The sequence below is a fragment of the Pseudomonas sp. AC193 genome, assembly GCF_979258075.1.
The window spans coordinates 117,577-174,638 of the sequence record NZ_OZ409832.1 but is presented as its reverse complement, the minus strand read 5'-3'; the positions used below and the strand labels follow the sequence as shown (position 1 = coordinate 174,638).

The 57,062-nt window shown below is 58.7% G+C and carries 49 protein-coding genes and 3 pseudogenes (2 of these 52 only partly in view); 20 read left to right on the top strand and 32 right to left on the bottom strand.

The genetic code is table 11. The features are described 5' to 3' along the window. The 6 genes in view from ACZZ0D_RS00820 to ACZZ0D_RS00795 are tightly spaced (at most 15 nt apart) and all read right to left on the bottom strand, a layout consistent with a single transcriptional unit that may run on beyond the window. Positions 1–183: the start of a type IV pilin protein gene (locus tag ACZZ0D_RS00820; protein WP_159815269.1), read on the bottom strand. 219 nt of this gene lie to the left of the window's left edge; only the first 183 of its 402 coding nucleotides appear in the window; the start codon lies at positions 181–183; the stop codon falls past the left edge of the window. Between the two features lie 15 nt (positions 184–198). Continuing rightward, positions 199–3,282 (bottom strand): pilus assembly protein, encoded by a 3,084-nt coding sequence (locus ACZZ0D_RS00815; RefSeq protein WP_463552241.1) that lies wholly within the window; start codon positions 3,280–3,282, stop codon positions 199–201. Next, complete coding sequence (locus ACZZ0D_RS00810) at positions 3,269–3,748, bottom strand: pilus assembly PilX family protein (RefSeq protein ID WP_159815271.1); 480 nt, start codon at positions 3,746–3,748, stop codon at positions 3,269–3,271. Before ACZZ0D_RS00810 ends, ACZZ0D_RS00815 begins: the two co-directional genes overlap by 14 nt. Before the next feature lie 11 nt (positions 3,749–3,759). Continuing rightward, entirely contained in the window at positions 3,760–4,473 is a 714-nt protein-coding gene (locus tag ACZZ0D_RS00805; protein ID WP_463552240.1) for a PilW family protein, read from the bottom strand. Then, on the bottom strand, positions 4,470–4,919 hold the full coding sequence (pilV, locus tag ACZZ0D_RS00800; protein WP_053123960.1) for a type IV pilus modification protein PilV: 450 nt from the start codon (positions 4,917–4,919) through the stop codon (positions 4,470–4,472). The genes ACZZ0D_RS00805 and pilV overlap by 4 nt, the downstream gene beginning before the upstream one ends. After that, positions 4,916–5,389, bottom strand: coding sequence for a GspH/FimT family pseudopilin (locus ACZZ0D_RS00795; protein WP_463552239.1), 474 nt, complete (start codon positions 5,387–5,389; stop codon positions 4,916–4,918). The genes pilV and ACZZ0D_RS00795 overlap by 4 nt, the downstream gene beginning before the upstream one ends. Positions 5,390–5,519: 130 nt before the next feature. Here ACZZ0D_RS00795 and ACZZ0D_RS00790 point away from each other — a divergent pair, with 130 nt between their 5' ends. Beyond that, positions 5,520–6,089 (top strand): GspH/FimT family pseudopilin, encoded by a 570-nt coding sequence (locus tag ACZZ0D_RS00790; protein WP_463552238.1) that lies wholly within the window; start codon positions 5,520–5,522, stop codon positions 6,087–6,089. On the opposite strand, the gene ispH is transcribed toward ACZZ0D_RS00790, so the two are convergent. From ispH to murJ, 6 genes and pseudogenes are all read right to left on the bottom strand, one after another. Further along, on the bottom strand, positions 6,046–6,990 hold the full coding sequence (gene ispH, locus ACZZ0D_RS00785; protein ID WP_463552237.1) for a 4-hydroxy-3-methylbut-2-enyl diphosphate reductase: 945 nt from the start codon (positions 6,988–6,990) through the stop codon (positions 6,046–6,048). The genes ACZZ0D_RS00790 and ispH overlap by 44 nt on opposite strands. Positions 6,991–7,181: 191 nt before the next feature. Beyond that, a complete protein-coding gene (gene fkpB / locus ACZZ0D_RS00780; protein WP_178087437.1) occupies positions 7,182–7,619 on the bottom strand; it encodes an FKBP-type peptidyl-prolyl cis-trans isomerase in 438 nt (145 codons plus the stop codon). Between the two features lie 7 nt (positions 7,620–7,626). Continuing rightward, positions 7,627–8,139 (bottom strand): signal peptidase II, encoded by a 513-nt coding sequence (gene lspA / locus ACZZ0D_RS00775; protein WP_053123968.1) that lies wholly within the window; start codon positions 8,137–8,139, stop codon positions 7,627–7,629. Continuing rightward, a pseudogene (gene ileS, locus ACZZ0D_RS00770) lies at positions 8,132–10,964 on the bottom strand (isoleucine--tRNA ligase). The gene lspA and the pseudogene ileS overlap by 8 nt, the downstream one beginning before the upstream one ends. Positions 10,965–10,977: 13 nt before the next feature. Continuing rightward, a complete protein-coding gene (gene ribF / locus ACZZ0D_RS00765) occupies positions 10,978–11,916 on the bottom strand; it encodes a bifunctional riboflavin kinase/FAD synthetase (RefSeq protein ID WP_038361708.1) in 939 nt (312 codons plus the stop codon). 129 nt (positions 11,917–12,045) lie between these two features. Continuing rightward, entirely contained in the window at positions 12,046–13,584 is a 1,539-nt protein-coding gene (gene murJ / locus ACZZ0D_RS00760; protein WP_053123974.1) for a murein biosynthesis integral membrane protein MurJ, read from the bottom strand. 252 nt (positions 13,585–13,836) lie between these two features. Between murJ and rpsT the strand changes: the two genes are divergently transcribed. Next, the gene (gene rpsT, locus ACZZ0D_RS00755) at positions 13,837–14,109 is read left to right on the top strand and encodes a 30S ribosomal protein S20 (RefSeq protein WP_003228351.1); all 273 of its coding nucleotides are present in this window, start codon (positions 13,837–13,839) and stop codon (positions 14,107–14,109) included. A gap of 182 nt (positions 14,110–14,291) precedes the next feature. Here rpsT and ACZZ0D_RS00750 read toward each other — a convergent pair whose 3' ends face one another. From ACZZ0D_RS00750 to rplU, 5 genes are all read right to left on the bottom strand, one after another. Continuing rightward, entirely contained in the window at positions 14,292–14,759 is a 468-nt protein-coding gene (locus ACZZ0D_RS00750) for a CreA family protein (RefSeq protein ID WP_053123976.1), read from the bottom strand. 10 nt (positions 14,760–14,769) lie between these two features. Beyond that, the gene (gene proB, locus ACZZ0D_RS00745; RefSeq protein ID WP_053123978.1) at positions 14,770–15,888 is read right to left on the bottom strand and encodes a glutamate 5-kinase; all 1,119 of its coding nucleotides are present in this window, start codon (positions 15,886–15,888) and stop codon (positions 14,770–14,772) included. A gap of 137 nt (positions 15,889–16,025) precedes the next feature. Next, positions 16,026–17,249, bottom strand: a complete 1,224-nt coding sequence (cgtA, locus tag ACZZ0D_RS00740) for an Obg family GTPase CgtA (RefSeq protein WP_426619104.1) — start codon at positions 17,247–17,249, stop codon at positions 16,026–16,028. A 193-nt stretch (positions 17,250–17,442) separates the two neighbouring features. Continuing rightward, positions 17,443–17,700, bottom strand: a complete 258-nt coding sequence (rpmA, locus tag ACZZ0D_RS00735) for a 50S ribosomal protein L27 (RefSeq protein WP_003176049.1) — start codon at positions 17,698–17,700, stop codon at positions 17,443–17,445. Between the two features lie 34 nt (positions 17,701–17,734). Next, entirely contained in the window at positions 17,735–18,049 is a 315-nt protein-coding gene (gene rplU / locus ACZZ0D_RS00730) for a 50S ribosomal protein L21 (protein ID WP_003176051.1), read from the bottom strand. Positions 18,050–18,289: 240 nt separating this feature from the next. Here rplU and ACZZ0D_RS00725 point away from each other — a divergent pair, with 240 nt between their 5' ends. From ACZZ0D_RS00725 to ACZZ0D_RS00715, 3 genes are all read left to right on the top strand, one after another. Then, on the top strand, positions 18,290–19,258 hold the full coding sequence (locus ACZZ0D_RS00725) for a polyprenyl synthetase family protein (protein ID WP_053123982.1): 969 nt from the start codon (positions 18,290–18,292) through the stop codon (positions 19,256–19,258). Positions 19,259–19,402: 144 nt separating this feature from the next. After that, entirely contained in the window at positions 19,403–19,744 is a 342-nt protein-coding gene (locus ACZZ0D_RS00720) for a zinc ribbon domain-containing protein YjdM (RefSeq protein WP_053123983.1), read from the top strand. 207 nt (positions 19,745–19,951) lie between these two features. Beyond that, complete coding sequence (locus tag ACZZ0D_RS00715; RefSeq protein WP_053123985.1) at positions 19,952–20,209, top strand: PA4570 family protein; 258 nt, start codon at positions 19,952–19,954, stop codon at positions 20,207–20,209. Between the two features lie 131 nt (positions 20,210–20,340). Here the strand turns inward: ACZZ0D_RS00715 and ACZZ0D_RS00710 are convergent, their stop codons facing one another. The 3 genes from ACZZ0D_RS00710 to ACZZ0D_RS00700 all read right to left on the bottom strand — a co-directional run bounded on the left by ACZZ0D_RS00710 (position 20,341) and on the right by ACZZ0D_RS00700 (position 22,009). Next, positions 20,341–20,958 carry an FKBP-type peptidyl-prolyl cis-trans isomerase gene (locus ACZZ0D_RS00710; protein WP_008078561.1) on the bottom strand — a complete coding sequence of 206 codons (618 nt, stop codon included), beginning with the start codon at positions 20,956–20,958 and terminating at the stop codon, positions 20,341–20,343. 122 nt (positions 20,959–21,080) lie between these two features. Beyond that, positions 21,081–21,386, bottom strand: coding sequence for a DUF6482 family protein (locus tag ACZZ0D_RS00705; RefSeq protein WP_053123987.1), 306 nt, complete (start codon positions 21,384–21,386; stop codon positions 21,081–21,083). A gap of 134 nt (positions 21,387–21,520) precedes the next feature. Next, entirely contained in the window at positions 21,521–22,009 is a 489-nt protein-coding gene (locus ACZZ0D_RS00700; protein ID WP_053123989.1) for a TIGR00645 family protein, read from the bottom strand. 159 nt (positions 22,010–22,168) lie between these two features. On the opposite strand from ACZZ0D_RS00700, the gene ACZZ0D_RS00695 reads away from it, so the two are divergent. After that, the gene (locus ACZZ0D_RS00695) at positions 22,169–23,998 is read left to right on the top strand and encodes a hypothetical protein (RefSeq protein ID WP_463552236.1); all 1,830 of its coding nucleotides are present in this window, start codon (positions 22,169–22,171) and stop codon (positions 23,996–23,998) included. Between the two features lie 36 nt (positions 23,999–24,034). Here the strand turns inward: ACZZ0D_RS00695 and ACZZ0D_RS00690 are convergent, their stop codons facing one another. Together ACZZ0D_RS00690 and ACZZ0D_RS00685 are read right to left on the bottom strand one after the other, a co-directional pair. Then, complete coding sequence (locus ACZZ0D_RS00690) at positions 24,035–24,349, bottom strand: PA4575 family protein (protein ID WP_194934842.1); 315 nt, start codon at positions 24,347–24,349, stop codon at positions 24,035–24,037. 311 nt (positions 24,350–24,660) lie between these two features. Beyond that, complete coding sequence (locus ACZZ0D_RS00685) at positions 24,661–27,099, bottom strand: Lon protease family protein (RefSeq protein WP_053123997.1); 2,439 nt, start codon at positions 27,097–27,099, stop codon at positions 24,661–24,663. Between the two features lie 300 nt (positions 27,100–27,399). Here ACZZ0D_RS00685 and ACZZ0D_RS00680 point away from each other — a divergent pair, with 300 nt between their 5' ends. The 4 genes from ACZZ0D_RS00680 to ACZZ0D_RS00665 all read left to right on the top strand — a co-directional run bounded on the left by ACZZ0D_RS00680 (position 27,400) and on the right by ACZZ0D_RS00665 (position 31,142). Next, the gene (locus ACZZ0D_RS00680) at positions 27,400–27,888 is read left to right on the top strand and encodes a DUF3015 domain-containing protein (protein ID WP_007909797.1); all 489 of its coding nucleotides are present in this window, start codon (positions 27,400–27,402) and stop codon (positions 27,886–27,888) included. A gap of 258 nt (positions 27,889–28,146) precedes the next feature. Then, on the top strand, positions 28,147–30,000 hold the full coding sequence (locus ACZZ0D_RS00675) for an Lnb N-terminal periplasmic domain-containing protein (protein ID WP_463552235.1): 1,854 nt from the start codon (positions 28,147–28,149) through the stop codon (positions 29,998–30,000). Positions 30,001–30,220: 220 nt separating this feature from the next. Continuing rightward, the gene (locus ACZZ0D_RS00670; protein WP_053124000.1) at positions 30,221–30,577 is read left to right on the top strand and encodes a hypothetical protein; all 357 of its coding nucleotides are present in this window, start codon (positions 30,221–30,223) and stop codon (positions 30,575–30,577) included. Positions 30,578–30,647: 70 nt separating this feature from the next. Continuing rightward, positions 30,648–31,142 carry a GreA/GreB family elongation factor gene (locus ACZZ0D_RS00665; protein ID WP_212550809.1) on the top strand — a complete coding sequence of 165 codons (495 nt, stop codon included), beginning with the start codon at positions 30,648–30,650 and terminating at the stop codon, positions 31,140–31,142. On the opposite strand, the gene gdhA is transcribed toward ACZZ0D_RS00665, so the two are convergent. After that, complete coding sequence (gdhA, locus tag ACZZ0D_RS00660; protein ID WP_463552234.1) at positions 31,139–32,476, bottom strand: NADP-specific glutamate dehydrogenase; 1,338 nt, start codon at positions 32,474–32,476, stop codon at positions 31,139–31,141. The genes ACZZ0D_RS00665 and gdhA overlap by 4 nt on opposite strands. Before the next feature lie 350 nt (positions 32,477–32,826). Continuing rightward, positions 32,827–34,491: an energy-dependent translational throttle protein EttA gene (gene ettA / locus ACZZ0D_RS00655; protein ID WP_008078577.1), complete on the bottom strand. Its 1,665-nt coding sequence runs from the start codon at positions 34,489–34,491 to the stop codon at positions 32,827–32,829. Positions 34,492–34,776: 285 nt separating this feature from the next. Here ettA and morA point away from each other — a divergent pair, with 285 nt between their 5' ends. The 5 genes from morA to ACZZ0D_RS00630 all read left to right on the top strand — a co-directional run bounded on the left by morA (position 34,777) and on the right by ACZZ0D_RS00630 (position 43,267). After that, a complete protein-coding gene (morA, locus tag ACZZ0D_RS00650; protein ID WP_159813577.1) occupies positions 34,777–38,625 on the top strand; it encodes a cyclic di-GMP receptor MorA in 3,849 nt (1,282 codons plus the stop codon). A gap of 237 nt (positions 38,626–38,862) precedes the next feature. After that, positions 38,863–40,116 carry a serine hydroxymethyltransferase gene (gene glyA, locus ACZZ0D_RS00645; protein ID WP_053124011.1) on the top strand — a complete coding sequence of 418 codons (1,254 nt, stop codon included), beginning with the start codon at positions 38,863–38,865 and terminating at the stop codon, positions 40,114–40,116. Between the two features lie 327 nt (positions 40,117–40,443). Continuing rightward, the gene (locus ACZZ0D_RS00640) at positions 40,444–41,757 is read left to right on the top strand and encodes a C4-dicarboxylate transporter DctA (protein WP_159813579.1); all 1,314 of its coding nucleotides are present in this window, start codon (positions 40,444–40,446) and stop codon (positions 41,755–41,757) included. A 75-nt stretch (positions 41,758–41,832) separates the two neighbouring features. Beyond that, positions 41,833–42,537, top strand: coding sequence for a FadR/GntR family transcriptional regulator (locus ACZZ0D_RS00635; RefSeq protein ID WP_463552233.1), 705 nt, complete (start codon positions 41,833–41,835; stop codon positions 42,535–42,537). A 19-nt stretch (positions 42,538–42,556) separates the two neighbouring features. Further along, the gene (locus ACZZ0D_RS00630) at positions 42,557–43,267 is read left to right on the top strand and encodes a GntR family transcriptional regulator (protein WP_463552232.1); all 711 of its coding nucleotides are present in this window, start codon (positions 42,557–42,559) and stop codon (positions 43,265–43,267) included. Between the two features lie 98 nt (positions 43,268–43,365). Here ACZZ0D_RS00630 and yjiA read toward each other — a convergent pair whose 3' ends face one another. The 3 genes and pseudogenes from yjiA to ACZZ0D_RS00615 form a co-directional block, all read right to left on the bottom strand. Beyond that, positions 43,366–44,337, bottom strand: a complete 972-nt coding sequence (gene yjiA / locus ACZZ0D_RS00625) for a GTPase (protein ID WP_463552231.1) — start codon at positions 44,335–44,337, stop codon at positions 43,366–43,368. A 153-nt stretch (positions 44,338–44,490) separates the two neighbouring features. Next, positions 44,491–44,688, bottom strand: coding sequence for a YbdD/YjiX family protein (locus tag ACZZ0D_RS00620; protein WP_003228401.1), 198 nt, complete (start codon positions 44,686–44,688; stop codon positions 44,491–44,493). Between the two features lie 15 nt (positions 44,689–44,703). Next, a pseudogene (locus ACZZ0D_RS00615) lies at positions 44,704–46,771 on the bottom strand (carbon starvation CstA family protein). 160 nt (positions 46,772–46,931) lie between these two features. Between ACZZ0D_RS00615 and ACZZ0D_RS00610 the strand changes: the two are divergent. After that, the gene (locus tag ACZZ0D_RS00610) at positions 46,932–47,300 is read left to right on the top strand and encodes a PilZ domain-containing protein (protein WP_053124024.1); all 369 of its coding nucleotides are present in this window, start codon (positions 46,932–46,934) and stop codon (positions 47,298–47,300) included. A gap of 101 nt (positions 47,301–47,401) precedes the next feature. Here the strand turns inward: ACZZ0D_RS00610 and radA are convergent. After that, positions 47,402–48,770, bottom strand: a pseudogene (gene radA / locus ACZZ0D_RS00605) (DNA repair protein RadA). Between the two features lie 286 nt (positions 48,771–49,056). Here radA and mscL point away from each other — a divergent pair. Next, on the top strand, positions 49,057–49,473 hold the full coding sequence (gene mscL, locus ACZZ0D_RS00600; protein WP_463552230.1) for a large-conductance mechanosensitive channel protein MscL: 417 nt from the start codon (positions 49,057–49,059) through the stop codon (positions 49,471–49,473). 42 nt (positions 49,474–49,515) lie between these two features. Here the strand turns inward: mscL and ACZZ0D_RS00595 are convergent, their stop codons facing one another. Then, a complete protein-coding gene (locus ACZZ0D_RS00595; RefSeq protein WP_463552229.1) occupies positions 49,516–50,292 on the bottom strand; it encodes a ferredoxin--NADP reductase in 777 nt (258 codons plus the stop codon). 320 nt (positions 50,293–50,612) lie between these two features. Between ACZZ0D_RS00595 and ACZZ0D_RS00590 the strand changes: the two genes are divergently transcribed. Together ACZZ0D_RS00590 and ACZZ0D_RS00585 are read left to right on the top strand one after the other, a co-directional pair. Next, positions 50,613–51,323, top strand: a complete 711-nt coding sequence (locus ACZZ0D_RS00590; protein WP_463552228.1) for an autoinducer binding domain-containing protein — start codon at positions 50,613–50,615, stop codon at positions 51,321–51,323. Between the two features lie 175 nt (positions 51,324–51,498). Next, complete coding sequence (locus ACZZ0D_RS00585) at positions 51,499–52,623, top strand: methyltransferase (RefSeq protein ID WP_463552227.1); 1,125 nt, start codon at positions 51,499–51,501, stop codon at positions 52,621–52,623. A gap of 78 nt (positions 52,624–52,701) precedes the next feature. Here the strand turns inward: ACZZ0D_RS00585 and ACZZ0D_RS00580 are convergent, their stop codons facing one another. From ACZZ0D_RS00580 to ACZZ0D_RS00570, 3 genes are all read right to left on the bottom strand, one after another. After that, the gene (locus ACZZ0D_RS00580; RefSeq protein ID WP_082341490.1) at positions 52,702–52,869 is read right to left on the bottom strand and encodes a DUF2474 domain-containing protein; all 168 of its coding nucleotides are present in this window, start codon (positions 52,867–52,869) and stop codon (positions 52,702–52,704) included. A 70-nt stretch (positions 52,870–52,939) separates the two neighbouring features. Then, positions 52,940–53,947 (bottom strand): cytochrome d ubiquinol oxidase subunit II, encoded by a 1,008-nt coding sequence (gene cydB / locus ACZZ0D_RS00575; protein WP_053124037.1) that lies wholly within the window; start codon positions 53,945–53,947, stop codon positions 52,940–52,942. A 3-nt stretch (positions 53,948–53,950) separates the two neighbouring features. Continuing rightward, positions 53,951–55,396, bottom strand: coding sequence for a cytochrome ubiquinol oxidase subunit I (locus tag ACZZ0D_RS00570; protein WP_159813600.1), 1,446 nt, complete (start codon positions 55,394–55,396; stop codon positions 53,951–53,953). 568 nt (positions 55,397–55,964) lie between these two features. Here ACZZ0D_RS00570 and ACZZ0D_RS00565 point away from each other — a divergent pair. Further along, positions 55,965–57,062 carry the 5' portion of an MFS transporter gene (locus tag ACZZ0D_RS00565; protein ID WP_463552226.1) on the top strand. Its footprint extends 141 nt past the window's final position, so the window shows 1,098 of its 1,239 coding nt (coding positions 1–1,098); its start codon is at positions 55,965–55,967; its stop codon lies off the right edge, out of view.

The window sequence follows — 57,062 nt, the reverse complement described above, 5'->3', positions numbered from 1 at the left end:
GTTCTTGGTGTAGAAGCGTTCGAGGGACTGCGCCTGCTCCGAGAGTAACGACACCACTTCAGCGCGGCGGCCCTTTTTCAGGTACTCGGTGTAGCTCGGTGCGGCGATGGTGATGACGATCCCGATAATCGCAATCACGATCATGATTTCGATCAGGGTGAATCCGCGGTTGGATCTGCGCATGCCTCAAACTCTCACTTACTGTATTTGTCGCCACATGATACGACGGCTGCCGCCGCCGGGTTTTTCCACCAGTGTGGTGATGCCGCCACTGGAGTCGTTCACGATCTTGCGGGTTGCGCCGTTGACGATGGCGTTCAGGGTCGGAATACCGCCGGTGAACACCACGCCACTGGAAATCGTGTCGTTGCTGTCGACCACGCCATCGGCGTTGGTATCGAGCACCGCGTAGTTGAGCATCTTACCGCTGAACGCATCGAGTTCGACCAGTTTGCCGGTGCCGAAACTAGAGCAGGGATCAGTGGTATCGATGCTGGCGGTGGTAAAAATGATTCGCCCCAGCACCAGACTGGCCTGATTGATCACCCGCTCGCCGGTCAGCGCGTTGTTATACACCAAGGGCAAATACCAGCCCTTCTCCGCCGGGTACGTCGTGTCATTCTGCGAGGTGGTCACGAATTGCCCGGTACTGCCCGAGAACACGCCCGTGACTGCCTGCGCCTGCAAACTGCTGACGGTCAATTGCCCGGAACCGCCATCGGCATCCCACACCGAGTAGAACGCCTGCAAATCCTTGTTGGTTTTGTCGGCCGTTTCGTTGAATTTTCCGGTGCCGAAGAAAATCTGTTTGCCGCCGACTGAGTTGTCCGCCAGTAACGGTTGCGCGGTGATCGGCTGAGTCGCGCCGCCCGCCGTGGTGAACAACGGTTTGCCGGAAAACGCCACGCCCCAACTGTCGGTCGACGTCGCACTCAGGTCGAATTTCCACAGACGCCCTTTCAAGTCACCGCCGTACGCGGCCTGCACGACATTGGAAGAGTTGACCTTGAGCTTCACCGAGGACAAACCGTTGGTGGTTTCCGTGCTGTCGATGACGATTTTCTTGATCAGCGAGCCGTCGCGTACATCCAGCACATACAGCGCGGCCACACCAGAATTGCTGCCGTAACCGTTGGAAATAAACGCCGCCCAGCGCCCGTCGGCCAAGCGTGCCACTTCTGGTCGGGCGTAGGCGTAACCCAGATCATTAAAAGCGTTGGCGCTGTTGGCGGTGGTCGGCGCACTGACCTCCCATAACGCCTTGATCACATTCCCCGCAGAAGCATCAAATAGTTGCAGCCCGTAAAACGTTTTTCCCCCGGCACCGGTGCCTCCAATGGCCAGGGTTTTCCATGAGGTGCCGGACTGCGCGTCGAACACTCCGACTTGCCCGTCGACGAGAAACTTGTGGCTGACGCCATTGATGTAGGTCGGATCAGCAATCAGCCGTAGCGACGGCAACACACTGGATGGCATGTAGGCGTAGCGCCGGGTGCCATTGGCCGAGTTGATGATGTTGACGAATCCGTCGTTGGCATTCACCACCAGATTGGCGTTCATGTTCGCGGCTTTGGTCGTCAGATAAGCGCTATAAGTGCTATCGCCGGACAAGTCGGCAGCGGTCTTGTCCGTGGGGGCCGCCAGCACCAATGGCGAATTGATGATGTCGCCGAGTAATACGTTGCGAACCTTGAGCCCGGTTTTGTTGGTGCCTTTGCTCCACTCCACCAGATCATTGCCGGTGATTCCGGTGGGCAGACTCTGACTGAGCGGGTTTTGTTGCGCTGGGGAAAAGTTGCCGTAAGCCAGTGTTACGGCGGCATTGCTTGCGGTGTTCCAGGATTGGTAAGTCGGCGCAGTCGTTCCGGGCACGATGGTCGTATCAGTCGTCCAAAGCGTGGTCGACGTATTCACCGCCCCGGAAGACGTGAAGCCGAAAGACTTGATGGTGCCGCGCCAATCCTTGGGGTCGTAACTGGTCTGGAAATAGCTGGTGCCGCTCGCCAGCGTGGTGCCGCTGGCGACGCCGCTGCCGCCGGAGCCCGCCTTGGAAGTGATATCACTCAACGCCGACGACAGCGCCGCATTCAGCCCCGTGCTGTCCGTCGCCTGATAATACTTGCCCTGCCCATAACTGGCCGCATCCGACAACATGTCGTTGGCCGCTGTGAAACCGACTGTGTAGGTGTTCATGTTCTGCTTGGGAAAATCCACCGCGTTCCAGCTCTTGCCCGCCGCGTCGGTGCCGGTCGAACGCATGTCGATGTCGAAGGCGAATTTGGCGATGTCGTCCAGATACAGCGTGTCGCCCTCATTGTCGCCATTGAGGTTATTGCCGTCATTATTGACGCCATCCCAGTTCGGCAATCGGCTGCCGCCCAGCGGGTCGTTGGTCGGGAAGGTTCGGTCAAACGTCGGCAAACCATCGGTGATCACCACGCCGTAGTTTTTCTGGCAGCGATACTGAATCGGGCTGGTGTAGGTCGTTGGCGTGCTGTTGTAGTACGGCGCCATGCCGCGCATATAGCGGGTGATCTCGTAATAGGTTTCCGCCAAGGGCGTGTTGGCCACGGCGCTCAAAGCGTTGATCGATGAGATGAGCGCGTTGTAGTTGGTATCCGCCTGGGCCTGAGTCACGCTGCCGGAGACCGGTGCCAGATCGCTGATCGATCGCGCGATGTACCCGCCATTGCCGGAGTTGTTGCTGGTGGCCGGATTGAAGGTCGACAGACCCATTCGCAAGGTGCGGTTGCTGGTCACCAGTGCCGTCGACACGTTGCGCGCCACGTTGATCCGGTAATCGTTGGGAATCGCCCCGGTGGTGAAATCGCGGGTGCCGTTGTTGATGGCCAGACTGACCACGTAAGAAATGTAATCGCCCGAATAACGCGTGTTGCCGCTGCCCACGGGATCCGGCAGTTTCAGGCACAGCGGCGCGATGCTGTTGTTGTAGAACGCATAGGCGCCACCGGAACAGCCGGATGTCGGCAGGCTCGACAGAAAGATCGTGTCACCGGTGATCGCTGTCGAACTCAGACACAAGCCGAGCAAGGCGTTGCATTGTCGTGCGGGTGTGGGATTGTCGGCGGGGTTGAAACCGGACGCATAAATGATGCTGTTCATGCTCCCCGAATCATCGATCAACAGCATCACGTTTGGCGGAACCGCTGCAGCGCTCAACAACGGCGAATCCGACGGCGTGAACGCATACGCCGGTGCCGTCAGATAAAAGCTCAGCAACAGGCCGAGCAGCAGCGATCCATAGCGCTCAATACTTCGCATAAACACTCTCCACCACGCTGCGCGAAGTGCCGGCGATGCCGACCGCAGTAACCCGATACAACGTTGCCGAGGTATTGCTCGGCACGTTCACCGCCGTGAGTGTGGTGCCAATGTTTTGCACACCATAGAAACCATTTCCGGTCGCGATCCACGTCACGCCCGAGGTGGAATTGAGCCCTGCCGCACTGACCACCGAAGATTCCGCCGGCGGCGCGCATTGCGTCGTGCCGCTGCACACCGCCAAGGTGTAAGTATCGAGCTGCACCGCGCTTTCCCCCACCCGCAACGCCGCTTCCGCAGTCTGAAACGACTGATTACGCAAACTCACACTACCGGCCATTTTTTCCTGCAGGTTGGCGCTCTGCATCGACGACAAACCAATCAGCGTCAGCAGCAACAAAAACACCAGACTGACCAGCAACGCCATGCCGCGCTGGGCCTTCCTGTTGTGCAGAGAAATCCGCATTACCCTGGCCCTCACTGCAAGCGGTTGCGCAAAGCGGCAACCACGTTGAAGGTTTGTGGGGCGACCCGGCTGTTGGGGTCGAGCAGGGTCAGGCTCAGGCGCACACTGCGGATGCGTGCCGGATCGCTAGGGTTGGCGCTGTAAGTTGAAGCGGCCACATCGGTCGCAGAACTCGCCAGGCCGAAGGTAACGGTGAAAGCACTGACGTTGTTCACCAGCACCTGCTGGGTCGGCGTGCCGCTGCCGGTGCCCATGAGTATCTGGTTGTTGCTGAAGCTGTAGATCAATCGGCGAATCGGAAAGGCAATCTGTCCGGTCGCCGCCGCTCGTAAACCGGTATACGCCGTGGCGCTGTTGCGGCAATCGGAGAGCACCGTCCAGGTCGGCGTGCCACCACCGCTGCCGATATCGGCGGTCACCAGCGTCAGTTTGAGGTTGGCGTTATCCCAGCCGATCGGAGCGATCTGCGCGGCATTGAAATCCCCGGCCGTGCTCGAATCGGTAATCGTGCCGAGGCAACCGAACATGCCCACCATGCGGATTTCCTGAATCATTTTGCTCAGCACAAAACGCGCGTCCTCCTGTATCGCGGCGGCGCTGTTCTGACTGACATAGGTATTTTTCGCCGCGATGAAAATCTGCACGACACCCAGCACGATGATCAGACCCAGCGCGAGGGCGACAAGCAATTCGATCAGGCCGAAACCCCGATTATCGCGCCTCATGGCGTGGCCACCGGATCAACCGCCGCACGGCTGCTGAGGACGAAACTGCGCGGCGCGCTGGCGGTGTTGGCGGCCCGCGCGTCACTCCAGTTGATGGTGATGGTGTACACCCGCTGATTGAGCGTGATGCTGCCGGTAGCGGTGGGCCCGCCGAAAGCAATGATGTTGGTGGTGAAATCGTAGAGATCCTGATCGCGAGCGACGCTGAGATTGCCCGAGGTCGGCGGCGTCACGGTGTAGTCGGCGCCGGAGTTGGCGCGAATGCGATCCATCATGTCATAGGCGATAAAACTGGCCTGACTGGTCATCCGCGAGCTGTCGGTGTACTTCAGCGCATTCAGTTGCACCGCCGCCGCGCCCAACAACCCGACGGTCAGAATCAGCAACGCGACCAGCACTTCGATCAGCGTCATGCCCTCCTGTGCGTGTTGACTCCCTGCCCTCATCCGCAAATTCCACCCAATTGAATTCGTCCGTTCAAACACACGTTCAGCGTCCTGCTTTGCGTGCCCAGCGTGTAACTGATGACCACCGCCGTGGACGGTGCCGCCAGACCGCCGAGATTGTTGAAATCCAGCGCGGTCAATCCAGAGGGTAGCGCCAGAGTGGCGCCGCTGCTCATCGCTGGAACAACCCGCAATACATTCGCCGGCGTGCCAGTACTGTCGTAAACCGCCAATTCACCCATCCAGACGCTGCCGCCGGCGCTCGGGCGCAAGCGAGTGGTCACGCCACGATCAATCGCTTCAAGCCGGGCAAAATTGATTGCCCGTTGCAGATCGCCCATTTCGGTATCGGCCTTGCTGCTCTGGATCGACTTGGTGAACGCCGGCACGGCAAGTGTGATGAGCAACACGAAGATCGCCATCGCCACCAGCAACTCGATCAGCGTGAAACCTTTTGTACGAAGATCCATCGATGCCCTCCGTTGCCGTCGGCTATACCTGCTTCTACACGCTAGAACATTCAACCGACCCGCGTCGGTTGATTTGCCCTGCGCGGCGTAAGGATCGCGCCGCTCATCACACTCCACGGAGGGAGTTTTCATGACGCAACACGGTTTCAGCCTGATAGAACTGCTTATGGGACTGGCGATCGGCGCAATTGTTCTGCTGTTGGTCAATCCGGCGTTCGCAACGCTGCGCGAATCGAACCAGCGGGATCTGGCCGCGCAGTCGCTGCTCGACGGTATTCGCAACGCACGCAGCCTGGCCATCACGCGCAATCAGAGCGTGGTGATTCATGGCATCAACGGTGACTGGAGTCAGGGCTGGCGGATCATTGTGGATATCAGCGGCAGAGGATCTGCGGACAGCAGCAATCCCTTGTTGGCAGAACGTGCGAGTGACGCGAGGGTGCCGATTGTCGGTAATCGATCAGTGAGTCGATACGTGCGCTTCAGCAGTCTGGGACAACCGCTGATGCCCGGGCGGGCGTTTCAGGCAGGGACATTACATATTTGCTCGGCTCACGAGCCGGTCAGCCAGCGCCAAGTGGTACTGGCGGCGACCGGTCGCGTGCGCCTGAGCAGCAAAAGCGCTGAACAGGCGTTGTGTCAGAAACCCAAAAACGTCAGATCGAACGAACGCGCAGCTCTTTCGGCATCGAGAACGTGATGTTCTCTTCGCGCCCGGCCAGCTCATCGGCGCCGGTCGCGCCCCAGGCTTGCAGTTGCTGAATCACGCCACGCACCAGCACTTCCGGTGCTGAGGCACCAGCGGTGATGCCGATACGCTCGACACCGTCGAACCAGCTCTCTTGCAGATCTTCGGCGCCGTCGATCAGGTAGGCCGGGGTGGCCATGCGCTCGGCCAGTTCGCGCAAGCGGTTGGAGTTGGAACTGTTCGGGCTGCCGACTACCAGAACCACGTCGCACTCGTCGGCCAGTTGCTTGACCGCGTCCTGACGGTTTTGCGTGGCGTAACAGATGTCGTCCTTGCGCGGGCCGCCGATAGCCGGGAAGCGTGTGCGCAAGGCATCAATGACGCGACTGGTGTCGTCCATCGACAGCGTGGTCTGGGTGACGAAAGCCAGTTTTTCCGGGTTATGCACCTGCAATTCGACGACGTCTTTTTCGTCTTCAACGAGGTAGATCGCGCCGCCATTGCTGGCGTCGTACTGGCCCATTGTGCCTTCGACTTCCGGGTGACCGGCGTGGCCGATCAGGATGCACTCACGACCATCGCGGCTGTATTTCGCGACTTCGATGTGCACCTTGGTCACCAGCGGACACGTGGCGTCGAAGACTTTCAGGCCACGGCCAGCGGCTTCGGTACGCACGGCCTGGGAAACACCGTGGGCACTGAAAATGACGATGACGTCGTCCGGCACCTGATCCAGTTCTTCGACGAAAATCGCGCCACGACTGCGCAGGTCTTCAACGACGAACTTGTTGTGCACCACTTCATGGCGCACGTAGATCGGTGGCCCGAAGACTTCCAGGGCGCGGTTGACGATTTCGATCGCCCGGTCCACACCGGCGCAGAAGCCACGGGGATTGGCGAGTTTGATTTGCATGCTGTGCCTCGTGTCTTGCGCGCGAAATATAGGTACGTCCTGCTGATCGAGCACAGAGCTCAAAAACAGCAAAAATCTAATGTGGGAGCGGGCTTGCTCGCGAAAGCGGTGTGTCAGACAACATCCAGGTTGAATGTCAGTCAGCATTCGCGAGCAAGCCCGCTCCCACATTTTTGACCGCGTGCGGTCAGTTATAGCGCTTTAACGGAAATGATTTCCACGTCAAAGGTCAGCGTCTTGCCTGCAAGCGGGTGGTTGAAGTCGATGGTCACTTGCGTGTCGTCGAATTCTTTCACCACGCCCGGCAGCTCAGTATTGGCCGCATCGTTGAAGATCACCAGCAAACCCGGTGACAGCTCCATGTCGACGAACTGCGAACGCGGGATGATCTGCACGTTCTGCGGGTTCGGCTGGCCGAAAGCGTTTTCCGGCTCGACGGTCAGCGTGCGCTTGTCGCCGGCCTTGAAGCCGAACAGCGCCGCTTCGAAACCCGGCAGCAGGTTGCCGTCGCCGACCTTGAAGGTCGCCGGGGCTTTGTCGAACGTGCTGTCGACGGTGTCGCCGTTCTCCAGGCGCAATGCAAAGTGCAAAGTGACTTCCGTGTTCTGGCCGATGCGTTGCTCAGCCAATACCTGTTCAGTCATGAACGGCCTCTTCGGTTTTCTTGGTTTTGAACATGTCCAGTGCCAGCATCACCGCGCCAACGGTAATCGCGCTGTCGGCGAAGTTGAACGCCGGGAAGTACCAGCGGTTCTGCCAGTGCACCAGAATGAAATCGATCACATGGCCCAAGGCAATGCGGTCGTACAGATTGCCCAGCGCGCCACCCAGCACCAGCGCCAAAGCGACGGCCAGCCAGGTTTCATTGCGGCCCAGGCGCTTGAGCCAGACCACCAGCACCGCACTGACCACAATGGCGATCAGGGCAAACAGCCAGCGCTGCCAGCCGGAGCTGTCCGCGAGGAAGCTGAAGGCAGCGCCGGTGTTGTACGCCAGCGTCCAGCTGAAGTAATCAGGAATGATCACGATCTGCTGGAACATTTCGAGCTTGCCTTCGAAGTAAAACTTGCTGGCCTGGTCAATGACCAGAACCAGCAAACTCAACCAGAGCCAGCTCAACCGTCCGAAACGGCCAACGGCATTAGGCATAGTGACGAACCTCGCCAGCGCCGCTGATGTTGTCGACGCAACGACCGCAAATTTCCGGATGCTCCGGGTTCACGCCAACGTCTTCACGGCAGTGCCAGCAACGGGCGCACTTCGGGAAGGCCGATTTGACGATCTTCAGCTTAAGGCCGCTGACTTCAGTCACGACCGCGTCTTCAGGTGCGCTGACAAAAGGCGCAACACTGGCGGTCGAAGTGATCAGGACAAAGCGCAGTTCGTTGCTCAGCTTGGCCAGATCGGCGCTCAGGGCGTCTTCGGCGTACAGCGTCACTTCGGCTTGCAGGTTGCCACCGACGGCTTTCGCTGCGCGCTGGATTTCCATTTCTTTGTTGACCGCTACTTTGACCGCCATCACGCGTTCCCAGTAGTCGCGGCCCAGTTCAACGTCAGCTGGCAGTTCGGTCAGGCCTTCGTACCAGGTGTTGAGCATGACCGATTCGTTACGCTCGCCCGGCAGGTATTCCCACAGTTCGTCGGCGGTGAAAGCGAGGATCGGCGCGATCCAGCGCACCAGCGCTTCGGAGATGTGGAACAGCGCGGTTTGCGCCGAACGGCGAGCCTTGCTGTTGGCGCCAGTGGTGTACTGACGGTCCTTGATGATGTCGAGGTAGAAACCGCCCAGCTCCTGCACGCAGAAGTTGTGGATCTTCGAGTAGACGTTCCAGAAACGGTATTCGCCGTAGTGCTCTTGCAGCTCGCGTTGCAGCAGCAAGGTGCGGTCGACCGCCCAACGATCCAGCGCGAGCATTTCTTCAGCCGGCAGGATGTCGGTGGCCGGGTTGAAACCGCTCAGGTTCGAGAGCAGGAAGCGCGCGGTGTTACGGATACGACGATAGGCGTCCGCACTGCGTTGCAGGATCTGATCGGAAACCGCCATCTCGCCGGAGTAGTCAGTCGAAGCCACCCACAGACGCATGATGTCGGCGCCCAGGGTGTCGTTGACTTTCTGCGGCGCAATCACGTTGCCCAGCGATTTGGACATTTTGCGGCCGGCTTCATCGACGGTGAAACCGTGAGTCAGCAGTTCGCGGTACGGCGCGTGATTGTCGATGGCGCAACCGGTCAGCAGCGACGAGTGGAACCAGCCACGGTGTTGGTCAGAACCTTCCAGGTACAGATCGGCGCGCGGGCCGCTCTCGTGACCCATCGGGTGCGAACCGCGCAGGACGTGCCAGTGCGTGGTGCCCGAATCGAACCAGACGTCGAGGGTGTCGCTGATCTTGTCGTACAGCGGCGCTTCGTCGCCGAGCAGCTCGGCAGCGTCCATCTTGAACCAGGCTTCGATGCCTTCGACTTCAACGCGTTTGGCGACTTCTTCCATCAGCTCAACGGTACGTGGGTGCAGTTCGCCGCTTTCCTTGTTCAGGAAGAACGGGATCGGCACGCCCCAGTTACGTTGACGCGAGATGCACCAGTCAGGACGGTTGGCGATCATCGAGTGCAGACGCGCCTGGCCCCAGGCCGGCACGAACTTGGTGTTTTCGATGGCTTTGAGCGAACGTACACGCAGGGTGTCGCCGCTGGTTGGCTCTTTGTCCATGCCGATGAACCACTGCGCGGTGGCGCGGTAGATCAGCGGAGTCTTGTGGCGCCAGCAGTGCATGTAGCTGTGTTCGATGACGGTGGTGTGCATCAGCGCACCGACTTCGGTCAGCTTGTCGACGATGGCCGGGTTGGCCTTCCAGATGAACTGGCCGCCGAAGAATTCCAGCGACGGCACGTAAACGCCGTTGCTTTGCACTGGATTGAGGATGTCGTCGTTGACCATGCCGTATTTTTTGCAGGTCACGAAGTCGTCTACGCCGTAAGCCGGAGCGGAGTGAACCACGCCGGTGCCAGCGCCCAGTTCAACGTAGTCAGCCAGGTACACCGGCGACAGACGGTCGTAGAACGGGTGACGGAAGTTGATCAGCTCCAGCTCTTTACCGGTGGTGGTCGCGATGACCGAACCTTCGATGCCGTAGCGCGCCAGGCAGGCTTCAACCAGCTCTTCAGCCAGCACCAGCAGCTTGTCGCCGACATCCACCAGTGCGTAGTTGAATTCCGGGTGAACGTTCAGTGCCTGGTTGGCCGGGATGGTTTCATGGGGTGGTGGTCCAGATCACGATCGAGGCAGGTTTGCTCAACGATGGCAGACCGAACGCGGCAGCCAGTTTGGCTTCGTCAGCGATCGGGAACGCAACGTCGATGGTCGAGGACTTTTTGTTCTCGTACTCGACTTCCGCTTCGGCCAAGGCCGAACCGCAGTCGAAGCACCAGTTCACAGGCTTGAGGCCCTTGAACACGAAACCGCCCTTGACGATTTCCGCGAGGGCACGGATTTCACCGGCCTCGTTCTTGAAATCCATGGTCTTGTACGGGTTGGCCCAGTCGCCCAGCACGCCGAGACGGATGAATTCGGACTTCTGCCCTTCGATCTGCTCGGTGGCGTAGGCACGGCACAGTTCGCGGGTCTTGTCCGCGCCCAGATTTTTGCCGTGGGTCACTTCAACCTTGTGCTCGATCGGCAGGCCATGGCAGTCCCAACCCGGAACATACGGCGCGTCGAAGCCCGACAGGGTCTTCGAGCGGATGATCATGTCCTTGAGAATCTTGTTCAGTGCGTGACCGATGTGGATCGTGCCGTTGGCATACGGAGGGCCGTCATGCAGAACGAACTTCGGACGATCCTTGCCAATCTCGCGCAACTTTCCGTACAGGCCAATACTGTCCCAGCGCTGCAGAATCTGCGGTTCGCGCTGTGGCAGGCCGGCCTTCATTGGGAAGGCGGTGTCCGGAAGGTTAAGCGTGGCTTTATAGTCGGTCATTTAAGGCTCTTCATTAGCGATGGGCGCTAGGTGCGGCTAGTGCACGGGCGGTGGCGACATCCGCATTGATCGCCGTTTTCAATGCCTCCAGGGAGGCGAAGCGCTGCTCTTCACGCAGCTTTTGGTGGAAAACCACCGTCAAACGCCGGTCATACAGATCGCCGGCAAAATCTAAAAGATGGACTTCAAGGTGGGCCTTGCCATCACCTTGTACCGTAGGCCGCACGCCGATATTGGCGACGCCGGGCCAGGTCTTGCCGTCGATATCGACATCCACCAGATAGACCCCGGTGAACGGCACGCGACGACGCTTGAGTTGAATGTTGGCAGTGGGCGTGCCCAATTGCCGGGCCAGTTTTTGGCCATGCAGCACGCGACCGGCGATCCGGTACGGGCGACCGAGCAAACGTTCGGCCAAGGCAAAATCGGCGGCGGCCAAGGCATTGCGCACTTGCGTGCTGCTGACGCGAATGCCGTCCAGCTCGACGGTTTGCGCCGCTTCGACGGTAAAACCGTGAACCTGCCCGGCCTGCATCAGGAAATCGAAATCACCGAGGCGGTCGCAGCCAAAGCGGAAATCGTCACCGACTTCCAGATGCTGCACGCCGAGGCCATCCACAAGGATGGTGTCGACGAACTCACTGGCGCTGAGTTTGCTCAAGCGCTGATTGAACGCCAGGCACAACACCCGGTCGACGCCTTCGGCGGCCAGCAGTTGCAGCTTGTCGCGCAACCGGGCCAGACGTGCCGGCGCGGTCTCGGGGGCAAAGAATTCCCGTGGCTGCGGCTCGAAAATCACCACGCAGCTGGGTACGCCCAACTCGAGCGCACGCTCACGCAGTCGGGCCAGGATAGCCTGGTGACCACGGTGAACACCGTCAAAGTTGCCAATAGTGGCGACGCAGCCCCGATGCTGGGGGCGCAAGTTGTGGAGGCCTCGAACCAGCTGCATAACGCGCTTCTTGCTCATAAAGTGGTCGATTATAACCACACCCGACGGCCGACGACAGGCAACACCGTAACGCAAAGTGAACGAGCCGACAAAACTGCCGGCCCGCGCCCATCCATAAAGAGAAAAACCTTAGCTCAAGGCCTTGCGATTGAAGTCGCGCAGGCGGAAACCGAGCAGCAGCAACATACCGAAATAGGACACCACGCCCGCCGCGACCAAGGCGCCCAGACGCAGGAAGCGCTCAAGCATGTGCCCTTGATCCCATGGCGGCATGAAATGCATGCCGATCAACAGCACCACGGACATCACCGCCACCGCCACCACCAGTTTGAAACCGAACTTGGCCCAACCTGGCTGCGGCTGATACATCTGCTGCTTGCGCAGTTGATAGAACAGCAGCCCGGCGTTGAGGCAGGCACCCGCACTGATGGCCAAGGCCAGACCGGCGTGAGCCAGCGGGCCGATCAATACCAGGTTGAACAGCTGGGTAACCACCAAAGTGAAAATTGCGATTTTCACCGGGGTCCGGATGTTCTGTTGCGCATAAAAGCCCGGCGCCAGCACTTTGATCACGATAATCCCGAGCAGGCCGACAGAATAAGCAATCAGCGCACGTTGAGTCATTTCTGCGTCGAAGCCACTGAACTGACCGTACTGGAACAGCGACACGGTCAGCGGCTCGGCGAGAATCCCCAACGCCAGCGAGCACGGCAGCACCAGCACAAAGCACAGACGCAGGCCCCAATCGAGAATCCGCGAATACTCGTGACGATCCTTGCTCGCATAGGTTTTTGCCAATGTCGGCAGCAAAATCGTGCCCAACGCCACGCCAAGTACGCCGGATGGCAACTCCATCAAACGGTCGGCGTAGTACATCCACGACACCGAACCTGCGACCAGAAACGAGGCGAAGATAGTGTTGATGATCAGCGAAATCTGGCTGACCGAGACGCCAAGGATGGCCGGCAGCATCTGCTTCATCACCCGCCACACGCCGGTATCGCGCAGGTTCAGACGCGGCAGCACCAGCATGCCGATCTTTTTCAGGTGCGGCAGTTGATAGAGCAGCTGCGCCAGACCACCAACCAACACCGCCCAGCCAAGGGCCATGACCGGCGGATCGAAGTACGGCGTGAGGAACAGCGAGAACACGATCATGCTGACGTTAAGCAAGGTCGGCACAAATGCGGGCACCGAGAAACGGTTCCAGGTATTGAGGATCGCGCCGGCCAGCGATGACAGCGAGATCAGCAATATATAGGGGAACGTCACCCGCAACAGATCAGAGGTGAGCTGGAATTTTTCCGGCGTATCGGTGAAACCGGGCGCCGTGGCCCAGATCACCCAAGGCGCCGCGATCATGCCCAGCGCCGTGACGATCGCCAGTACCAGCGTCAGCAGGCCCGACACATAAGCAATGAAGGTACGGGTCGCCTCTTCGCCCTGCTGACTTTTGTATTCGGCCAGAATTGGCACAAATGCCTGGGAGAAAGCGCCCTCGGCAAAAATTCTTCGCAGCAGATTGGGCAGTTTGAAGGCGATAAAGAAGGCGTCTGTCGCCATCCCGGCGCCGAATGTGCGGGCGATGAGCGTGTCACGAACAAAACCCAGAATCCGGGAAAGCATCGTGATAGAGCTAACGGCGGCCAACGATTTGAGCAGATTCATTGAGGGAATTTGTGCCTGTCGATAAACAGCAGGCGAATTAAGCGCCTACTTATGCGATACTCCGCGCCGCAGCAGCACAGAGCCAAAGCTCGCGAGTTTACAGGTCAAGCGCCGGAAATAAATATCCCGCCTCTTTATACCTACCACTTAGCGGAACGATTCAAGTGCCCTTGACAAGACTTCTCTTCATCGGCATGATTCGCGGCCTATTTTGTTTGCTATTTCCTAAAAAGTCTTTCGAGGAGCTCGACGGTGGCCAACTCACCTTCCGCCAAAAAACGTGCAAAACAGGCTGAGAAGCGTCGCAGCCACAACGCCAGCCTGCGTTCCATGGTTCGCACCTACATCAAGAATGTAGTTAAAGCCATTGACGCAAAAGACGCTGAAAAAGCTCAAGCTGCATACGTTCTGGCTGTGCCAGTTATCGACCGTATGGCCGATAAAGGCATCATCCACAAGAACAAGGCTGCTCGTCATAAGAGCCGTCTGAATGGCCACGTTAAAGCGCTGAAAGAAGCTGCTTAATCGACGTAGTCATTAAAAAACCGGCCTTAGGGTCGGTTTTTTATTGCCTGTGATTTAACAAATCCAGCGCAAAAAAAAGTGGGAGCGAGCCTGCTCGCGAATGCGATCTGCCAGTTGATAGCTCTATCGACTGACACGACCTCTTCGCGAGCAGGCTCGCTCCCACATTGGTATCTGCGGGGTTATTGCTGGACGGGCACCCATGGCAGGATCGGGATCGCTGTAACAGCATTCTGCGGGCTGCCTTCGATCAGGCGATCGCTATAGACCAGGTACACCAGCGTATTGCGCTTCTTGTCGAGGAAACGCACCACCTGCATGGTCTTGAACACCAGCGACGTGCGCTCCTTGAACACCTCATCGCCATCCTTCAGATCGCCATTGAACTTGATCGGCCCGACCTGACGACAGGCGATCGATGCTTCCGCGCGATCTTCAGCCAGACCCAAACCACCCTTCACCCCGCCAGTCTTGGCGCGCGACAGGTAGCAGGTCACGCCTTCGACCTTCGGATCATCAAACGCTTCGACCACGATCCGGTCGTTCGGGCCGACGAATTTGAACACTGTCGACACCTGACCGATTTCTTCGGCCGAGGCCAGCAATGGCATCGCCATCAGCAGGCCCAACAATCCTTTTGCTAAACGCATCGAGTTTTCCTTACACCAGGATCAGGTTGTCACGGTGAACCAGTTCTGGCTCCGCCATGTAACCGAGCAAACCGACAATCGCATCCGACGACTGACCGATGATTTTTTGTGCTTCCAGCGCGCTGTAGTTGGCCAGGCCACGAGCGATCTCACGACCGTCCGGCGCCACGCACACCACCATCTCACCGCGACGGAAGCTACCCTGCACCAGTTTCACGCCGACTGGCAGCAGGCTTTTGTTGCCTTTGGACAACGCCGACACCGCACCATCGTCCAGCACCAGCGTGCCGCGCGTTTGCAGATGCCCAGCCAGCCACTGTTTACGCGCCGCGAGCATGCCGCGCTCAGGCGACAGCAAGGTGCCGATGCGCTCGCCCGCTTTCAGGCGATCAAGCACGCGCTCGAGACGCCCGCCAACGATGATGGTGTGCGCACCGGAACGCGCCGCCAGACGCGCCGCGCGCAGCTTGGTCTGCATGCCGCCACGCCCCAACGCACCGCCGGTACCGCCGGCGACCGCATCGAGACTCGGATCATCGGCGCGCGCTTCGTAGATCAGCTGCGCATCCGGATTGTTGCGCGGATCGGCGTCGAACATGCCGTCGCGATCGGTAAGGATCACCAGCAGATCCGCTTCGACCAGGTTGGCCACCAGCGCCGCCAGCGTGTCGTTGTCGCCAAAACGGATTTCGTCAGTCACCACGGTGTCGTTTTCGTTGATCACCGGAATGACTTTCAGCTCGACCAGCGCACGCAAGGTGCTACGGGCATTGAGGTAGCGCTTGCGGTCGGACAAGTCGTCGTGAGTCAGGAGAATTTGCGCCGTGTGCCGGCCATGCTCGGCGAAGCTTGATTCCCATGCCTGCACTAAACCCATCTGACCGATAGCGGCGGCCGCCTGGAGCTCGTGCATCGCGCTGGGTCGCGCGGTCCAGCCCAAACGGCTCATACCGGCCGCCACTGCCCCGGAGGACACCAACACCAGCTCGACGCCCGCTTCATGCAGCGCCACCATTTGCTCAACCCAGACACTCATAGCCGCGCGATCCAGCCCTTTGCCATCTGCTGTCAGCAAAGCGCTGCCGATCTTCACGACCCAACGCTGCGCACCTGTCACCTTGCTCCGCATCATCTTCAACCTTAGCTTGAGGGCAGCGCGACCCAGCGCCGCCCGTGACGTTATTCGTGGCTATGCCTTACCAACGATCGATTTCCAGATACTAAAACGCCGCTCGATTGAGCGGCGTTCAAGTTTATCGCAACGGATCAGTCACGCACGTAAATGATTTCCGGACCGTCTTCGTCATCTACATCTTCTTCGTCCCAATCATCGTCGCCGATGTCGTGAACCGACTTCACGCCGCTGCGGCGCAGGGCACGCTTGTCGTCCAGCGCCTGCAACTGGGCGCGAGCTTCGTCTTCGATGCGTTGATCGAGGTCGGCCAGCTCTTCCTTGTATGCCGGATCGGCAGCAAGGCGATCGGCACGATCTTCCATGTAACGCATGATGTCGTGGCACAGACGCTCGGTACCGATCTTGGCGATAGCCGAAATCACGTAAACCGGGCCAGTCCATTCCAGACGATCAACGATTTCCTTGACGCGCTCTTCGTGCTCTTCTTCAAGGATCTGGTCGCACTTGTTCAGCACCAGCCAGCGATCACGCTCGGCCAGGGACGGGCTGAACTTGACCAGCTCGTTGACGATCACTTCTGCCGCGTCAGGAGCGCTGGCGTCATCCAGCGGTGCCATGTCGACGAGGTGCAGCAGCAGACGCGTACGCGCCAGGTGCTTGAGGAAGCGAATACCCAGACCGGCACCGTCAGAAGCGCCTTCGATCAGACCCGGAATGTCCGCAACAACGAAGCTCTTCCAACGATCGACGCTGACCACACCGAGGTTTGGTACCAGCGTGGTGAACGGGTAGTCGGCGACTTTCGGCTTGGCCGCCGATACCGAACGGATAAAAGTACTCTTACCGGCGTTCGGCAAGCCCAGCAGGCCTACGTCAGCCAGCACTTTCATTTCCAGTTTCAGGTCGCGCTGCTCACCCGGCTTACCCGGCGTGGTTTGACGCGGCGCACGGTTGGTACTGGATTTGAAACGAGTGTTGCCCAGACCGTGCCAGCCGCCCTGCACAACCATCAACTTCTGACCAGCCTTGGTCAGGTCGCCGATGACTTCCTGAGTGGCGGAGTCGATCACTGTGGTGCCAACCGGCACACGCAGGATCAGGTCTTCGCCCTTCTTGCCGGTGCAGTCAGTGCTGCCACCGTTGGAACCGCGCTCGGCATCGAAGTGCCGGGTGTAACGGTAGTCGACCAGGGTGTTGAGGTTTTCGTCAGCCATCATGTAGATGGAACCGCCGTCACCGCCATCACCACCGTTCGGGCCACCGTTTTCGATGAATTTTTCCCGACGGAAACTCATGGCACCGTTGCCACCGTCACCAGCCTTTACGCGAATCGATACTTCATCAACAAACTTCATAACCAACGCCTCTCGCCGTACGGACGAGCCGAAAAACAATCAAGACATAAGACTCTTGCAAAAATGAGCGCAGCGACCCCAAAACACGACCTGCATCGCACGCCGACAGCCCATACAAACAGTTTTGCAAGAGACTCACCCCACAAACGAAAAAGCCCCGTCGCGAGACAGGGCTTTTCCAGCGATTGCGCAATTAAGCTGCGACAACGCTCACGTAACGGCGGTTGAACGCGCCCTTTACTTCAAACTTGATCACGCCTTCGATTTTCGCGAAGAGGGTGTGATCTTTACCCATGCCAACGCCGTAGCCAGCGTGGAATTGGGTGCCGCGCTGACGCACGATGATGTTGCCCGGAATGATTTTCTGGCCGCCATACATCTTAACGCCAAGGCGTTTGGCTTCTGAGTCGCGACCGTTACGGGTACTACCACCAGCTTTTTTGTGTGCCATGAGTCAATTCTCCTAGTGAGGAATTAGGCTGAAATTAAGCCTGAATACCGGTGATTTTGATCTCGGTGTACCACTGGCGGTGGCCCATACGCTTCATGTGGTGCTTACGACGACGGAACTTGATGATGCGGACTTTATCGTGACGACCTTGGGAGATCACTTCAGCCACAACGGTAGCGCCAGCAACAACTGGAGCGCCGATGTTCACGTCATCGCCATTGGCGACCAACAGAACGCGATCAAAAGTAACGGATTCGCCGGTAGCGATTTCCAGTTTTTCGATCTTCAGGTATTCACCTGGGGCGACTTTGTATTGCTTGCCACCAGTAACAATTACTGCGTACGACATGGTATTTCTCCGATAATCCTGCTCACCCAGCTCTTTATAAGAAGAGGTATTGGCTGGCATGGCTGCATAAGGCTGGAAGGCCTGATTGCAATTGCGTAAGGCAGGTGCTGCCCAGGAAGTTCAGGGTGCGCGATTGTACGCAAGCTGTTGAAGTGTTGCAAGAGGCCGTCCATCGCGCCTTGACAGGTCCGGGTGGTGGTCGTAGCATGCCGCGCAACCCTTCTGGAGCAACTGTCTCTGATGCAACCCCAAGCTTTCTACCGCGCGGTGGCGGACGATTTTAACGCCGTCGACGGCATCATCAAGAAGCAGCTGACTTCCCGAGTACCGCTGGTATCGAAAATCGGCGATTACATCACGTCGGCCGGCGGTAAACGCCTGCGTCCTTTATTAGTGTTGCTGTGTGGCAAGGCATTGGGTCGCGAAGGCGACGACATGCGTCTGCTCGCCGCCACCATCGAATTCCTGCACACCGCGACTCTGCTGCATGACGACGTTGTCGACATGTCCGGCATGCGCCGTGGCCGCTCGACCGCCAACGCCATGTGGGGCAACGCCCCGAGCGTGCTGGTCGGCGACTTTCTGTACTCGCGCTCGTTCGAAATGATGGTCGAACTGGGTTCGATGCCGGTGATGAAGATCCTGTCCCAGGCCACGCGCATCATCGCTGAAGGCGAAGTGTTGCAACTGTCCAAGGTGCGCGACGCCAGCACCACCGAAGAAACCTACATGGAAGTCATCCGCGGCAAAACCGCGATGCTTTTCGAGGCTTCGACCCACAGCGCTGCGGCGCTGGCCGGTGCCACAGCTGAGCAGAGCGAAGCCCTGCGCACATTCGGCGATCACCTCGGTGTGGCGTTCCAACTGGTCGACGACCTGCTCGACTACAAGGGCGACGCGGAAACTCTTGGCAAGAACGTCGGAGACGATCTGGCCGAAGGCAAGCCGACCCTGCCGCTGATCTACACCATGCGCGAAGGCACGCCGGAACAGGCTGCACTGGTGCGTCAGGCGATTCAGAAAGGCGGGATCGAAGACCTGGAAAGCATCCGCATTGCCGTGGAAGCCTCCGGTTCGCTGGAGTACACCGCGCAACTGGCCCGCGATTACGTGGCCCGTGCGATCAAGTGCCTCGAAGCGCTGCCGGCCAGCGAGTATCGCGATGCACTGGTTGAATTGAGTGAGTTTGCGGTCGCCCGCACGCACTGAGATCGCTGTAGCAAGATCAAAAGATCGCAGCCTTCGGCAGCTCCTACAGGGGTTGTCGGGGCTGCGATTTTTGCTTTTGACTGCCTGAATAGCTAAAACCCTATACAATGTGCGACTTTTAGCGATCCCTCCCAAGGAGCCTTAGTGAGCACGTTGCCACCCTGCCCGAAATGCAATTCCGAATACACCTACGAAGACGGTACCCAACTGGTGTGCCCGGAGTGCGCCCACGAGTGGTCTGCCAGCGGCGAAGCCGAAGCAGCCTCCGATGACACCGTGAAGAAAGATTCGGTCGGCAACGTCCTGCAGGACGGCGACACCATCACCGTGATCAAGGATCTGAAGGTCAAGGGCACCTCGCTGGTGGTCAAGGTCGGCACCAAGGTCAAGAACATCCGTCTGTGCGATGGCGACCACGACATCGACTGCAAGATCGACGGCATCGGCCCGATGAAACTCAAATCCGAGTTCGTCAGAAAAGTCTGATTGCGCTGTCATCCATCCCGCGCCAGCCGTGGGATGGAGCTTCACCCTCCCCCGCCGTACCTCAATAAATCCACGCAATAGCCAAACGCCAGCCGTTTTGACCTTACGCAATCTTTACCCGGAAAAAATCAGAATCCGCCAATAGGCGCTTGCTATTTCGATAATAAGAATTATTCTCATCAAACACCTTCAATGGAGATGAGAACCATGACTTATTTAATCGACGCTTGGCTGGATCGCCCACACCCTTACCTCAGAATCCTCCATCGGGAAACCGGCGAGGTCTGTGCGGTGCTTGAAGAGGAAGCCTTGCATGAGCTGCAGGATCAAGGGGATCTGGATGTCAGCAGCCTGAGTTCCAGCGAGCCGATGGTGCTCAAGGAACTGGTGCGCAATCTGTTCCTGTTCTGCTATGCCCGGGCGTTGCGCCCGACCCATGAACTGCATCACAAGATCGAAATATGAAACACGGTAAAACTGTAGGAGTGAGCCTGCTCGCGATGGCGGTGTGTCAGACAACAAATCAGTCGACTGAAAAAACGCTATCGCGAGCAGGCTCACTCCTACATTAGCCCGCCATCAAGACAGGCTTGGGATTACAGAACGTCCAGCAGCTCGACGTCGAATACCAGAACGCTGTGCGGCGGGATGCTACCAACGCCTTGCGCGCCGTAAGCCAGTTCGCTCGGCACGTACAGACGCCATTTGCTGCCGGCATTCATCAGTTGCAGGGCTTCGGTCCAGCCGGCGATCACGCCGCCAACCGGGAATTCTGCTGGCTGGCCGCGCTCGTAGGAGCTGTCGAACACAGTGCCGTCGATCAGCGTGCCGTGGTAGTGAGTACGCACCTGGTCTTCACGGGTTGGCTTGGCGCCTTCGCCCTGAGTCAGCACTTCGAATTGCAGGCCGGAAGCCAGAGTGGTGATGCCGTCACGCTTGGCGTTTTCAGCCAGGAATGCCAGACCTTCGCCAGCAGCGGCTTCAGCTTTGGCAGCCGCTTCGGCTTGCATGATTTCGCGGATAACCTTGAAGCTGGCGGACATTTCTTCCTGACCAACACGGCTTTCCTTACCGGCGAAAGCGTCGGTCAGACCGGCCAGGATTGCGTCCAGGCTAACGCCCGGTGGCGGGTTGTCGCGCAGCTGGTCACCCAGCTGACGGCCAATGCCGTAGCTGACGCGGGTTTCGTCGGTGGACAGATTTACTTCGGACATGACACTGCTCCGCTGTGCGGACGGCCACAAGACTTGCCGTGCGTGCACAGCGCGTCCCGGCGCGCCCGGAACCAAAAGGGCGAGCAGACTAGCACAGATGCTTCGGCGATGGGACGCAGCGCCTACAGGGCGGAACGCCAGGCCAGCGGTACCTTCAGACTTTCCTCGCCACTGGCGCCCAGGCCACACATTTCATCATGTACCGAGGTGTGTACGAGGTTGAAGGGCAGCACCGGAAAGGCATGCAGCAAATCTCGCGCATGCTCCACCGAACGCAGCGTCAGCATGTTGCCCTTGGGATCACTCAGCGGATACGCCGCGCCATGCATCCGCGCTTCGAGCAGATAAATCCCGCCCTCCATCGAGATCAGATTCAGCTCATCGACCTTCCTGGCAATGGCAAACGCATTCAACTCTTGCAGGTTCATGTGCGCACCTCTCGCGGTGGCGAATCAGGACATCTACAGGGATATGCCCGCGCGCCCCAAAGCACAAGCCACAAACGACACCGCCCGTCTGTTTCGCAACAGACGGGCGGTGTTTTGCAGCGTTCAACAAACGATCAGTGCTTGGTGAGCTTGTCCAGGTAACCCATGGCGAAGGCCGAGATCACGAAGGTCATGTGAATGATCACGTACCACATCAGGTGCTCGGGATCGACGTTCTTGGCGTCCATGAAAATGCGCAGCAAGTGGATCGAAGAGATCGCCACGATCGACGCCGCGACTTTCATCTTCAGCGAAGACGAGTCCATGGTGCCCAGCCAGCTGAGCTTCTCCTTGCCCTCGTCGATGTCCAGTTGCGAGACGAAGTTCTCGTACCCGGAAATCATCACCATCACCAACAGGCCGCCGACCAGCGCCATGTCGATCAGCGACAGCAGTACCAGAATCAGATCCGACTCGGCCATCGCAAACACGTTGGGCAGGATATGGACGATTTCCTGGAAGAATTTCAGTGCCAACGCGAGCAGACCGAGGGACAAGCCGATGTAGATCGGCGCCAGCAGCCAGCGCGTGGCGTACATTGCGTTTTCGATAAAGCGTTCCATTGAATCTCACACTGGGGGCTGGAAATGGCGGCGAGTATACCAGCCCGCCATGACCGCCAGAAACCGTCCTGAATCCGCCGTTTGCGCACGTATGACAAAGAATTTCTGCTAGTGTCCAAACCTATGAAAGCCCAGTGACGTTGGACAGGATGCGTGGAAATGGATGTGCGATTGCCGATAACAACTGCCGGAATTTGCTTCGCGCTGCTGATGAGCGGTTGCTCGCCCGGCGATGAGAAGCACGCGACAAGTCTTGAAGAGAAAACCGCCAAGTTCGAACAATCCCTGGACACCATCACCGATCCGAAACTCAAGGACGCCGTCAGCGAACTCGGCGGCTCATTGCTGTTGCTCCAGCGCGCAAAACAGAAACTCGACAGCAACCCGGCGAAAACCGAATACGGCGAAGACGCCCTCGGCGTGCTCAAGCATTACCCAAGCCCGCAGGCATTGGTCGACACTTTTATCAACGGTCTGTTTGTGTTGCACAAGGATTCCAGCTCCGACTACCTCACCGACCTGCAACCGGTGTTCCCTTTCAACCTCAATATTCCCGGCGGCTTCCTCTTTCCTCACGGCGTCGAATGGCAGTCGGTCACGCTGAGTAACAAACGCGTCATTGGCTACCAGCCGGAATGGTCGGAAACCGATCCGGGCATTCAGCTCAGCCCTTCCAGCTCCAACGTCACCAACCCCGATGACCTGACCGTGACCTACCCGTTCATCGACGGTCTGAACGTCGACAAGAAGAGCCTGCCGCAACCGGTCAGCCTACAAGGCAAGCTCGAAGTCATCGCGCCGCGTCGCCTGTACAGCTTCGACCTGACGCAGAAAGACGTTGGCCAGACCCGCACCAACGACAACCTCAGCGTGAAACTGCTGAAGCTTGAAAAGAATTCCGCCGAAGTCGAATTCAGTAACAGTCAGCCATTGGCCCCGGAAGTGGCTGAGGCGCAGCTCAATCCGATGATCGTTCAGGCCCGCGATGCCAGCGGGCAATACCTGGTGCGTGCCGGCTCGATCAACGAAAGCCCGGAGCAAGTGGCGTTCTACGAAAAACAACTGACGAACCTGCAACAACAGAAAGCCTGGAGCGATGCGCTGGACAAGCAGCTCACTGCCGAGCAACAGGCGTTCGAAGAAAAACATCCAAAGCGCTACAACAAGGTCTACTTCAACGGCCCGATCGAAACCCTGGAAGTCAGTGTGCTGGATTTCTCTTCGGTGACCGTATCGCGTAAAGCGCTGGACTTGCCGATCCGCGCCTTCAAACAGCACACCACGGAAAAAGCCATCCAGCCGCTGGATCTGCCGGTGACGGTTTACGACGATCAGACAGTGAACTGGCTCAAGGGCGAGAGCCTGACCGAGGAGCAATTGAAGGCCGGTGTGCGCATCCATCAATCCGTCGAAGAACCGAGCGCCGCACGCATCGAGTTCTCCCACCGCCGCACGTTCAACGATGAATTGCTCGGTGACGATTTCAACCCCGGCGAAAGCCCGGTGACGTTCTTTACCGAGAAGCACAACGGCAAACTCAACGAGCCGATCGAACTGCCGCCCGAGGCGTACCAGGTCGATCCGTTGCGCGCGACGATTACTTACGATTTGAATCTGTTCCCGGAAACCCCGGCGATTGCCGTCGGTTCGATGCCGTTGTTTCTGGCGACCGTGGCCAAGCAGGCCTACGACGAAAAATCGTTGCCCAAAGGTCTGGAGATCAAGAACAACACGCTGCTGGTGGATCTGAAATTGTTTCCGGCCAACGAATATCGCTACTTCGTCAAAGACGACAGCGGTAATTATTTGAAGGAAATTCTTTCGGTCAGTCACGACGCCAGTGCAGAGGGCCCGGCGTTAGTCGGCGTGCATTATTTTTATGGTCGCCCGACTCACGTGGAAACCTATCAGCGCACCGACCTCGCCACCGTGCAATATGGTTTTGAGGTCAAACTCGACAAGGCGCAGGTGTCTGATACTGCTCCTTGAAGAGAAAGATCAAAAGATCGCAGCCTGCGGCAGCTCCTACAAGGCGCGGCTGCGGCCTCCGTTGATTTGGCGCAGCTGGGCTTGCAGGTGCAGGCTCCAGATTTGCGGATCGTCGGCCAGTTCGTAGCCGTGCAAAGTCAGGCTTTCAACGATGGTGTCGAGAATCGACTCCGCCGCTACGGGGCCGTGGAACGGGCCTTGGGCTTTGATCGCGGAAGGTTGTTCGCCGGCCATGCCGGCGGCGAAGAGCAGCGTCCACATGCCGTTATCGCCAGCCAACGGCTTGATGGCGCATTCGATACGGGTCACCAGACCCAGGCACTGACGGGTGAGACAGAGGTTGCGCGACATGGCGGCGACCCTCGGTGAAGCCGGTATTCAGCCCCCACGGGAGGACTGGCTCGATCCAGTGATACTGTCGATATCCTTGAGCTGAGAATAGAAGAAAAGTCCGCTGCGCAAGCCAGATAGAACCAGCAGGCGCCGAATGGTCATTGTGTGAAGTTTGACGTCAGAGTAGTGGCGAATTTTGATGTCGTTACACCAAACAAATGTGGGAGCGGGCTTGCTCGCGAAAGCGGTGGGTCAGTCAACCAATGTGTCGACTGATACACCGCATTCGCGAGCAAGCCCGCTCCCACAGTTTTGGATCGCGTAAGGCTTTAGGCCGGTTTTGCTTCGGCTAACGCCTCTTGGGCCAGTTCTTTTTCCGCTTCCTTGAGGTCTTCTTCGCTGATCATTTCAGCGATGTCGCGCAAGCGCTCGACCACCCGTGCATTGATGCTGCCTTCCGGAAATTCGCCGTCGGCGTTCGGCTCACCGGCTGGTTCGCCGACCAGCAGGCTCAACGCTTCATCCGCCTGACGCACCGCGTAAACGTGGAACTGCCCGGCACGCACCGCCGCCAGCACTTTCTCATCGAGCATCAGCGTGGCCACGTTGGCCTGCGGAATGATCGCGCCCTGCTCGCCCGTCAGCCCGCGTGCTTCGCAGAGACGGAAGAAGCCTTCGATCTTCTCGTTGACCCCACCGACCGCCTGCACTTCACCGAACTGGTTGATCGAGCCGGTGATCGCGAAGCACTGCTTGAGCGGGGTTTTCGACAGCGCCGAAATCAGCGTGCACGCCTCGCCCAGCGATGCACTGTCGCCATCGACGTATCCGTAGGATTGCTCCAAGGCGATGCTCGCGGAAATCGCCAGCGGGAATTCCTGCGCGTAACGGCTGCCCAGATACCCGGTGAGGATCATCACGCCTTTGGAATGGATCGGCTGGCCAAGGTTAACCTCGCGCTCGATGTCGACGATGCCACTGCCGCCCGGATACACCGTGGCGGAAATCCGCGCCGGCACACCGAACGCCGAGTCGCCGACTTCGAGCACGGTCAGCCCGTTGCACTTGCCGACTGCCGCACCATCGGTGTCGATGAGGATGATCCCGGCGAGCATGTCGTCGAGAATCCGCGCCGACACACGTCCGGTGCGCGTGGCTTTGGCTTTCAAGGCGCGCTCGATGTGCCCGGCATCGGTCATTTCATCGCCAGCCAGATGGCGGATGAAATCCGCTTCGCTGACCAGTTGGAACAGGTCGCCGATACGCGCCGACAAACGCCCTTGGTGCTCGGCCAGCCGTGCGCTGTACGTCGCCAGACGCGCCACCGCATCGGCAGTCAGTGGCGCCATGCCTTCTTCCGACGTGCGGGTTTTCAACAGCTGGGCGAATTGCTCCAGGCTCTCGTCGACCATCGGGATGTCTTCGTCGAAGTCGACCAGAACGCGGAACATCTCCTGGAAGTCCGGATCGAGGTCTTGCAGCGTGTAATACAGCGACCGCGCACCGATGATGATGACTTTGACCTGCAACGGAATGTGCTGCGGGTTGAGCGTGACCGTGGCGAAACGGCCCATCTCGCCCAGCGGCGATTCCATTTTCAGCTTGCGCGATTGCAGGGCGCGTTTCAGCGCATCCCACACGAACGGCTCGCTGAGCATTTTTTCCGCTTCAAGAATCAGGAAACCGCCATTGGCACGGTGCAAGGCACCCGGGCGCAACTGACGATAAGTGGTGTAGAGCGCGCCCTGATCGGTGGTGTATTCGATACGACCGAAGAGGTTTTCATACGTCGGGTGCGGTTCGAATACCACCGGCGCACCACCGCTGACTGGATGACCGACGACCAGACTCGGCGCGTATTGCTCTTCGAGCAGCTTGCGCGCCACGGCGTCAGTCTTGCTGTCGTCGACCAGTTGCTCGACCACGGTTTTCAGCAGGTACACCTGCATCGCTTGCAGGTAACCGCAGACCGCCGCGTTCTCGGCGTACTTCTCCGACAGCGGCGACAGCAACGGCTGCAGCGCCAACGTGATGGTTTCTTCGTTGAGCGAACGCAGTTGATTGTTCGACTCGCGCTTCCATTGCGGCAGGCTGGCGAGTTCTTCGTTCAGGCGTTCTTCGAGGCCGGAAATATCATCGTGAAAGCGCTCGCGATCAGCTTCTGGCAATTGGGCGAATTCAGCTTCGTCCAAGGCTTTGCCGTCGAGCATCGGCGTGAAGGCGATGTTGCTGCTGTCGCGATAGAGGGCGACGTCTTTTTCCAGGGCCAGGCGCTCGATGATGTCGAGGGCCTTGTCGTAGCGCTGGTTGAAGGCGCGGTCGATGGCGCTTTTCTTTTGCTGGTAGGACGGATGCTCGAAGACTGCCGGAAACGTCGCCAGCAGGTTGTCGATCAAACCGTTGATGTCACCGATGAACGAAGCGGCGGTGCCGGATGGCAACTCCAGTGCGCGGGGCTCGCGCGGCTCATCGAAATTGTTCACATAGACCCAGTCCGCCGGGGTCTGCAGGCGTTTGCCTTCGGCCTTCAGGTAGCGTTTGACGAACGAGAAACGGCCGGTGCCGGGCTCGCCCATGACAAACACGTTGTAACCGGGGCGTGGCATGGCCACACCGAACTGCAAGGCTTCGACCGCGCGTTCCTGGCCGAGCACACCGCGAAAGGGCTCCAGATCATTGGTGGTAGTGAAGCTGAACTGTTCAGCGGAAAACGGACGGGTCAGCGCTTCGGGCGCAAGACGCAAGCTGGCAGCAACAGGATCAGGCATCGGGCTTCCTTAACAATCAGGCGGGGCAGATAGCCGCATTCTGGCGCTGCCCGTGCCCCACTGGCAAGGCGCGCCATGTGACAAAGCATAGACAACCGGATCTCTGCGCACCGGCTCCCCTGAAACCGGGGTTATTACCGAATCTTTTGTAAAAAATCACGGAACCGCAGGAACGTGCCTAAACTCCAAACTGCGCGGCTGGAACTAATACCGGCCCACTGGCTTCGTTTGGGTCTGTCTTGTACAGAGCTTGGGGGCCAGAACCCTGTCCATTGGTATGCACACAAAGAGAACAAAGCTATGAAACGGATTCTTCTCGGTACTCTCTTCACCGCTGTATCCATCAACGCAATGGCGCAAGCTCCAGGCGGCCCGGATTGCGGTTGGGGCAACATGCTGTTCGAAGGTCAGCGTGGCACCCCTGCTCACTTCCTCGCTTCCACCACTAACGGCACTTCCGGTAACGCTACGTTTGGTATGACTTCCGGCACCAACGGTTGCTCGACCAATGCGTCGCTGACCTACGGCGGCAAATCCTGGTTTGCCATGAATGGCATGATGAACGAGCTGTCCGAAGACATGGCCAAAGGCAACGGCGAAGCGCTGACGACTTATGCTGTGGTACTGGGCGTGGCGCCGGAAGATCGTGCGCACTTCGCTGCTGTGACTCACGAGCACTTCCAGCAGATCTTCAGCAAAGCTGACGTGACCGCTGAAGACGTGCATACCAACACCCTGGCTGTGCTGAAATCGGATCCTCGTCTGGCCAAGTACGCAACGCAGGCTTAAGCTCGACCCCTGCCCGCTTCCTTCGGGGAGCGGGTTTTGTTTTTTCGGCTGCCGCTCCCTGGGCAATGCCAAATGCATGACTGCATGACTGTAGGAGCTGTCGAGTGCAACGAGGCTGCGATCTTTTGATCTTTTTTGATCGTTGAAAAACAAAGATCGCAGCCTCGTTGCACTCGACAGCTCCTACAGTTTTAGTGTCCGTCAGGGCATGGCATTCTGCGCAGGATCTTTATTTTCTTTCGACTTAAGTTGCCACTTATGCTCAAACGCCTTGCCTGGCTGGCGCTCTGTGTCTGCGCCCCGCTGTCCGCCGCGCCCCATGTCGACCCTCAACGTTTGCAGCAACTGGCCAACGACCGCTTCTGGATTTCCCTCGGTCACTATGAAACCGCCAAACTCGGCGGCTGGCGCAGCTATGTCAGCGACAAGAAATTCTTTCTCGCGCCTGATGGCAATGAACATCCCGATCACGAATTGGCGGCGACCGTGCAAGCGCTGTACGCCCCGGCCAGTCTCGGTGAAAAGCACGCGCAGTGCGTTTACCCGGCGCGCACGCGCTGGTTGAAAGCGCAACTCAATCTGAAAGATCTGCCGACACCTGATTGCGCCGAGTACAAAAAATGGATGAAGGACGTCTCGCCGCACAGCGCGGTGATGATCTTCCCGGCGGCGTATTTGAACAGTCCGTCGTCGATGTTCGGCCACACCCTGCTGCGCATCGACCAAGCTGACGTGCAGGCCGACAAGACCTCGCTGCTCAGCTACGCGATCAACTTCGGCGCCTACATCGAAGGTTCCGACAACAGCATTCTCTACGCCTGGAAAGGTTTGATGGGCGGTTATCCGGGCCTGTTCGCGCTGGTGCCGTATCAGGAAAAACTCTCCGAATACCGCAGCCTGGAAAACCGTGATCTGTGGGAATACCGACTCAATCTGACGCAAGAAGAAACCGCACGCATGGTCGAACATGTGTGGGAGTTGAAGCAGATCCAGTTCGACTATTTCTTCTTCGATGAAAACTGCTCGTACCGCTTGCTGGAGCTGCTGCAAGTGGCCCGCCCAAGTCTGCGCCTGACCGAACAATTCCCGCTGACGGCGATTCCGACCGACACCGTGAAAGCGGTGAAAGAAGCCGGGCTGGTGGAAAGTATTGAATATCGTCCGTCGCGTGAGCGCGAGTTGCTGAGCCGCGCTGAGCCGTTGACGGGTGAAGAACAGGATTGGGTGCTGAAAGTCAGCGCCGATCAACAAGTGCTGCAAGAGCCGACCTTCAAAGCCCTGCCCCGCGATCGTCAGGCGTTGATCATCGACGCGGCGTATCGCCTCGAACGCTACCGCGCCAATGGTCAGGAACGCGATCCGCAACGGGCGCAACGCAGTTTCGAACTGCTGCGAGCGATCAATAAAAACCCGGCACCCGATCTGCAGATTCCGCAACCGGGCTTGCCGGAAGACGGCCACGAATCGCGCACCTGGCAGGCCGGCCTCGGCACGCGCGGCGATCGTGCGTTCGGCGAGTACGGTTTGCGCATGGCCTATCACGATCTCAACGACAACGCCGAAAGCTTCCCGCTCGGCGCGCAGATTGAAATCCTGCAGATGAAGCTGCGTCAGTACGAAGGCAATCAGTGGCAGTTCCAGCAACTGGATCTGGCGACGATTCGCTCGCTGACACCACGCAACGAGTTGTTGCAGCCGTTGTCGTGGCAAGTCACCGGTGGTCTTGAGCGCGTGCCGGGCAAGCATGATGACGAAACGCTGGTCAGCCATGTGAATGGTGGCGGCGGCGGCACGTGGGCGCTGGGTGATGATGTGCTGGGGTTTGCGCTGGGCACCGTGCGGGTTGAGCACAACAATGACTTTGCTGAATTTGTTTCGCCGGCGGGTGGTTTCAATACCGGCGTGCTGTGGCGCAATCCTCTGGGAAATATGAGCCTGGAGGCCAAGGGTGATTACTTCACCAATGGCGAAGTGCGGCGCAGTTTGAGTCTGAATCAGCAGTGGGAACTGTCGCGCAATCTTGGTTTGCGCTTGAGTGCGCAGCGCGAGTTCAGCCACATCGCCACGCCTGAAACGGAAGTCATGCTCGAAGTGAAGTGGTATCACTACTGATCCCGAACCCAACACAAATCCCCTGTGGGAGCGAGCCTGCTCGCGAATGCGGTGTGCCAGTCAGCACCAATGCTAAATGACACACCGCATTCGCGAGCAGGCTCGCTCCCACATTCGGATTTGTGGTGTTGATGGATTTTTCACAGGGCTTCGACAGCCGCCTCATGAATCTGCTTCTAGACTCTCCTTATAAGCCGGACAACCGGCCCGGGAGAGTGCGATGTGGCGGTGTGCGGGTTTGCTGGGGGTTTTGCTGTTCGTTAGCGGTTGCCAGACCACCCACGATGATTTGATCGCCAAAGGCTACCCACCGGCCTTTGCCGACGGTTTCGATGACGGTTGCGTCAGTGGTCGCCAGGCTGCCGGTTCGATCAGCGGCGAATTCCGCAAAAACGTCCCGCGCTATCTCAAAGACAAGCAATACGCCGAGGGCTGGACTGACGGCTTCCGCCAATGTCAGGCGATGCTCGAAAACAAGGATCGCGACGAGTACCGCAACGAGCATTGGGACGAACGCGAGCGCGCCTGGCAGCAGCAAAAAGATCAGGACGCCGCGCGAGCCTATCGCTCGCCCTAGGTCGCTCCCAGACATCCAGTGAAACCAAATGCCTGCGAGCATGGCCCAAACCTCATACGAGGAGGAACCCATGAGCCGTGCTTTCGTCAACGAAGACAACGCCGCCGCACAAGCTGATCAACCGGTTGAACGGCAGGTCAGCGAGCAGCCCAATTACGTCACGTCACAAGGCTTGGCGCAGTTGCAGGCGAGAGTCGCCGAACTGCAAACCCAGCACGCCGAGCAATCGGCCAAAGGTGAGCAGGCCGACAAACAACGGCTGGCCGACCTGCAAAGGGATTTGCGTTATTTCAATCAGCGCTTGAGCAGTGCGCAAGTGGCTGTGCCGGCAACGTCCAGAGACAAAGTGCAGATCGGCAGTTGGGTCACCTACGCGGATGAGCACGACACAGAACGCCGCGTGCAATTGGTCGGTGAAGATCAGGCCGATGCCGCCAAAGGCCTGATCAACTGGGGCTCACCGCTGGGCCGGGCGCTGCTCGGTGCCCGGCTGAACGACGAGGTGCTGTGGCAGCGCCCCGCCGGCGATCAAGTGATCGAAGTGATCCGCATCGAACCGGCTTAAACCACGCCCTGCGCCAGCATCGCGTCGGCAACTTTGACGAAACCGGCGATGTTCGCGCCTTTGACGTAATTGATCCGGCCGTTCTCTTCGCCGTAGTGCACGCAGGCGTGGTGGATCGATTGCATGATGTTGTGCAGCTTGCTGTCCACCTCACCCGCCGTCCACAGCAGACGCATGGCGTTCTGCGACATCTCCAGACCACTCACCGCGACACCGCCGGCATTGGACGCCTTGCCCGGCGCGAAGAGAATGCCAGCCTCCATAAAGATATCCACAGCCTCCAGCGTGGTTGGCATGTTAGCGCCCTCAGCGACGCATACGCAGCCATGGCGCAGCAGCGTGCGCGCGGCTTCGGCGTCGAGTTCGTTCTGCGTGGCGCACGGCAATGCGATATCGCATGGCAGCGACCATGGCAACTGACCGGCGCGGAATTCCAGGCCGAACGCTGAGGCCAATTCGCTGATACGTCCGCGTTTGACGTTTTTCAGTTGCAGCAGCGCCGACCACTGTTCTTCGCTCAGGCCCGCCTCGCAATACAGCGTGCCTTCGGAGTCGGACAGCGAAATCACCTTGCCGCCCAGATCCATCACTTTGCGTGCGGCGTATTGCGCGACGTTGCCGGAACCGGAGATCGCCACGCGTTTGCCTTCAACGGTCTGCCCGCGACGCTTGAGCATTTCTTCCGCGAAGTACACACAACCGAAACCGGTGGCTTCCGGACGAATCAGGCTGCCGCCGTAGGTCATGCCTTTGCCGGTGAGGACGCTGGTGAACTGGTTGCTCAGGCGTTTGTACTGGCCGAAGAGGAAACCGATCTCGCGCGCCCCGACACCGATGTCACCGGCCGGCACGTCAACGTCGGCGCCGATGTGACGATACAACTCGCTCATGAACGCCTGGCAGAAACGCATGACTTCGGCGTCGCTCTTGCCCTTCGGATCGAAGTCGGCACCGCCCTTGCCGCCGCCCATGGGCAACGAGGTCAGAGAGTTTTTGAAGGTCTGTTCGAAAGCGAGGAATTTCAGCACGCCCATGTTCACCGACGGATGGAAACGCAAACCGCCCTTGTACGGGCCGATGGCGCTGTTCATCTGGATGCGGAAACCGCGATTGACCTGAACCTTGCCCTGATCGTCGACCCACGACACGCGGAACACCACGGCACGCTCCGGCTCGCAGATGCGTTCCAGAATTCCCGAGGTCAGGTAATGCGGATTGGCTTCGAGAAATGGCCACAGGCTGCGCAGTACTTCTTCGACGGCCTGGTGGAATTCGGGCTGATCAGGGTCGCGTTTTTTCAGACGGGCGAGGAAGGATTCGACGGATTCGATCATGGGGAAAGTCTCGGCAAATTTATTATCGTTGGAAGAGATTGGGCCGGACTGTAACAAACGAATTGCGCACAGGAATAGAGAGAAATGTCGCGGATATGAAATTAAATGGTGCACAGGATATAAATCAGGCAGATTTTTGGCTCTGATTTGCACCTGAATGGGGAGATAAAATTAGATTGATGCACCAACAGCTATACCGCTATCGCGAGCAGGCTCACTCCTACAAGGGGAATGCATTTCAAATGTAGGAGTGAGCCTGCTCGCGATGGCCACACCTCGGTTCCCCTGAAAAAACCCGGGCAAAAAAAAACGGAGCCCGAAGGCTCCGCTTTTTATGCAACCAACCCGAATCAGGCCAGTTTCTTGTGACGTACCCGGTGTGGCTGGGCAGCCGCTTCGCCGAGGCGTTTCTTGCGATCCGCTTCGTACTCGGTGTAGTTGCCTTCGAAGAAGATCGCTTGCGAGTCGTCTTCGTACGCGAGGATGTGTGTCGCCACGCGGTCAAGGAACCACCGATCGTGAGAGATCACAATTGCAGCGCCCGGGAAGTCCAGCAGGGCTTCTTCCAGGGAACGCAGGGTTTCAACGTCGAGGTCGTTGGACGGTTCGTCGAGCAGCAGGACGTTACCGCCCTCCTTCAGGGTCAGCGCGAGGTGCAGACGACCGCGCTCACCACCGGACAGATCCTTGACGAACTTCTGCTGATCGCCGCCCTTGAAGTTGAAGCGACCGACGTAAGTGCGCGACGGGATCTCGTAGTTGCCGATGCGGATCTGGTCGGAACCGTCGGAAATCTGCTGGAACACAGTCTTGCTGCCGTCGAGGTCATCGCGGCTCTGATCGACGCAAGCCAGTTGCACGGTTTCGCCGACTTCGATGCTGCCCGAATCCGGTTGTTCCTTGCCCATCAGCATGCGGAACAGGGTCGATTTACCGGCACCGTTACCGCCGATCACACCGACGATCGCGCCCTTCGGCATCGAGAACGACAGGTTGTCGATCAGCACGCGATCGCCGTAACCCTTGGTGACGTTCTTGAATTCGATGACCTTGTCACCCAGACGCGGGCCGGCCGGGATGTAGATCTCGTTGGTCTCGCTACGCTTCTGGAATTCCTGCGATTGCATTTCTTCGAAGCGTTGCAGACGTGCCTTGGATTTCGACTGGCGGGCTTTCGCGCCTTTGCGCACCCACTCCAGTTCTTCCTTCATGGCTTTTTCGTGCGCCGACTGCTGCTTGGATTCAGCGGCCAGACGATCGGACTTGGCTTCAAGCCAACCCGAGTAGTTGCCTTCGTACGGAATGCCCGCGCCGCGGTCGAGTTCCAGAATCCAGCCAGCGACGTTGTCGAGGAAATAACGGTCGTGCGTGATCGCTACCACGGTGCCCGGGAAGTCGTGGAGGAAATGCTCCAGCCACGCAACGGAATCGGCGTCCAAGTGGTTGGTTGGTTCGTCGAGGAGCAGCATGTCAGGGGCGGACAGCAGCAGGCGGCACAGGGCCACACGACGCTTTTCACCACCGGAGAGGAATTCGACCTTGGCGTCCCACGCCGGCAGACGCAGTGCGTCGGCAGCGACTTCCAGTTGGCGATCAAGATTGTGACCGTCGCTGGCTTGCAGGATCGCTTCGAGCTTGGCCTGTTCAGCTGCCAGTTTGTCGAAGTCGGCATCTTCTTCAGCGTAAGCCGCGTAGACCTCGTCCAGGCGGGCCTGGGCGTTCTTGATCACGCTGACCGCTTCCTCGACCACTTCACGCACGGTCTTGGTGGGGTCAAGTTGCGGCTCTTGCGGCAGATAACCGATGTTCAGTTCCGGCATCGGGCGCGCTTCGCCTTCGAACTCGGTGTCGACGCCAGCCATGATTTTCAGCAGCGTGGACTTACCCGAACCGTTGAGGCCGAGCACGCCGATCTTGGCGCCGGGGAAGAAGGACAGCGAAATGTTTTTGAGGATTTCCCGCTTCGGCGGAACAACTTTGCCCAGCCGATGCATGGTGAAGACGTATTGAGCCATGGAGAACCTTGGGTCAGTGACAGATGAATGATTGCAGCGCGGGCGATGCCCGGCCAGACCATGCGCGTCGTTCACTTGATGGTTATCAATGCGTGCGCGCTGAAAAAGTCTGAGTCTAGGAGCTGGAACGCTCCCGCGTAACCGGCAAAGCTACCTTAATGACCGGTGGCAGTCCAGCCGAGCGGGGCTGGCACTTCGCCACAACTCAAGGCATGCTAGCCGCCCCTTGGGCGTCCGGCTTATAGTGCACGTCGCGCCAGTCCAGCCAGACCGCAGGATTACAGCTTGTCCAATGTCACTCCGCCAGCCTCTGTGAGCAGCACCCCTCCGGCGCCCGGCTCACCCCTGCGCGGGACATTAAAGGGTGCGCTGGCGACTTTGGTGCTGTTGCTGCTGGCGTTGCTGTTCTGGCAACTGCTCGATCAACTGCGCGAGACCCAGAAAAACCAGCGCCAGTACACCATCGATTACACCGCCGACCTCGCTTCACAAGTCAGCCTGAACATGGCGCTGAATGCGCAAATCGCTCTCAACCTGCTACCGATCGTCGAGCAACCGCAAACCGCCGACGAACAGCAGGCGCTGCTGCGCAAACTTCAGCAATCGCTGCCGGATCTGCGCAGCATGGCGTTGCTCAGTCCTTCCGGGCGAATCCTCAGCGACAGCGCCGCCGACAGTCACGACGCCGATTACCTCACCGAACTGGTTCGGCGCAGTCGTGCTCAGGCGCATTACTTCAGTAACGCCGATGACGGCTCGGTGGTGCATCTGTTGCTGCATCAGGCCAGCGGCAGTTCGCGCGGTTATTGGGCGCTGCGCCTGACGCCGACGTTTTTCGATTCGCTGACCAAACAGGGCGAAACCGGCCTGCGCCCTTTGTGGCTGGTGGAAAACCGCATCAACCATCAGATCGTCAGTCGCGATAAAGCGTTGCCCTCGGCCAAGCCCAGCGTGCTTTCCCCTGACGATCTGGCCGACACGGTGCTGACTGTGCCGCTGAGCAGCAGCGACTGGCAGTTGCGCGGTCTGTTCGACCGTCAGCGCGTGCTGGAAGAATTGCTCCCGGCGTTTATCGGCAAATGCCTGCTCGGTCTGGCTTTCTCGCTGCTGCCGGTGATCGCGCTGTTGAACATGCGCCGCCGTCAGCGCCAGTTGCATGAAGGTCGCCGGCGCTATCAGGATATTTTCGAAGGCACCGGCGTTGCGTTGTGTGTGCTCGATCTGTCTGGCCTGAAACAGGTTTTCGAGAAAGCGCAGATCCAGACCAGCGACCAGCTCAAGGCCTGGCTCGACCAACCTGCTCAACGCCAGCAATTGCTGCAAGAGTTGCGTGTCACCGAGGTCAACCAGGTCGCGTTGCAACTGCTCAATGTCAATTCCTGCGAACAAGCGTGGCAACTGTTGATCGACGGTCATCCGCACCGTCAGTGCGCGATCGGCAATCAAATCCTCGACGCCGTGCTGCAACAGCAAAAGCAGCTGGAACTGGAAATCAAACTGGCGGACATCAATGGCCGCGATCAACACCTGTGGATGGTCTTGCGCCTGCCGACCGAGCAGCACGATTACACGGCGGTGATCCTCAGCATCAACGACATCACCAGCCGCAAACTGGTCGAGCTGTCGTTGCTGGAGCGCGAAGGGTTCTGGTCGGACGTGGTGCGCACCGTGCCGGATCATCTGTATGTGCAGGACGTGATCAGCCAGCGGATGATTTTCAGTAACCACCACCTCGGGCAGACCCTCGGCTACAACCGCACCGAGCTGCACCAGATGGGCGAGTATTTCTGGGAAATCCTTCTGCACCCGGAAGACGCCGATTACTACCACCGCTCGCGCCAATCCCAGCGCCATGCCGGTTACAGTCAATTACTGCAATGCCAACTGCGCTTCCGCCATCGCGACGGCAACTGGCGGCGCTTTGATATTCGCGAACAGGCACTGGCGCGCGACAAGCACGATCAGGTCACGCGGATCATCGGCGTGGCCAAGGACATCACCGAGCAGATTGAGGCCAGTGAGTCCCTGCGCGACAGTGAGCAGCGTTATCGCATGCTCGCCGAAAGCATCAGCGACGTGATTTTCTCCACCGACAGCAAGCTCTCGCTGAACTACGTCAGCCCGTCGGTGCAGGCTGTGCTGGGCTTTGATGCCGAGTGGATTTTCCAGAATGGCTGGCAATCGATCATTGCCAACCCGCAGCAATTGAGCGGCATCTACACGCTGATGGATCGGGTCAGCAAGTCGCTGAATAAACCCGAGCAACTGGCGCTGTTGCGCGGTCAGGTGCAGACGCAATTGTTCCTGTTCGACTGTCTGCGCGCCGATGGCCGCAAGATTCCAATCGAACTGCGTCTGGTCTTGGTGTGGGATGAGCATGGCGGTTTTGAAGGTGTGCTCGGGGTCGGTCGCGACATCAGCCAGCAGCGCCGCGCCGAAAAAGACCTGCGCATGGCTGCCACCGTATTCGAACACTCGACCTCGGCGATCCTGATCACCGATCCGGCCGGTTACATCGTTCAGGCCAACGAAGCGTTCAGTCGCGTCAGCGGTTACGCGGTGAGCGAAGTGCTCGACCAGTTGCCGAACATGCTCACGGTCGACGAACAGCAGGACGCGCATCTGCGTTACGTGCTCAAGCAATTGCATCAGCACAGCACCTGGGAAGGCGAAGTCTGGATGAAGCGCCGTAACGGCGAGCATTATCCGGCGTGGGTCGGCATCACCGCGGTGCTCGACGACGAAGGCGATCTGGCCAGTTACGTGTGTTTCTTCAGCGACATCAGCGAGCGCAAGGCCAGCGAACAGCGCATTCACCGCCTCGCTTATTACGACGCCCTGACCCACTTGCCGAACCGCACGCTGTTCCAGGATCGCTTGCACACGGCGCTGCAATCGGCCGAACGACAGAAGTCGTGGGTGGTGCTGATGTTCCTCGACCTCGACCGTTTCAAACCGATCAACGACTCCCTCGGTCACGCCGCCGGTGACCGCATGTTGAAAGACATGGCCACGCGTCTGTTGGCCTGCGTCGACAACGACGACACCGTGGCGCGCATGGGCGGCGATGAATTCACCTTGCTGCTGCAACACCGTTCCAGCCGCGAACTGGCACTGAACCGGGCAATTCATGTGGCGGAGCAGATCCTTGCCAGCCTGGTGCGACCGTTTGTGCTGGAAGGCCGCGAGTTTTTTGTCACCGCAAGTATCGGCATCGCCCTGAGTCCGCAGGATGGCAACGAACTCAGCCAGTTGATGAAGAACGCCGACACCGCGATGTACCACGCCAAGGAACGCGGCAAGAACAACTTCCAGTTCTATCAGGCCGACATGAACGCCAGTGCGCTCGAACGTCTGGAGCTAGAAAGCGATTTGCGCCACGCCTTGGAACAAGACGAATTCGTCCTGTATTACCAGCCGCAATTCAGCGGCGACGGCAAACGCCTGACCGGCGCTGAAGCCCTGCTGCGCTGGCGTCACCCGCGTCGAGGACTGGTGCCGCCGGGGGATTTCATTCCGGTGCTGGAAGAGCTCGGCCTGGTGGTCGACGTTGGCGATTGGGTGATCAGCGAGGCCTGCCGCCAACTGAAAACCTGGCACCAGAACCGTGTGCGCGTGCCGAAGGTGTCGGTGAACATTTCCGCGCGGCAGTTCTCCGACGGCCAACTCGGCACGCGGATCGCCACGATCCTGCGCGAAACCGGCCTGCCGCCGGCGTGCCTGGAACTGGAGTTGACCGAAAGTATTCTGATGCGCGAAGTCAGCGAGGCGATGCAGATTCTTGCCGGGCTGAAAAATCTCGGCCTGAGCATTGCGGTCGATGACTTCGGCACCGGTTATTCATCGCTGAACTACCTCAAGCAGTTCCCGATCGACGTGCTGAAGATCGACCGCACGTTTGTCGACGGTTTGCCGTCCGGCGAGCAGGACGCGCAGATTGCCCGGGCGATCATCGCGATGGCGCACAGCCTGAATCTGGCGGTAATTGCAGAGGGTGTGGAAACCCATGAGCAACTGGATTTCCTGCGTGAACATGGTTGCGATGAGGTTCAGGGCTATCTGTTCGGGCGGCCGATGCCGGCGAGCCGGTTTGAGGCGCAGTTCAGCAATGACGCCCTGTTCATGTTCGACTGAAGAAAAGATCGCAGCCTGCGGCAGCTCCTACAGGGATTGATGTCGGTCACGGTATTTGTGTGCGCCTCGGATAATGTAGGAGCTGCCGAAGGCTGCGATCTTTTCAGGCTGGCACAATCACCATCTATCCGCGCATGAACGCCACTTGTCTGCGACATGATGCCGTTTCATATGCCATCCAAAAGCCGTTGGGTTAGAATGCCTCCCTTTTCTGCCCCCCGATCCTTGAGGACCGCCATGTTCAGCCGTGATTTGACTATTGCCAAGTACGACGCCGACCTTTTTGCCGCCATGGAGCAAGAAGCTCAGCGCCAGGAAGAACACATCGAGCTGATCGCTTCGGAAAACTACACCAGCCCAGCGGTGATGGAAGCTCAAGGCTCGGTGCTGACCAACAAGTACGCTGAAGGCTACCCAGGCAAGCGTTACTACGGTGGTTGCGAGTACGTCGACATCGTTGAGCAACTGGCCATCGACCGCGCCAAAGAGCTGTTCGGCGCCGATTACGCCAACGTTCAACCGCACGCCGGTTCGCAAGCCAACGCGGCTGTTTACCTGGCTCTGCTGCAAGGTGGCGACACCATTCTGGGCATGAGCCTGGCCCACGGCGGTCACCTGACCCACGGCGCCAGCGTGTCCTCCTCCGGCAAGCTGTACAACGCGGTTCAATACGGCATCGACGCCAACGGCCTGATCGACTACGACGAAGTCGAGCGTCTGGCGGTTGAGCACAAGCCAAAAATGATCGTGGCCGGTTTCTCTGCCTACTCGCAGATTCTGGATTTCCCACGCTTCCGCGCCATCGCTGACAAAGTCGGCGCTTACCTGTTCGTCGACATGGCTCACGTGGCCGGTCTGGTCGCCGCGGGCGTCTACCCGAACCCGGTGCCTTTCGCTGACGTCGTGACCACCACCACGCACAAAACCCTGCGCGGCCCACGTGGCGGCCTGATCCTGGCGCGCGCCAACGCCGACATCGAGAAGAAGCTCAACTCCGCGGTATTCCCGGGCGCCCAGGGTGGCCCGCTGGAGCACGTGATCGCCGCTAAAGCGATCTGCTTCAAGGAAGCGCTGCAGCCTGAGTTCAAGACTTACCAGGAACAAGTGGTGAAGAACGCCCAGGCCATGGCCGAAGTGTTCATCGAGCGCGGTTTCGACGTGGTTTCGGGCGGTACCAAGAACCACCTGTTCCTGCTGTCGCTGATCAAGCAGGACATCTCCGGTAAAGATGCTGACGCCGCTCTGGGCAAAGCCTTCATCACCGTGAACAAGAACTCCGTGCCAAACGATCCACGCTCGCCGTTCGTTACTTCCGGCCTGCGCTTCGGTACTCCGGCTGTGACCACTCGCGGCTTCAAGCAAGCCGAGTGCAAAGAGCTGGCCGGCTGGATCTGCGACATCCTGGCTGACCTGAACAACGAAGCGGTGATCGACGCCGTTCGTGAGAAAGTCAAAGCCATCTGCAAGAAACTGCCGGTATACGGCGCTTAATTGCGACGTTAAATCCGCAGCATGAAAAACCGGCCAAGTGATTGGCCGGTTTTTTTTCGCCTGAAAAAAGATCAAAAGATCGCAGCCTTCGGCAGCTCCTACAGGTGAACGCATTCCAAATGTAGGAGCTGCCGAAGGCTGCGATCTTTTGATCTTAACCACCGGTCAGACCGGTCATGCCAATTTCGCGCTCCCCCCTTGTATTCAAGAAAAACCCCAGCGTAGACTGCGCCTGCACTGGACATACCGGTAAGACCACAATAATTAAGTCCTGAATCTGATGCGTTTAAGCGCACGGCAGCCAGGACACCGACCAGGATTCCTCCCATGCTCAGATGGTGCTCGCGTTCAATCTTCCTCCAAGTGGTTCTCGGACTGGTGCTCGGCATCGTCTGCGGGCTGACCCTTCCTGAATATTCGGCCCAGCTCAAACCGCTCGGCGACGGTTTCATCAAACTGATCAAGATGCTCATCGGCCTGATCGTGTTCTGCGTAGTGGTCAGCGGCATCAGCGGCGCGGGCGATCTGAAGAAGGTCGGGCGCATCGGCCTCAAATCGGTCATCTACTTTGAAATCCTCACCACCATCGCCTTGGTGATCGGTCTGGTCTTCGCCTTCAGCACCGGCATCGGCAGCGGCGCGAATATCCATTTGGAGCAGTTGTCCGCCGCCGACATGGGCGACATCGCCCAGCGCGGCCAGCACATGCACACCACCACGCAGTTCCTGATGGATCTGATTCCGACTTCGGTGATCGGCGCCTTCGCCGACAACAACATTCTGCAGGTGCTGCTGTTCTCAGTGCTGTTCGGCAGCGCGTTGAATCTGGTCGGCGAAGCGGCGTCCGGGATCTCGCGACTGATCAACGAATTGAGCCATGTGATCTTCCGCATCATGGGCATGATCGTGCGTCTGGCGCCGATCGGCGTGTTTGGCGCCATCGCCTTCACCACCAGCAAATATGGCCTCGATTCGCTGCAGCATCTGGGCAGCCTGGTCGGTTTGTTTTACCTGACCTGCATGGCTTTCGTCGCGCTGATCCTTGGCACTGTCATGCGCTTGTCCGGCCTGCGCATGTGGCCGCTGCTCAAATACCTGCGTGAAGAATTGCTGATCGTCATGGGCACCGCGTCATCCGACGCCGTGTTGCCGCAGATCATGCGCAAACTCGAACACTTGGGCATTGGCAGTTCGACGGTCGGGCTGGTGATTCCAACCGGCTACTCGTTCAACCTCGATGGTTTTTCGATCTACCTGACGCTGGCCATCGTGTTCATCGCCAACGCCACCGGTACGCCGCTAGCGATGACCGATTTGCTGACGATTCTGCTGGTGTCGCTGATCACCTCGAAAGGCGCCCACGGCATTCCCGGTTCGGCACTGGTGATTCTGGCGGCGACACTGACCGCGATTCCGGCGATCCCGGTGGTCGGCCTGGTATTGGTGTTGGCCGTGGACTGGTTCATGGGCATCGGCCGCGCGCTGACCAACCTGATCGGCAACTGCGTCGCCACGGTTGCGATCGCCCGTTGGGAAAAAGACATCGACGTGCAGCGGGCAAACAAGGTGCTCAACGGCGAACAGGGCTATAACTTTCAGCCGAGAAAAACAGCGGCACCCGCCCACCAACAGGAATTCTGACCTGTAGGAGCTGCCGCAGGCTGCGATCTTTTGATCTTGCCTGCGGCTCGCACGAAGGTTCACGGAGCAAAACAAGTGATAACCACATCAACCGTAGTCAACTCAGTCGTCGAAAAACTCCGCGCCGCCCTCGCCCGCGGCCAATGGCGCTCGGGCGACATGCTGCCGGGCCAGCGCGAACTCGCCGAACAACTGGGCATCAGCCGCCCAAGCCTGCGCGAAGCAGTGATCGTCCTGGAAACGCTCGGCCTCGTACGCTCGATGCCGGGCAAAGGCGTGGTCGTCCTCGATGCACAACTCAGCGACAGCCAAAGCCACGACCGCGCGGTCGCCGGGGCGAGCCTCGAAGATGTGCTGCAACTGCGCTACACCCTTGAGCCATTCATAGTCGGTCTGGTGGCGCAGTCGATCAGCAGCAAGGAAGTCGGCCAATTGCGCCTGACTTTGATGGACATGCGCGAAGCCCTTGAGGCCGGCGACAGTGAAGCCGGCGTCAGCGCTTACATCGCCTTCCACGAAGAGCTGTTCACCCTGACGTCAAACCCGATTTTCCAGAGCGTGGTGCAGCAAACCAGCAATGCCCTCAAGCAAAGCGCCGAAGTGTTGCGCAACTCCCCGGAACATCTGGCCGAACGCCTCGAAGAAAACGAAGCCGTGGTACGCGCGATCCGCAGCAAGAACAGCGCGCAGGCCAGCGCGGAAATGCGTCGGCACATTCTGCAAGAAGGTCAGCGCATGGGTATCGAGCTGAATATTCCGGATGACAACCTGAGTCGCTGATTCCTACAGGAGACAGGCCATGAACAGTTTCGCTTCAGCGTCGCCCACTCGCGAGAGCACGACGCCCCTGCCCTTCTCTCGCCTGCGCGCGCCGGCGGAGGATCTTTACCCGCGACTGTTCGATGCGATTCTGGAACAGCGCCTTGATGCGGACAGCCGTTTCACCGAAGACAGTTTGAAAGACATGTTCGGCGTGACTCGCGCGGACGTGCGGCGGGTGCTGACGCAACTGAGCCATGAGCAAGTCGTTGTACTGCGCGCCAATCATCGTCCGCGTGTGGCGGCGCCGGATCGGGAGCAAACGCGGCAGACCTTGCATGCGCGGCGATTGGCCGAGAACACGTTGGTGCGGTTGGCGTGTCAGCGTCCGCAGGCTGACGATTTGAAACGCTTGCGTGGGTTGATCGAGCGTGAGCGGCTGGCGGTTGAGCAGGATCGGCGTGGGGCGGCGATTCGCTTGTCGGGGGAGTTTCATCTGACGTTGGCGAGGATGGCGGGGAATGTGCCGTTGGCGCATTTTTTGGGCAGTCTGGTACCGCTTACTTCGTTGGCGATTGCGCGGTGTGAGGGTTCTGCGCACAGTTGTTGCGCTTGGCGGGAGCATTTGGCGTTGGTTGAGGCGGTTGAATGTGGGGATGCTTCCACGGCCGGGATGTTGATGAATCGGCATTTGGATCATCTTGAGCAGACATTGCTGGGTTCAGACCTTGAGCCTGGTGTTGCTGGTTAGATGGCTATCGCGAGCAGGCTCACTCCTACAGGGGAACGCATTGCAACTGTAGGAGTGAGCCTGCTCGCGAAGAGGCCATCACTGACAACCAGGAATCATCAGCCCGCCACTACTTTGGCAAACCCCGTCCGAATCTTCTCTTCCGGCAAATCATCAGCAATAAACACGATCACACTGTCCCGCGCCTCACCCTCGGCCCATTCGGTGTCCCAGTCGAAACCATAGAGTTTCAGCACGCCCTGAAACACCAAGCGACGATCCTCGCCAGCAATGCTCAGCACACCTTTGTAACGCAGCAATTGCTTGCCGTGCTCTTCCAGCAATTCATTCATGAACTCGCTGAGCTGATCGATATCCAGCGGTTGATCGGTGCGCAGCACCAGGCTGGAAATACGATCGATCGACGGCGCCTTACTCACCGGACGCAAACTCAAGCCGCCGCCCAGATCGGCGTTGAGATTGAAGCCGCGTACATCGAGCAGCTCAGCCAGATCGATGTTGCCGTGATCAACCACACGAATCGGCGCGCGACGGTTGATTCGCGTCAGGCGTTCGCTCAGTGCATTGAAGGTGGCTTCGTCGACCAGATCGGTCTTGCTCACCAGCAATCGGTCGGCGAAACCGATCTGCGCCTGGGCGATGGTCTGGCTCAGATGCACGTCCGCGTGTGCGGCATCGACCAGGGTGATGATGCCGTCGAGCAGGTAACGCTCGCGCAATTCCTCGTCGATGAAAAAGGTCTGGGCGACTGGCGCTGGATCGGCCAGGCCGGTGCATTCGATGACCAGACGATCGAAGGCAATTTCGCCGCTGTCCAGACGCTCGAGCAGCAGGTACAGCGCTTTGGTCAGGTCGGTGTGAATGGTGCAGCAGACGCAGCCGTTGGCCAGGGTCATGACTTGCACCGGTTCGTCGCCGAGCAACTGCGTGTCGATGCCGGCGTCGCTGAATTCGTTTTCGATCACGGCGATTTTCAGGCCGTGCTCGGCTTTCAGAATGTGGCGCAGCAAGGTGGTCTTGCCGGCGCCGAGGAAACCGCTGAGTACCGTGACCGGGATGGGAGAGGACAAAACTCGATCTCCTGAAAAGAAACATAAAACAAATGTGGGAGCGGGCTTGCTCGCGAAGGGGTCGTGTCAGTCGACATCATTGCTCGATGATACACCGCTTTCGCGAGCAAGCCCGCTCCCACAGGGGGATTACCTCAACCGCAGGCTGTCAGCTCAACAGCACTTCGGCCCACCCTTGCCACCGTAACGGGCTTCCTGGCGTTCGCGGAAGAACATCTCGTAGCTCATCACCGGTTTGTCCGGATGTTTGGTTTGCATATGCTCGACGTAGGTGTCGTAGTCGGGCATGCCGACCATCAGGCGCGCGGCCTGACCGAGGTATTTACCGAGGCGACTCAGGTCATTGAACATGCTGCAATCCTCTGGTTACGCATCCGGCAGAGCCTGGAATGGCGATTCTTTATCCGTACGCTCTTTTTTGCCCCAGGCGGCGATGCCGACTTTGAGCGCATAGAACAGGATGCTGAAGACCACGAACAGGAACAGCGCGGTGAGCGTTGCGTTGGTGTAAGCGTTGAAGATCACGTGCTGCATCTGCTCGATGCTCTTCGCCGGGGCCAGAATCTGACCACTGGTCAACGCATCGCTGTACTTCTTGGCCAGCGACAGGAAGCCAATTGCCGGGTTGGCATCGAACAGTTTGATGAAGCCCGCCGTCGTGGTGCAGATCAACAGCCAGGTGGCTGGCAGCAAGGTGACCCAAATGTAGCGCTGACGCTTCATTTTGATCAGAACCACGGTGCCGAGCATCAGCGCGATACCGGCCAGCATCTGGTTGGAGATACCGAACAGTGGCCACAAGGTGTTGATGCCACCCAGTGGATCGACCACGCCCTGATACAGCAACCAGCCCCACATCGCCACACAACCGGCGGTGGCGATCAGGTTGGCCGTCCACGATTCAGTACGTTTCAGCGCTGGCACGAAGGAGCCGAGCAAATCCTGCAGCATGAAACGTCCGGCACGGGTACCGGCGTCGACTGCGGTCAGGATGAACAGCGCTTCGAACAGGATCGCGAAGTGGTACCAGAACGCCATGGTGTTTTCACCCGGCAGGACACTGTGCAGGATCTGCGCGATACCGACCGCCAGGGTCGGCGCACCACCGGCACGGGCCAGAATGGTGGTTTCGCCAATGTCATGCGCCACGGCTTGCAGCGCTTCCGGCGTGATCGCAAAGCCCCAGCTGGAGACCACTTGCGCAACCGATGCGACATCACTGCCGACCACGGCGGCCGGGCTGTTCATGGCGAAGTACACGCCAGGCTCGATCACCGAAGCGGCAACCATGGCCATGATCGCGACGAACGATTCCATCAGCATGCCGCCGTAACCGATGTAACGGGCGTTGGTTTCGTTATCCAGCAGCTTCGGCGTGGTGCCGGAAGAAATCAATGCATGGAAACCGGATACCGCACCGCAAGCGATGGTGATGAACAGGAACGGGAACAGACCGCCCTTCCACACCGAACCGGTGCCGTCGACGAACTGGGTCAGCGCCGGCATTTTCAGCTCGGGCATGGTCACCAGAATGCCGATCGCCAGGGCGATGATGGTACCGATTTTGAGGAACGTGGAGAGGTAGTCACGCGGTGCCAGAATCAGCCACACCGGCAGCGATGCTGCGACGAAACCGTAACCGACCAGCATCCAGGTAATCTGCACGCCGGTGAAGGTGAAGGCCTTGGCCCATACCGGATCAGCAGCAATCTGCCCGCCCAGCCAGATCGAACCGAGCAGCAGCAACACGCCGACCACGGAGATTTCGCCGATGCGGCCCGGGCGGATGTAGCGCATATAAATGCCCATGAACATCGCGATCGGGATGGTCGCCATCACGGTGAAGATGCCCCACGGGCTCTCGGCCAGTGCTTTCACCACGATCAGCGCCAGCACCGCGAGGATGATGATCATGATCAGGAAGCAGCCGAACAGTGCGATGGTGCCGGGAATCCGGCCCATTTCTTCACGCACCATGTCGCCCAGGGAACGGCCGTTGCGACGGGTCGACATGAACAGAACCATAAAGTCCTGCACCGCACCCGCCAGCACCACACCGGCAATCAGCCACAGCGTGCCGGGCAGATAACCCATCTGCGCCGCCAATACCGGGCCGACCAAAGGTCCATGCGCCAGCGATCGCTGCGAAGTGGTGACCGAAAAGAATGTGTTTGTTGGTCGGCACGAAGTCCAGACCATCATTGTTGAGCACGGCGGGGGTGGCCCGACGCGGGTCAAGTTGCATCACATTGTTTGCGATGAACAGACTGTAGTAACGGTACGCAACCAGATAAATGGCCACAGCGGCGACCACAATCCACAAGGCATTGATCGCCTCGCCTCGGCGCAATGCCACTACGCCCAGGGCGCACGCTCCTACGATTGCCAGCAATAGCCAGGGTAAGTGGCGTAGCAGGCTATTATTATTTTTCATTTTATTATTCCAGCCAGGGTGGACAAGAAAGACAGCCACCCCGAGTTTAGCGCTTACGGCGCCAAAGGCCATACCCCGACGTTGGTCTGAGTGGCCCGTCTGCGCTGGTACGCTTAGACAATGCGGGTCTATAGTCAGCGAACTTCCGGAGGATTGCGCCATGAGCGAGCACCCAGCCAATCGTCGTCGCTTCAAACGTATTGCGTTCGATGCCAGAACCGAGCTGAGTCAGGGCGAGTACATCTGGCCGGTCAAGCTGATAGACCTGTCGCTCAAAGGCCTGCTGATCGAGCGGCCAGAGCCTTGGCTGGGGGATGCCGAGAAGGATTTCTTCGTCGACATTCATCTGAGCGATGAGATTGATATCGAGATGGACGTGCAGTTGGCGCACGAAGAGAACGGCCAGCTGGGGTTTGTTTGCCGGCATATCAGTCTGGAGTCGATCCAGCGGTTGCGGCGCTTGATCGAGCTGAACCTGGCGGATCCGCAGGAGCTGGAGCGCGAGTTGGGTGCGTTGATCGAGATCTGATGGTTGCCCCTGTAGGAGCTGCCGGAGGCTGCGATCTTTTGATCTTGAAAACCAAAATCAAAAGATCGCAGCCTCCGGCAGCTCCTACAGGGGATCTCTGGTTATTCGAAGAGAGCGTCGAGGGCCTGTTCGAGGCGCGTTACGGCGATGATCTGCAAACCCGGCGGGGACTCTTTTGGCGCATTGCCTTTGGGCACGATCGCGCGTTTGAAGCCATGCTTCGCGGCTTCCTTCAGGCGCTCCTGGCCACTGGGTACAGGACGCACTTCGCCAGACAACCCAACCTCTCCAAACACCAACAAATCATGCGGCAACGGCCGATTGCGCAAACTCGACATCACCGCCGCCATCAACGCCAAGTCAGACGCCGTCTCCAACACCTTCACCCCGCCAACGACGTTGAGAAACACGTCCTGATCGTGCGTCGGAATCCCGCCATGGCGATGCAACACCGCGAGCAACATCGCCAAGCGGTTCTGATCCAGCCCCAACGTTACCCGTCGCGGGTTGGCCAGATGACTGTCATCGACCAGCGCCTGCACTTCCACCAGCATCGGCCGGGTGCCTTCCCACGTTGCCATCACCACACTGCCCGGGACTTCTTCCTGCGCCCGTGTGAGAAAAATCGCCGAAGGGTTGGAGACTTCTTTTAAACCCTTGTCCGTCATGCCGAACACGCCCAGTTCGTTGACGGCACCGAAACGGTTTTTCACCGCGCGCAGCAAACGTAGACGCCCATCCGATTCACCCTCGAAATACAAAACGGTGTCGACCATGTGCTCGAGAACCCTAGGGCCGGCGAGCGCGCCTTCCTTGGTGACGTGGCCGACAAGGAAAATCGCCGTGCCGCTCTGTTTGGCATAACGCACCAGCAGTGCCGCACTCTCACGCACCTGGGACACGCCACCGGGCGCCGATTGCAGTTGTTCGGTGAAGATCGTCTGGATCGAATCGATCACCATCACCTTGGGCTTTTCCTGGCGGGCGGTGGCGATGATGGTTTCGATGCAGGTTTCGGTCATCACCCGCAGTTGATCCTGCGGCAAGCCGAGACGCCGCGCGCGCATGGCCACCTGCTGCTGGGATTCTTCGCCGGTGACGTACAGCGCCGGCATGCTCTTGGCGAGGTTGCACAAGGTCTGCAAAAGAATCGTCGATTTGCCGATGCCCGGATCGCCGCCGATCAACACCACCGAGCCGTCGACCAGACCGCCCCCGAGCACGCGATCCAGTTCACTGGATGCCGTGGAAAAACGCGGAATCTCTTCGACGCTGACTTCGGCCAGGGTTTTGATCTGCGCCTGCTGGCCGGTTCGAACCGGTGCGACCGCTTGGCGCCGTGGCACCGCCGCTTTCGATCATGGTTTCGGTGAGGGTGTTCCAGGCACCGCATTCGCCACACTGCCCGGCCCACTTGGGAAAGGTTGCGCCGCACTCGGTGCAGCCGTACATGCGCTTGGCCTTGGCCATCAGAACCCCCGGGGCAAAAACAGCGATGATAACGCATACATCGGCATTGTCTTTGACCAAGGCATTTCGCTTGCCTGCGACTGTATCAATATTAAACCTGTACAGAAGTTGTGGACTTTGCACTTGCACGTACAAGTTTCGAGGGCAATTCAATGGCACTTTTCAAACTATTCGGCAAAGAGCGTGTCGATAAAAAATGTGCATTGTAAGAAGGTGTTTCGCGCAGGACGCGTTTTGCTGATTTACACTGCGTACACCAATCTCATCTGTAACAAGGAAATAACCTATGGGCGTGCTAAGTGAGTTCAAGGCCTTCGCGGTCAAAGGCAATGTGGTCGACATGGCCGTCGGTATCATTATCGGCGCCGCTTTCGGCAAGATTGTCTCGTCATTCGTCGGTGACGTGATCATGCCGCCGATCGGCCTGCTGATCGGAGGCGTGGACTTCAGTGATTTAGCCATCACACTCAAAGCCGCTGACGGCGCTGCCCCTGCGGTGGTCATGGCCTACGGCAAATTCCTGCAGACGATTCTGGACTTCGTGATCGTTGCTTTCGCGATCTTCATGGGTGTTAAAGCCATCAACCGCCTGAAGCGTGAAGAGGCTGTAGCCCCTACGCTGCCACCGGTTCCGACCAAAGAAGAAGAGTTGCTGGGCGAAATCCGCGACTTGCTCAAGGCGCAGAACAGCCGGCCGGAGTAATCCTGCTGGAACAAAAAACGGCGCCTTCGGGGCGCCGTTTTTTTACCAGTAGTTTTCCACCGCAACCTGACCAGGCCTGCGCGTCAGGCTCAGGCTCATTTGCCGCTGTTTGAGCAACGCGCGGGTGTCGTCGATCATCTGCGGATTGCCGCACAACATGACGCGCGAGTGCTCAGCCGTCAGCTCAACGCCCGCCGCCCGCTCCAGCTCACCGTTTTCGATCAGCGTCGTGATACGCCCATTCAGTGCGCCGGGATGAGATTCACGGGTCACGGTGGGGATAAATTGCAGCTTGTGGGCATGCTCGGCCAGATAGTCACGCTGCGCCAACTCCGCAATCAACTGTTGATACGCCAGTTCGCGGGCCTCGCGCACGCTGTAGACCAGAATGATCCGCTCGAATTTCTCCCAGACTTCGAAGTCCTGCAGGATCGACAAGAACGGCGCCACGCCGGTGCCTGTGGATAACAGCCAGAGGTCGCGACCGTCGACAAAACGATCCAGCGTCAGATAACCAAAGGCCTGACGGTCGACCAGCAAGGTATCGCCCGCTTCAAGCCGGCTCAGTTCACTGGTGAATTCGCCGCCGGGCACCACGATCGAAAAGAATTCGAGAAAATCGTCAAACGGTGAGGACACCATCGAATAAGCACGCCAAACCGTACTGCCGTCAGCCTTGGTGACGCCGAGTCTGGCAAATTGCCCTGCACGAAACCTGAAGCCTGCATCACGAGTGGTACGCAAGGTGAACAGATTCGCGGTCAGCGGCTGCACATCAAGCAGAGTCTGGCGGGTGAATTTTTCTGCGCTGGCGGTCATGTGGCGCTCCATTCGACGATGTTCGTAGTCTCTCGCAAAGCGCCGTACGTTAAAACCGCCAATTTGTAGTGGTATTACGCATCGACTGCCTTACCCACAACAAGTTGTACTAACAGCGACATTAACTGAATAGAACATTAAGTTAACTAACATGTCGACCTTCATATTAAATTAACAACTTACTAATAACGTTTTATACAAATAAGCATCAGCACAAAGAGCAAAAAAATCGCAGCGCAACGTAGGAAACGTCCTACACTCGGTTTCGTGCGCATTGGATCCAACGCACCCTCAAGTAACAAGTACACGGAGCGTTTGTAATGGAAAAGTGGAAGGAGTCGCAGTTAAGGCAACTGACGTTCGCAAAAAACATAGATAGCGCTTACCCGATTCTGCTGAGCTTCGCGGAAAACATCGGCTTCGATTTTTGCGCGATCAACGTGGCCTCTACTTATCGTGAGGCGCACTTCAATACGCTGGAGATCAATAACTTTTCCGACGACTGGAAACAACGCCATGAACAGGAGCCGAGCGATGAGATTGATCCCGTCATCACGCACTGCCACGGTTCAATGTTGCCCTTCGTATGGAGCAAGACTGCCTATGACAAAGCCCCAAAGCGCTGGCGCGCCCTGCAACACGAAGGACTGCGGCACGGCTGGTCGCAATCATTTCATCGCGAAGAGTTCGGTGTCTGTAGCACCCTCAGCCTGGCCAGAAGCGATGGGCCGGTCAATTCGATTGAGCTTTACGAGCATTTTGGCTGCCTGTTTTACATCACCAGTCACATGACGGATTTGTTCGCTCAATCGTTGCCCAAGCCCGCGCTGGCCCGACAACCGCATTTGTCGCCGCGCGAACTGGAAGTGGTGCAATTGTCCGCCCAAGGCAAAACGGCGTATGAAATCTCGAAGATTCTCAGCCTCAGCGAGCGAACCGTGAATTATCACGTCCAGCACCTGATCGAGAAATTCAAGGTGTGCAACAAGATCTCTGCGGTCATTGCCGCCGCCCGGGCCGGGTATATCTAAACGGCCGGCCTCGCGCAAACAGAAAACGTGCGGGTAATTGAATAGAAAAAAACGTACCATTTGTGGCCTTCCTGAGTGTTAACGCCATCCATCCGCGTTGCAGTCCACTCGGTCGGTTCCGCCGCACAATGCCAGGGCTGCGGGACATCCCTCGATTACCCTGAGTCCCCGCCCCATGCCTTTGCTCGATACACCGTTCGCCCAACTCGACTTGATTCGCCAGCCCGAACAGCAGAACGAACCGCTGCAAGCTTTCGATGCGGCCGACGAATACCTGCTCAATCATCTGGCCGCGCAACAGCCTGCGGCGAGCACGCGGGTGCTGGTGCTCAATGACAGCTTCGGCGCGTTAGCAGCCAGTTTGCTGGGCAAGGTTGAAGTGAGCAGCAGCGGCGACTCGTTTCTGGGTTTTCAGGGACTGGAAAAGAATTTGCTGCGCAACGGTCAGGCCTTCGATGCCATTCGGCCGATTCCGGCGAGTGAGGCTTTGGTTGGGCCTTTCGATCGCGTGTTGATCCGCGTACCGAAAACCCTCGCGCTGCTCGAAGAACAATTGATCCGTCTGCAAGGCCAACTCGCTCCCGGCGCTGAAGTGATTGCCGCGGCGATGGTCAAGCATTTGCCGCGCGCTGCCGGTGATCTGCTGGAACGCTACATCGGCCCAGTGCAAGCATCGCTCGCCGTGAAAAAGGCGCGACTGTTGATCGCCACGCCGGAAGCGAAAGCCCCGGCTATTTCGCCCTACCCGAGCCGTTACAGCCTCGACGAACCGGCCATCGAACTGCTCAACCACGCCAACGTGTTCTGCCGTGAAGGCCTGGACATCGGCACTCGCGCTTTTCTTCCGCATCTGCCGAAAAACCTCGGCAGCGCACGTGTTGCCGATCTCGGTTGTGGCAACGGCGTGTTGGCGATTGCCAGTGCGCTGCAAAACCCTGACGCGCAGTACACGCTGGTCGATGAATCGTTCATGGCGGTGCAGTCCGCCGCTGAAAACTGGCGCGCGGCGCTGGGTGATCGTGAAGTGATTGTTCGCGCTGGCGACGGTCTGGCTGGGCAAGAGCCGCAATCACTGGACGTGGTGCTGTGCAATCCGCCATTCCATCAGCAGCAAGTGGTCGGCGACTTCCTCGCCTGGCGCATGTTTCAGCAGGCGCGTGAGGCACTGGTGGTGGGCGGCGCGCTGTATATCGTCGGCAACCGTCATCTGGGTTATCACAGCAAACTGGCGCGGCTGTTCCGGGGTGTCGAGCAAGTCGCGGCGACGCCGAAATTCGTGATCCTCAAAGCCCGAAAATAATCTTCAGGGCAAAAAAACCCTCCATGCGGAGGGTTACAAAACCGTACCCGAAGGCGCCGGGACGGGGATGATTCAGACTCAGTGCGTGGTCAGGCCTGCCGCGTTCATGAACATGCGCATCAGGCTGGCGGCGATAAACAACACGCCAACACTGCCGGCCCAGATCAGGGCCAGCCAGCCGAGCCGCTGCCACAGCGGTTTTTTTTCGGCTTGTTCAATGTCGTGCAGGGAATGTTTGCCGGGCATTGTTTCGATCCTCAGTTAGATCGATGGCGTCGCTGCCGACGCCATCGCGAGCTAGCTCTCTTCCACAGGATTAGTGGTAGCCGTCTTCGTGGGTGACCTTGCCGCGGAACACGTAGTAGCTCCAGAAGGTGTAACCCAGAATGAACGGGATGATGAACAGCGTCCCCACCAGCATGAAGCCCTGACTCTGCGGCGGCGATGCGGCGTCCCAGATCGAGATCGACGGCGGCACAATGTTTGGCCACAGGCTGATGCCCAAGCCGCTGTAGCCGAGGAAGATCAGCACCAGTGTCAGCAGAAACGGCGTGTAGTGAGCGTTACGCGCCACCGCCCGAATCAACCCGTACAGGGTGACCAATACCAGAATCGGCACCGGCATGAACCAGACCAGATTCGGCATGCTGAACCAGCGCGTGGCGATTTCCGGGTGGGCCAGCGGTGTCCACAGGCTGACGACACCGATCACCGCCAGCAGCACGAATGCCAGTGGCCGCGCCAGATTGTGCATCTGCTCTTGCAGCTTGCCTTCGGTCTTCATGATCAGCCAGGTGCAGCCGAGCAAGGCATAGGCGACGACCAATGCAGCGCCGCAGAACAGGGTGAACGGTGTCAGCCAGTCCAGTGAACCGCCGGCGTATTGCCGATTGACCACCGGCAAGCCGTCAATGAACGCACCGAGCGCCACGCCCTGAAAGAACGTCGCCGCCACCGAACCGCCGATGAACGCCTTGTCCCACAAGTGACGCTTGTCGTCCTTGGCTTTGAAGCGGAACTCGAACGCCACACCGCGAAAGATCAAGCCGATCAGCATGAAGATCAGCGGCAGATACAGCGCCGACAACACCACCGAATACGCCAGCGGGAACGCGCCAAACAACGCCGCGCCACCCAATACCAACCAGGTTTCATTGCCGTCCCAGACCGGGGCGACGGTGTTCATCATTACGTCACGGTCGACTTTGCCGGGGATGAACGGGAAGAGAATCCCGATGCCCAGGTCGAAGCCGTCCATGACCACGTACATCATGATGCCGAAGATGATGATCACGGCCCAGATCAGCGGAAGATCAATACCCATGAGTCAAATCTCCTTGGTCAGGCGAACGTCGTCGCCGTGATCGGCATCGGACGAATCGTCGGCAGCGGACAACGGACGCGCCGGTGTACGTTTTTTGCCAGGGCCACCGTCCGGCGTCTCTGTGCCTTCGCTGATCTTCGGCCCTTTGCGCACCAGGCGCATCATGTAGCCGAGACCGGCACCGAACAGCGCGAAATACACCACGACAAACATGATCAGCGTGATGCTCATCTGCATAAAGCTGTGGTTGGAAGACGCGTCCGCCGTGCGCATCAGCCCGTAGACCACCCACGGCTGACGGCCGATTTCCGTGGTGAACCAGCCCGCCAGAATCGCGATCAGACCAGACGGCCCCATCCACAACGCCAGGTACAAGAACGGACGCGAGGTGTAGAGCGTGTCGCGTTTACGCAGCCACAGACTCCACAGACCGGTGAAGATCATCAGGAAACCGAGGCCGACCATGATCCGGAACGACCAGAACACGATGGTCGAATTCGGCCGGTCTTCCGGTGGGAATTCCTTGAGCGCCGGCACCTGTTTGTCCAGCGAGTGCGTGAGGATCAGGCTGCCGAGGTACGGGATCTCTACGGCGAACTTGGTGCGCTCTTCTTTCATGTCCGGCCAGCCGAACAGGATCAGCGGCGTGGCTTCGTCGCCCTTGTTTTCCCAGTGACCTTCGATCGCGGCGATTTTCGCCGGCTGATGCTTGAGGGTATTGAGGCCATGGAAGTCGCCGATGACTGCCTGGATCGGCGCGACGATCAGCGCCATCCACATTGCCATCGAGAGCATGGTGCGGATCGCCGGGTTGTCCTTGCCGCGCAGCAAATGCCAGGCCGCCGAGGAACCGACGAAAAACGCTGTGGCCACAAACGCCGCAGTCGCCATGTGCATCAAGCGGTACGGGAACGACGGGTTGAAAATGATCGCAAACCAATCGGTCGGAATCACCTGACCGTTGATGATCTCGAAGCCTTGCGGGGTCTGCATCCAGCTGTTGGAGGCGAGAATCCAGAAGGTCGAAATCAGCGTGCCGATGGCCACCATCACCGTGGAGAAGAAGTGCAATCCGCGCCCGACCTTGTTCCAGCCGAACAGCATGACCCCGAGGAAACCGGCCTCAAGGAAGAATGCCGTGAGCACTTCATAGGTCAGCAACGGCCCGGTGACGGCACCGGCGAAGTCCGAGAAACGGCTCCAGTTGGTGCCGAACTGGTAGGCCATGACCAATCCCGAGACCACGCCCATGCCGAAGTTGACGGCAAAGATCTTCGACCAGAAATGGTAGAGGTCACGGTAAGTGTCGTTATGGGTTTTCAGCCACAGGCCTTCGAGAACGGCGAGGTAACTCGCCAGACCGATGGTGATGGCCGGGAACAGGATGTGGAACGAGATGGTGAACGCGAATTGAATTCGGGCGAGATCTAGTGCCTCTAAACCGAACATATGGCTTCCTCTGTCAGGTAATACCGGCGGCGGGGCTTGTGGCCCCTTGCACTACTGCCCCCACGGATATGGAGTGCGGCGAATTCGGATTCGTTCTTTTTGAAACCATCGCAACGCAGGGAGTCTGGCCAACTGGCCGTCTGATCAATTCCGTTTGGGGTCTTGATCTGGATCAAGCAACGTTGAAAGAGTAGTCCCATTTTTGCCGATGAACCGCGTGGTCGTTTGCCGCGTGACAAGTTGCCTCATAACCGCGGCAAAACTTTGCAACAAATCCACAGAACCATATGATGGTGAGGCAACAACACAGAAACCCTGTGGCGAGGGGATTTATCCCCGTTGGGCTGCGAAGCGGCCCCCAATCCATTCAACGCGTTTTTTCAAATCAATCGAGTCGCCCAATTTGCGACTGCTGCGCAGCCGAACGGGGATAAATCCCCTCGCCACAGGGTTAATTTGTGATGGCGAGAATATCGATGTCTGGCTAACTAAATTTTTTGTCATAGCAACTTCCTGTTACAGACTGGTGATAACCTCGCGGTTCCCCTCGAACCAGACCTGCCCTCAGATGCCCAGCCAAGAGCCGTTGCTGTTACGCCACCATCGTCCCTTTCTCGCGTTCTGGATGGCGCGGATTTTCACTGCCAGCGGTTTTCAGATGCTCACCGTGGCGATCGGCTGGAACCTCTATCAACTGACCGGCAACGTCCTCGACCTGGGTTTGGTCGGTCTGGTCGAATTCGCCCCGCGCGTGCTGTTCATGCTGCACACCGGGCATGTCGCCGACCGCTATGACCGACGCAAAGTCGCAGCGATCTGCCAGTCGTTGCAGGCCATGATCGCCCTCGCGCTGGCCATCGGCAGCGCTACTGATCACGTCACCCGCGAGATGATCTTCATCCTCGCCTTCCTGCTCGGTGCGGCGCGCTCCTTCGAGATGCCGACCACTCAGGCATTGCTGCCGAGCATCGTGCCCAGCGCCCTGTTCCCCCGAGCCGTCGCGGCAGCGCAATCGGCGCAACAGTCAGCGACCATCGTCGCCCCGGCCCTTGGCGGTTTGCTCTACGCGTTCGGCAGCGTCTGGGTGTATGGCCCGACCGTGCTGCTCTACGTGATCGCCTGCACGCTGATGCTCAACCTGCCCGCACGGCAAACACCGTTGAATAAAGGCAAAGCCACACTGGATTCGTTGCTGGCGGGGATCCGCTTCATTCGCAGCCGCCCGGATATTCTCGGCGCGATTTCGCTGGATCTGTTTGCGGTACTGCTCGGCGGTGCGACGGCGCTGCTGCCGGTGTTCGCCAAGGACATTCTGCTGACCGGCCCGTGGGGTCTGGGCCTGCTGCGCTCGGCGCCAGCGGTGGGTGCGCTGGGGATGTCACTGTTCCTCGCACGATTTGCTGTGGAACGTAACGTTGGTCGGGTGATGTTCACTGCGGTCGGCATCTTCGGCGTCGCGACCATCGCCTTCGGTCTGTCGACCTCGTTCTGGTTCTCGCTGGCGGTGCTGGTGGTGCTTGGCGCGGCAGACATGATCAGCATGGTCATCCGCGCCTCCTTCGTGCAACTGGAAACCCCGGACGAAATGCGCGGCCGCGTCAGCGCGGTCAACGGCCTGTTCATCGGCGCTTCCAATCAGCTGGGCGAATTCGAATCCGGCGTCACC

What these genes read in the sequence shown, in the direction of transcription:
- ACZZ0D_RS00795 (WP_463552239.1), bottom strand. Translation starts at nt 5,389, where the DNA reads ATGGATCTTCGTACAAAAGGTTTCACGCTGATCGAGTTGCTGGTGGCG.
- glyA (WP_053124011.1), top strand. Translation starts at nt 38,863, where the DNA reads ATGTTCAGCCGTGATTTGACTATTGCCAAGTACGACGCCGACCTTTTT.
- lspA (WP_053123968.1), bottom strand. Translation starts at nt 8,139, where the DNA reads ATGCCTAATGCCGTTGGCCGTTTCGGACGGTTGAGCTGGCTCTGGTTG.
- ACZZ0D_RS00710 (WP_008078561.1), bottom strand. Translation starts at nt 20,958, where the DNA reads ATGTCCGAAGTAAATCTGTCCACCGACGAAACCCGCGTCAGCTACGGC.
- cgtA (WP_426619104.1), bottom strand. Translation starts at nt 17,249, where the DNA reads ATGAAGTTTGTTGATGAAGTATCGATTCGCGTAAAGGCTGGTGACGGT.
- ACZZ0D_RS00685 (WP_053123997.1), bottom strand. Translation starts at nt 27,099, where the DNA reads ATGCCTGATCCTGTTGCTGCCAGCTTGCGTCTTGCGCCCGAAGCGCTG.
- ACZZ0D_RS00595 (WP_463552229.1), bottom strand. Translation starts at nt 50,292, where the DNA reads ATGACCGCCAGCGCAGAAAAATTCACCCGCCAGACTCTGCTTGATGTG.
- mscL (WP_463552230.1), top strand. Translation starts at nt 49,057, where the DNA reads ATGGGCGTGCTAAGTGAGTTCAAGGCCTTCGCGGTCAAAGGCAATGTG.
- ACZZ0D_RS00810 (WP_159815271.1), bottom strand. Translation starts at nt 3,748, where the DNA reads ATGCGGATTTCTCTGCACAACAGGAAGGCCCAGCGCGGCATGGCGTTG.
- ACZZ0D_RS00665 (WP_212550809.1), top strand. Translation starts at nt 30,648, where the DNA reads ATGAGCCGTGCTTTCGTCAACGAAGACAACGCCGCCGCACAAGCTGAT.
- cydB (WP_053124037.1), bottom strand. Translation starts at nt 53,947, where the DNA reads ATGGGTATTGATCTTCCGCTGATCTGGGCCGTGATCATCATCTTCGGC.
- ACZZ0D_RS00620 (WP_003228401.1), bottom strand. Translation starts at nt 44,688, where the DNA reads ATGTTCAATGACCTGAGTCGCCTCGGTAAATACCTCGGTCAGGCCGCG.
- rpmA (WP_003176049.1), bottom strand. Translation starts at nt 17,700, where the DNA reads ATGGCACACAAAAAAGCTGGTGGTAGTACCCGTAACGGTCGCGACTCA.
- ACZZ0D_RS00570 (WP_159813600.1), bottom strand. Translation starts at nt 55,396, where the DNA reads ATGTTCGGTTTAGAGGCACTAGATCTCGCCCGAATTCAATTCGCGTTC.
- ACZZ0D_RS00725 (WP_053123982.1), top strand. Translation starts at nt 18,290, where the DNA reads ATGCAACCCCAAGCTTTCTACCGCGCGGTGGCGGACGATTTTAACGCC.
- ACZZ0D_RS00585 (WP_463552227.1), top strand. Translation starts at nt 51,499, where the DNA reads ATGCCTTTGCTCGATACACCGTTCGCCCAACTCGACTTGATTCGCCAG.
- proB (WP_053123978.1), bottom strand. Translation starts at nt 15,888, where the DNA reads ATGCGGAGCAAGGTGACAGGTGCGCAGCGTTGGGTCGTGAAGATCGGC.
- ispH (WP_463552237.1), bottom strand. Translation starts at nt 6,990, where the DNA reads ATGCAAATCAAACTCGCCAATCCCCGTGGCTTCTGCGCCGGTGTGGAC.
- ACZZ0D_RS00700 (WP_053123989.1), bottom strand. Translation starts at nt 22,009, where the DNA reads ATGGAACGCTTTATCGAAAACGCAATGTACGCCACGCGCTGGCTGCTG.
- ACZZ0D_RS00750 (WP_053123976.1), bottom strand. Translation starts at nt 14,759, where the DNA reads ATGCGTTTAGCAAAAGGATTGTTGGGCCTGCTGATGGCGATGCCATTG.
- ACZZ0D_RS00610 (WP_053124024.1), top strand. Translation starts at nt 46,932, where the DNA reads ATGAGCGAGCACCCAGCCAATCGTCGTCGCTTCAAACGTATTGCGTTC.
- ACZZ0D_RS00580 (WP_082341490.1), bottom strand. Translation starts at nt 52,869, where the DNA reads ATGCCCGGCAAACATTCCCTGCACGACATTGAACAAGCCGAAAAAAAA.
- ACZZ0D_RS00715 (WP_053123985.1), top strand. Translation starts at nt 19,952, where the DNA reads ATGACTTATTTAATCGACGCTTGGCTGGATCGCCCACACCCTTACCTC.
- ACZZ0D_RS00675 (WP_463552235.1), top strand. Translation starts at nt 28,147, where the DNA reads ATGCTCAAACGCCTTGCCTGGCTGGCGCTCTGTGTCTGCGCCCCGCTG.
- gdhA (WP_463552234.1), bottom strand. Translation starts at nt 32,476, where the DNA reads ATGATCGAATCCGTCGAATCCTTCCTCGCCCGTCTGAAAAAACGCGAC.
- ACZZ0D_RS00640 (WP_159813579.1), top strand. Translation starts at nt 40,444, where the DNA reads ATGCTCAGATGGTGCTCGCGTTCAATCTTCCTCCAAGTGGTTCTCGGA.
- ACZZ0D_RS00590 (WP_463552228.1), top strand. Translation starts at nt 50,613, where the DNA reads ATGGAAAAGTGGAAGGAGTCGCAGTTAAGGCAACTGACGTTCGCAAAA.
- ettA (WP_008078577.1), bottom strand. Translation starts at nt 34,491, where the DNA reads ATGGCTCAATACGTCTTCACCATGCATCGGCTGGGCAAAGTTGTTCCG.
- ACZZ0D_RS00790 (WP_463552238.1), top strand. Translation starts at nt 5,520, where the DNA reads ATGACGCAACACGGTTTCAGCCTGATAGAACTGCTTATGGGACTGGCG.
- pilV (WP_053123960.1), bottom strand. Translation starts at nt 4,919, where the DNA reads ATGAGGGCAGGGAGTCAACACGCACAGGAGGGCATGACGCTGATCGAA.
- ribF (WP_038361708.1), bottom strand. Translation starts at nt 11,916, where the DNA reads ATGCAGCTGGTTCGAGGCCTCCACAACTTGCGCCCCCAGCATCGGGGC.
- ACZZ0D_RS00680 (WP_007909797.1), top strand. Translation starts at nt 27,400, where the DNA reads ATGAAACGGATTCTTCTCGGTACTCTCTTCACCGCTGTATCCATCAAC.
- rplU (WP_003176051.1), bottom strand. Translation starts at nt 18,049, where the DNA reads ATGTCGTACGCAGTAATTGTTACTGGTGGCAAGCAATACAAAGTCGCC.
- ACZZ0D_RS00705 (WP_053123987.1), bottom strand. Translation starts at nt 21,386, where the DNA reads ATGAACCTGCAAGAGTTGAATGCGTTTGCCATTGCCAGGAAGGTCGAT.
- ACZZ0D_RS00695 (WP_463552236.1), top strand. Translation starts at nt 22,169, where the DNA reads ATGGATGTGCGATTGCCGATAACAACTGCCGGAATTTGCTTCGCGCTG.
- ACZZ0D_RS00630 (WP_463552232.1), top strand. Translation starts at nt 42,557, where the DNA reads ATGAACAGTTTCGCTTCAGCGTCGCCCACTCGCGAGAGCACGACGCCC.
- ACZZ0D_RS00690 (WP_194934842.1), bottom strand. Translation starts at nt 24,349, where the DNA reads ATGTCGCGCAACCTCTGTCTCACCCGTCAGTGCCTGGGTCTGGTGACC.
- murJ (WP_053123974.1), bottom strand. Translation starts at nt 13,584, where the DNA reads ATGAATCTGCTCAAATCGTTGGCCGCCGTTAGCTCTATCACGATGCTT.
- ACZZ0D_RS00670 (WP_053124000.1), top strand. Translation starts at nt 30,221, where the DNA reads ATGTGGCGGTGTGCGGGTTTGCTGGGGGTTTTGCTGTTCGTTAGCGGT.
- ACZZ0D_RS00805 (WP_463552240.1), bottom strand. Translation starts at nt 4,473, where the DNA reads ATGAGGCGCGATAATCGGGGTTTCGGCCTGATCGAATTGCTTGTCGCC.
- ACZZ0D_RS00815 (WP_463552241.1), bottom strand. Translation starts at nt 3,282, where the DNA reads ATGCGAAGTATTGAGCGCTATGGATCGCTGCTGCTCGGCCTGTTGCTG.